Consider the following 57671-nt stretch of genomic DNA (forward strand, 5'->3'; position numbering starts at 1 on the left):
ATATTTGTCCACATGGTCTAATTACACAACCACATCCAAAAATCATGCATCAAACTTGTGAAATCTTCGAGTTTCTTCGTCGCATAATGTGCAGCAGCAAAAATACTCATAGAGTCTGAGCACTTACTAACTCAGCCTCCGCCCGAGCCGCTTCTCGACTCGTAGAGGAGAGTTATATCACTATTGCGCTGAATTTCTCTGCCTCACAGCCTCATACATCACAACGCTCGCCGCGACTGCAATATTGAGCGAATTGATCTTGCCCATCATAGGAATTCGCACCACTGCATCAGCCATCCGGCGGACCGTATCGGATATGCCGGTATGCTCATTACCTACCACTATCACCGTGGGCTTTGTAAAATCGACAGACGTATACGGCGTATCCGTATTCGCCGAGGTCCCGATCACCTGTAGCCCGCGCTCATGGGCATGCTCAATAATCTTTTCTGAGTTGTGATGAACACAAAGCGGCACGGTAAAAACCGCCCCCCTGGAACCGCGAACCACCCGGCGGCTGAAGGGGTCGGTAGTATCGGCTGCAAGAATGACTCCGCTTATGCCTGCAGCATCTGTCGAGCGAAGCAGCATGCCCAGGTTGTCGGCATTCTCGCAGTTTTCTACCATCTGGACCAGCGGGCGCTCGCCTGCAAACACATCCGTCAGCCCGACCACCCTTCTCTCAACGATTGCAAGACACTCGGGTGTGGGCTTTGCGTCGAGAATTTTCGCCAGCAGACCCTCAGTGCACTGATACGAATCCACACCGGCTGCAGCCGCTCTCTCGATCAGAGCTTGAGAGTCGGGGGTTGCCGAGTATTTATCGGCGAATATTACGGATTCGACTCGCCCGCCATAGTCAAAAGCCCGTCTGACCAGTTCCTCCCCCTCTGCAAAGAAGAGGGCATGGCGCCTGCGTCCATCCTCGCCGACCAGTTCGCGCAGCAGTTTTATGATGGGGTCTTTTTGTCCTGATATCTTATACATTTGTAGGTAGTCTAGCTTTGCATCAAGCATAATGTCAAGCCGCATCAGGTGATTGGCCGGGCCTAACGCACGAGTTACAAAAATGTGAACGCCTGATAGGTGACGATCTCCGAATCGTCACCTTAATGCCGAATTGGGGTCTCCGAACCCCGTAACCCTTGCTGGAATAGCCGAATTCGGAGATCCGGCACTGGTTCTCGGGTAAGGATTCGGAGATCCTTACCCATCATACGAGTGATGTATTTGAACATCGTCATAAAACGTTCATTCGTGCGTTCGCCCTGGGTGATTAGCATACATCCCTTATTAAGGCTGAACAAACCTGCGTCGTTCCCGCGAAATCCAGAGACCCGTCTTTAGTCGGAGTGCAGGTTTCTGGATTCCCAGTCAAGCTGGTAATAGTTGCAAACTCTATCTTGCGCCCTGAGTGATATAATAACGTGAGCGCTTGATCCAAAGAGAGGGAGACAAAAATGCCCGTAATCACATTTAATGGTAAGGCCCTAACAAAAGAGCAAAAGGCTCAATTAGCCCAGGAGTTTACCGAAACCGCCGCAAAGGTGACCGGTATCCGCAAAGAGGCGTTTGTGGTGCTGATCCGCGAATATGATCGTGAGAATATCGGCGTAGGCGGAGTTCTTCTGGCGGATAAACAGTAGTTATTATGTGTGGCGGTTTCATAATCGCCACATGCCCTAATATATTTCGTTGCTTCATTAGCGCACTGTCTTTCGGCATCCACAAGCCCCACTGCCGAAGCCGCCGAACGCACTAACTAACCACAAGTGACTGAGGTTCCCAATCAATGCAATCTATGTTGGTGATCGTGAGGTATTCTGGAAGCTTAGGCGCAGATTGTATCATTGATTCCTCGCAAGAGCTACTGGTGATTATCGTAGACTATAATGGTTAATCAAGGTTAGTTTTGAACTGAAATTTCTATATCAGAAAAAGCGTGCAGCCACATTTGTGATGTGATATACTCTCTTGTGGAGGGGCTTATGGAGCAGTGGCTTATAAAACTCTACGAACAGCCTAAGTTCGTTATTGAGTGTTCAGATAACCTTGAGTTTATGCGATTCGTAGCAAACGAGAGCATGAAACTTATCGTTACTTCTCCACCTTACAATATTGGTAAAGCATATGAGAAAAAGAAGAGTTTAGACAATTATCTTGCCTCACAAGCACGGGTAATATCAGAATGTGTACGGATTATGCATCCCCAAGGTTCAATCTGTTGGCAAGTAGGAAACCATATTGCCTCAAATGGTGAAGTTGTTCCTTTAGATATTATTCTTTACCCGCTGTTCAAGAATCACGGTCTCGTTCTCAGGAATAGAATTATCTGGCATTTTGAACATGGGCTACATTGTTCTAAGAGATTGTCTGGTCGCTATGAAACAATACTCTGGTTTACCAAAGGTGATGATTATACATTCAACCTAGATCCTATAAGAGTTCCATCAAAATATCCAAGCAAAAAATATTTCAAGGGACCTAATGCCGGTAAATTGTCGTGTAATCCACTTGGTAAAAATCCTGGAGATGTATGGATAATCCCAAATGTTAAGGCTAATCATGTGGAGAAAACAATCCACCCTTGTCAATTTCCTGTTGAGCTCATTGAACGCTTAGTCTTGTCCATGACTAATGAAGGCGATGCAATATTTGATCCATATATGGGCGTTGGTTCATCTATCGTTGCAGCAGTGATGCATAATAGAGTTGGGTATGGCTGTGATAACGTGCAAGAATATGTGGATATAGCCAAGCAACGTGTGGACGACTTATTAGAAGGAACACTCCGGACGCGCCCGATGGGAAAACCCATTTATGATCCGAATTTACCGGGTGGTGGTCAAATATGAGAATCGTAGAAATGTATTCGCACCTAAATGGCTATGAGCATATATTGGTGCATAAACCCAACATTTGGTCTGAACTAGAAACGGTGATCACTTCTATCGAATGCGAGTCTTGCCGTACAAAAGTATCAAAAGAACGCACAATGGCAGGCAAGTTACTCTACAGTCCTGTTGATATGAATCGTTGTTTCGCAAAGGCTTTGAACAGCTTTCAATGGCTTGAATCTCGAACTTCATATTGGGTAACCTCAGATCAGCAGTTGATCAGAAAAACGATGGGGCTTAATGCGGATGAGCAAAGGCAAGCCATTATCAATGCAGGCGGTAAGCCAATTTTCTCGTATAATCAAACTGATTTCGTTAAAGACAGGATCGCTGTAGAGGTGCAGTTTGGTAAATATGCTTTTGTAGCGTATGATCTTTTCGTCAAGCACATGGCATTCTTTGTTGGCGATTTAATAGATGTAGGAATCGAAATATTGCCAATGAAAGAGCTTCAATCTGAAATGTCGTCTGGCGTTGCATACTATGAAGGTGAGCTATATAACCTTATCCGACAAGGACGTGGTGTTCCTGCTGTACCTCTCGTTATGCTAGGCATTGCACAATAGTAATTTTTTATGCTGCGGGAATGCCGCTAGCCAGATAACCTCGAAATCCAAGTCAATCGTTAATTCCCGCAGCTTGCTCTATATGACGCAGGTGAATAGCTGCGCGAACTTACGTTGAGCTTTCTGATTGCTCAGCCGTTCGTTGCTTCGTGCAGCAGTCAATGACGTACTATTCTGCAACATCCGCCAACCCCGCTGCCGAAACCTCCGAACGCACCAACCCGTCAAATTCCATCACCCAACACCGAACACCCACCATCCATTCACAACCAGTGAACAACATTTAACCAAAATACCATGGTCCGTTAACCACATTTTGGCCGACTTGTCGTCTTATAATTATGAGAGTACTTTTTCCTCAACCACTTCCACCACAAAAAGCAGACGTAATCAGCCCTCCGCGGCTTTAGACCGTCAACTGTCAACCATTAACCAATTTGAAAAGGAGGAACCCATGCTAAACCCATCTCAGCACCAAAAAATCGCGCGCAAATGCACCCGTGTCCTTGCCCAGGTGATCGACGATTTCCCCAGCCTGCTCGCCCAGTCCGAGGTAGAGGTCGCAGCCGAAATCGTAGCCGGTATCATCAAGACCCAGCTCACCCTGCCGGCGCCCGAGGTCGATCCGTCAGAAGCTCTTGCCGAGATTATCAAACGCGCAGAAATGGATGATGAGGAGGACTAAATATGGCCACAGGACCAAGAACAGAAGAGGGAAAGAAGAGAAGCTCTCTTAATGCTATGAAACACGGCCTCACCGCCCAGTCCGCACATGCCCTGGAAAGGCTTGCCGAAGAGCTTTACGTCAACTCCTGCGAGATTCATGAGCGCATGCGTCTTCACTATCAACCCGAGGATGCGTTGGAAGAAGAACTGGTCAAGCGTGTCGCCGACTGCCTGTGCAGGCTGGAGCGCGCGCGAGCAATGGAAAACCGTGTGATGTGCCGCCAGATCGACCCGCTCCGGCCCACCGCGTCATATGAGCGCATAGCCCGCTATGAGCGCTCAATCGATGTCCATCTATACCGTGCAATCGCGGCTCTGGAGAGGAAAAAAGCAGCATTGCATAAAAAAACAGCCAAAACGAACTCCCCACGCTCAATTTTTTAGATTTCAAGCTCAGTTCGTTTTGGCCTAAATGCAAAAACTGGGTCAAGGCTCCCCGCCCCAACCCAGTCGCAATAATACCGGCCTATCCGGCTGTTTAGTCCTTTTTGATGTATTTCTTCTTTGTCTTGTTGAAGCCTTGGCTGGCCTTTTTCTCGTCATAGAGCCACTGGTCCGACTTGCCGCGGGTGTGGAAGGCGTGATATGAGCTCAGGATCGACGCGACCAGGAGCCTCGAGCACCGTTTCACTATGTTGACCTCGTTGACCAGGCGCGGGAAGTCCATCCCCTGCTTGCCGAGTATCTCGACTATCACGTCGAAGACGGGCATGTCTGTGCTCTCGAACCTTGCCTTCAGGTCAAGCAGTTCCAAGGAGCGGTTGGTGTCTATTCCCAGCACCGTGTCGGACTCTTCCTGGCGTCTGAAGCGGTATTCGCCCGGCTTGGCAGTCTTTTCGATAGTAAAGACAGCGCCTGAGACCTCAGTGATCTCTTTGTAGAAATCCTTGAGTCCGTAGATCAGGCGGGTCGTGTTGTTCACATAGCAGGTTTTGCGCTTGCCCTCGTCGATCAGCACGATGGGGATGATCTCAGGCTCAGTGCCGAAGAAGTCCGGGTTGATCTGGCAGAGCGGGAATGTCCCCGCGATCTTGTGATGATATTTGAGCACGCATCTCTGAGACTCACCGCTGGGCTGATACATCGTGCGAGCCGGGTCCTCATCGGTCACGTCCTCGACCAGAGGGTCGTAAATAGCCGATTTCAGGTTGCCGTCGAAGCCGTCCTCTTCCAGCATCTGGTCATATACGTCGCCTTCGGGGGTCTCAAACGGCACCGAAGCAGGCACAACCAGTGAGGTCGGAACTTCCTTGACCTCGTCCGGGAAGACCTCGACCTTGCCCCAGCGTGTGCCGCCGAGCCACATGATCCGCTCCTCGTCCTTAAGGGCATCTTTGAGGCTCTCCAGAGCGCCTGCATAGGCAGAATCCTCCGGTCCGACTTCCAGGACCGCATCCAGCAGTTCCTCGGCTGAGGCGCTGCCGTTCTTGATGATCATAGCGATGACCTCTTCTTTGTCGGTGTCGGTAACACTGACAGGGCCCTCGGCCTCTTCCTCTTCAGCCTCCATAGGCAGTTTGGAGAGCTCCTCGGCAACCTCGGCCAGGGTCTTGGTAAAGTCCTTTTCAGCCGACGCAGGGTATATTTTCTGATCCGAAAGGACCAGCACCCGTTCATCGGCGAGCACCGCGCAGTAGAAGTCTACCGCGTCAAAGTCCTCGGCAAGCTCGCGCCAGGCAAGCAGCGCCATTATCTTGAACGGGACCGGTTCCTTGCAGTCTTTGGCAATCGCAGCGGCAGCATCGGCGAGCTTGTCTATGTCCCATTTCGCCGCCGGGCACAGCTCGGTAAAGTGATCCACCTGCTCCTGAGAGAGAAAGCTGTCAAAGACCACGTCGTCCTCATCATCGGATGTGACATTCAGCAGCCATGACGCCAGGCCGTATTTGTTGTCTCCTGCCGCAAAAAACTTCTCCTTGTCCGTGAGTATCCTGGGCAGAGCCTGCTCATAGTGCTCAGCCGACTGGCTGTAGATCTGGGAAAGCTCCTGTGCCAGGACCTCCAGCGAGACCGGCACTCCGGCGGACTGCACGACCTCAGCAAGGACTCGCTCGAAGGGTCTGTGCACGTCGCCGTAACGCGATGCCGCCGCCCACCGCCTGTCAACCGTCTCGAAGCGGCTGCTCTGAGCCATTACGTCGCGCATAAGGCGCATGGTCACACCCTCGACCTCGACTCCTTTCATAACCTGCCTGAGCTTACCGGCCTGGCTCTTACCGAGCAGGCTTAGATAGGCCTTGTCCGCGAGAAAACGCCTGGCGCTCTCCCGCGCAATATCCGCTTTATTCAGCGTGGTTGCTGATTCGTTCACTATCATTTCCTCCGTCTTATGTAAGTCACAACTTCACAAAAACTAATTCTCGTCAAGCATAGTCTTGATAGTATGCTTGAGAGAGGGCAGTTCTTTCTCAATGATCTGCCACACATAGGGTATGTCTATTCCGAGATAATCATGCACTATTACGTTGCGAAACCCGGATATCCGTCTCCAGTCAATTTCAGTGTATCTCAATTTCAATCTGTCGGACAACCGCTGGGTGGACTCAGCCATAGTCTGAAGATTACGAATAACAGCATCTTGTATGAGGGGTGAACCCAAAAACTCATCTCGCCCACCCGACACATAATCTTCTATGCGGCTTATGCACTCACTGATGTGAATCAGATACAGCCGATCGTCTTTCATAAGGCTACGGCCTCTTGCAAGACACGGTCACGAATGTACCAGTGAAGAGAACCCTCAGTCACGACATCTACCCTGCGACCTAGGATCTCTTGCAAGTCGATAAGCAGGCCGCCCAGGTCGAAAAGGCTCCTGTCTGGCTCTAGGTCAACAAGCACGTCAACGTCACTCTCAGGCCCGGCTTCACCTTTTGCAACCGAACCGAATATGCGAACATTGCTGGCTCCGTGCGCTGCTGCAGCCCGCAGAATATCATCACGTCTGGCTTCTATCTCTTTATCAGAAATCATTTTTCCAACCCAACAAGGTCATATTCACTTGCTTCAGTTATCTCTACGTTTATAAACTCGCCCGGCTGAGCGGACCCGCCGCGAATATATACCAGGCCGTCGATCTCGGGCGCATCACGGTAACTTCGTCCGAAGGCTCCCTCGTCCGTCCTGCCTTCGATCAGGACTTCCAGCTTCTTGCCGATAAATGAGTGGTTCTTTTCAAATGATATGTCCTGCTGCAGCTCCATCAGACGCTTGACCCGGGCAGCCGCCACTTTCCGGCCCACCCTAGGCTTCATCGAGTAGGCAGGAGTGCCCTCTTCGCGCGAGTAAGCAAAGACACCCACTCTGTCGAACTGAATTCTTTTTACAAACTCTATCAGACTCTCGAAGGCCTCGTCGGTCTCGCCGGGGAATCCGGCTATAAATGTGCTCCGCAGAGCCATATCGGGAATTCTTTCCCGTAATTGGTCGATTACTTTCAGATACTGCTCGACGCTGCCCCTGCGGTTCATCGCGCGAAGGATGCCGTCGTCGCCATGCTGGAGAGGCATGTCCATATATTTGACCACCTTTTCGCACGACGCAATTGTCTCGATCAGCTCAGGCGTCACCTTGGTCGGGTAACAGTAGAGCAGGCGCACCCAGTGCAGGCCGTCCACATTATTTAATTGTTCAAGCAGACCGGGCAGAGAGTTGGGTTTGCCCATATCTGCGCCATACTGCGTTAAATCCTGGCCGACGAGCACGACTTCCTTAACGCCGTTTTGCGCCAGCCTGTTTGCTTCTTCTATTATATACTGCTCCGGCCTGCTGCGAAAACTACCCCGTATATCCGGGATGGCGCAGTATGCGCAGCGGTTGTCGCAGCCGTCCGAAACTTTAAGATATGCCGTCCACGGCGGGGTCGACTGCACCCTTGGCGTATGCTCGCACCACTGGCTCGTCGGCTCGGACTCATCCACCAGCTTTTTGCCTGCAAGCGCTCTCTCTATTGTCTCGACAATCTTTCCCGCATGGCTTACCCCGAGAAACGCGTCGACCTCCGGCATCTGTGCGGCAAGCTCCGACGCGTATCTCTGCGAAAGGCAGCCCATCACTATGACGGCCTTGCAGACACCCGAATCTTTATACTCCAACGCATCCAGGATCGCCTCAATAGACTCCTCGCGAGCGCTCTCGATAAAGCCGCAGGTATTGACCATTATCACGTCCGCGCGGCCCTGATCGATTATTATTTCATGCCCTGCCTGGGCAACCTCCCCAAGCGCTCCCTCAGAATCTACCAGATTCTTAGGGCAGCCGAGACTTACTAAACTTACTTTTGCCAAATCACTTAATTCCTTACTGACCTGTGATGCGTAGCGGCAGAGTTAACACAGGCAAGTTGGTCCTGGCTGTCATCGAACTCACGAATTCACGGAAGAACGGCCAGGTATGTACCGCCAAATTCATATCTTTGAATATATCGAAAAATTCATTACCAACAAGCTCTTTTGAACTGAATGAAAGAAGATAGGAAGCTTCCAGCTCAAATATTACCTTATCGCCATCAAGCAGACCCGTAAGCTTATAACTGTGTAATGCATTAAAGCTATTGTCGCTCGGATTAAGTAACGTAGCTTCTTCCCCATATACTGCTTTGATCAACTCTCCATGTGGATAGTGTGACGGCCTATTCATCCTACAGGACTCAAGCTCCAAACTGCGAAGCTTGATAGTTGAAAGGATTCTCCTATAGTCATCCGGTGAAAGCTTATATCCCCGTGTCTTTTTATGCTGCTGTGAGGTATTCATCTTTTCCAAGCATTTCCTCGTATTCTTGACCTGCGACCATTATTCTCTCATTGATTCTAGTGAGATCGTATTCGGGCTTGGGACTAACAGCAAAGTCTAAAGTGTGCCCCAACTCATGAAATACAGTCACGGCTGTTTTGATAGTCATATTATGATCCCCGCTCAGCATTTTTCCTACCCAAGCGCGAGACCTTCCCAGCTTCTGAGCCAACTGAGAGTTGTTTAGCCCTTGCTCCTGCATAATATCATATATGCAGTCGGTCAGTCTGCCGATGGTCTTTGCCACTTGATAACTGGCACGGGACGGCGCACTTCTGATCTCTTCATTGATCTGATCTATACTCATTTTGCACCTTTTTCTTTGCTGTCTATCAACCATGCTAATCTATAATTGTCGGCTCTCTCGTAATGCCGGTTATCCTTGTTGCTTGCTTCACTGCTTGTCTTTTTCCAACATTCGGCAATAATGCATTTGTTACCATCAAAAAAGCAAGCAAGGCGATAACCAAGTGAGTTCTTAAACTCATAGAGGTCCTTGAACGAGCCATGCAAACGCTTGAATGAACTCGGGTTCATGTTATCTTTGCCGCGAATGGCAAGCACCCGAAACCGGTCGTAGAAAACGTCACGGGCATCTTGTGGAACAATGCCAAAAAATCCGCAACAGGCACACCATTGCTGTCACAGACGAAATAGAAATCATATTTCGAAGCCAGAGGTTCCTCCGGCAACACTATTTGTTCCAGTTTCACAGTCATTGTAAACCTATATGTTTACACAGTCATCTTACCCTAGTAGAGCGATATTGTCAACAATATTTTCACAGCAATTTTTACTTCCTCAGTCTTCTTCTTCATCCGGCTCGATTATCTCCGCCGGAGGAACGTCTTCATCATACTCGTCATCTTCCGATATGTCGTCGCTGCGCATGCCTATCGGGCCGCCGAGGAGAGACTCCAGATCGGCCTTGGTGACAAGCACCTGGCGAGGCTTGGCTCCGTCGAGCGGGCCAACTATCCCCTGCTGCTCCATTACATCCACTATCCTCGCCGCGCGTGTGTAGCCTATCTTGAACTTGCGCTGAAGCATAGAAGTCGAGCAGTATCCTGTGTTGACAATAAACCTTACGGACGGCTCAAAGAACTCGTCGCTGAACGAGTCGTCGCCATCACCGCCGCTGCCGCCTGCGCCGGACGGTCCCATCGCAGGCTGCAGAGTATAGTTAGGCTTACGCTGAGCCTTGAGGAAACCGCAGAGGGCGTCTATTTCCTTATCCGAGACGAAGCAGCCCTGGATTCTGGTCGGCTTGGATGCGTCTATCGGCAAAAACAGCATGTCGCCGCGTCCGATCAGCCTCTCTGCGCCCTTCTGATCGAGAATGGTGCGGCTGTCGTGATGGCTCGACACTGCAAATGCGACCCTGGACGAGATATTCGCCTTGATAATGCCCGTGATGACATCCACTGACGGGCGCTGCGTCGCGATCACCAAATGTATGCCGGTCGCGCGTGCGAGTTGGGCGATGCGGGTTATAGAGCCCTCGACCTCAGCGGCGGCCTGCATCATCAGGTCGGCGAGTTCATCGACCACAACAACCATATACGGCAGGCGCTCCTCCTGGTTCATCTTCTCGTTGTATGACTCGAGATTGCGCGAACCGTTTCGGGAAAAAACCTCGTAGCGCCTCTCCATTTCCTGCACCACTGCTCTGAATATCCCAGCCGCCTGCTTTACATCTTTTACGACAGGGCAAGCGAGGTGCGGGATGCCGTCAAAGAGGCTCAACTCCACACGCTTCGGGTCGATAAGGACCAGTTTAAGCTCGTCAGGAGTGGCTCTGAAGAGCAGGCTGGCGATCAGAGTGCTCAAACCAACGCTCTTACCGGCGTTGGTCGCGCCGCCGATGAGCATGTGCGGCATCTTAGTCAGATCGGCGACTCTCGGGTGACCTGCGACATCTTTACCCAGAGCGAAGGTGAGTTTACCTGGAGCATCGCGAAATGCCTTGCTCTCGACAATATCTCGAAGCACGACCATGCCCCGGTTCTTGTTCGGGACCTCGACGCCGATTGCAGCTTTGCCCGGAATGGGAGCCTCGACGCGGACATCAATTGCCGCAAGCTGCATTGCCAGGTTATCGGCCAGGCCTACGATCTTGTTTACTTTTATACCGGGCGCAAGGCGGATCTCATATCGGGCGACTGTCGGTCCGCATGCGATCTCGACTACGTTTGCCTGCACCTTAAACTCTTCGAGTGTGCGCTCGATTATCTCTATATTAGCTTTAAGCTCACTTTCGACCCTCGGCGGCGGAGGTGGAGGTTCCACTAAAAGGGTGGTCGGAGGTAGTTGAAACTCACCGTACTCGACCGGCTCCGGCACAGGTGTCGGCGGCGGTTTGTGCGATCCGCCGTTCTTGGTAGAGCGGTCCTGATTGAACAGGGAGCCGTTTATCTTGACCGGAATATGATCAGGCTCGTTAACTACTGCGCCTGCCGCGGCTTCTTCCTTGTCATTGCCCTTGCCGAAAATGCTCGACAGTGTCCTCTTTCGGCTCTCGGAAACAACTTGGGTATCCTTGGCGTCCACCTTGACCGGCTTGGCGGCAGCTTTCTCTGCGGCTGCTTCTTTATAGTCAAGATACGCCTGCTGCAATCTCTCCAGCAGGTTTGAAAGCGGGATATCCACGATGAACATCACCGCAGCTATCGCAAAGAAAACCAGGAATATATAGCTGATTATATTTCCTGTGAACTTGCGCAGCACAACCGCAAGCAAATCACCCAGATACCCGCCCCAAAGCACATGCATAAAGTTAGTAAACGGGTGCCTGCTGTATTCGATGAGTGTGCTAAGAGAAGCCCACGCAATTATTACAAGAAAGATAGTAGAACTGCCGATAATGACTCTTCGCGGAATAAGTTCCAGTGGGCCAGCTATAAGCATTGCTCCCAAGAGTATCAGCAGCAAAGGTATCAAGTATGCGCCCAGACCGACGGTCACCTTGAGCGCGGCGGTGATATACAGCCCGAATATACCGCTGGAGTTTTCGGTACAGAGTGCCACAAGCGTGGCAATGCCGAGCACGATAAGAGCAAACCCGAATACGTCGAACAATACTATCGGGTTGCTCTGTCTCTTGACCGTCTTTCTGGTGGTGGCTCGTTTGGTTGTCCGCCTGCGTGTCGGGCTGGATCGTGTTTTCCGCACTGTAAAGTGTGCCTTTCCGGTGTCCTTAATGCGGCATGGCACCGCTTAAAACCCAGAGTATTATACGCAATCAGCGCCGCCGTGGTCAAACAACACAAGCGCAGAAGAGACTTTTGCTTGAGAGAGTGCCTCTACGTATGGTAAAATGCCTAGGGAACAGGAGGTTTGCGGACGTGATTATCACTCAAACGCCCCTAAGGATCAGTTTTGCGGGTGGCGGAACCGATTTCAAAGGCTTCTATGACAAAGAATACGGATCAATCGTCTCTACTGCAATAGACAAATATATCTATGTTATAGTTAAAGAGAGATTTGACGATCTGATCCGTGTAGGTTATACGCGCACCGAGATGGTCGGCGATGTAAGCGAGATACAGCACGAACTGGTCCGCGAAACCATGAAAATGGTGGGGGTAAACAGCGGGATCGAGGTCGCGACGATGGCCGATATCCCGTCCGAAGGCTCGGGGCTGGGCTCGTCAAGCACGGTAACCGTCGGACTGCTAAATGCGCTGTATGCATACAAGGGCGAGACAGTGACTGCCGAAACTCTTGCGCGACAGGCATGCGAGATTGAGATCAATATCCTCGGCAAGCCGATAGGCAAGCAGGACCAGTATATAGCCGCATACGGCGGGCTGAGACATTTCAAGTTCTACCCGAAAGAAGAAGTAGAAGTGACCGGCATAGACTTGGATGAAGGCACGCGTCAGCGCCTGTGCGAGAGCCTGCTGCTCTTCTATACCGGAACCACCAGGAAATCATCGGACGTATTGACTGAGCAGAAGAGTAATATAGTAAACAAGATGGCTCTGCTTACGCAAATGAGAGATCAGGCTGATGACCTTGCCAGACATCTCAAACATGGAGCTATAGCATCACTTGGACAGACGCTGCGCGACGGATGGATAAAAAAGAAGCAGCTCGCAACAGGGGTATCCAATCCTCAGATTGACGAATTCTATGACTTTGCAATGTCGGCGGGCGCCCTGGGCGGCAAAATAACCGGAGCGGGGGGAGGCGGATTCTTCCTGGTGTGCGCTCCGCCTGAAAACCGGGCAGCAGTGCGCAAAAAACTTGCTCATCTGCGTGAACTGCCGATAAACTTGTCCCGCGACGGGTCAAAAGTCATCTTCAACGTTAAAAGATAGGAGCATGAAATGTCCGCGATAACCGACTATCTGGACCTGGTAAATAAAGCTATCTATGATCTGCCGGAAGATTCTATCCGGGATGTTATCGATACTCTTAAGAATGCTTATGCCGAGGGCAGGCAGGTTTTCATACTCGGCAACGGCGGCAGCGCCGCGACAGCAAGTCATGTGGCAGAAGACCTGCAAAAAGGAATTAAAGAGTGCACTGGTAGACGGTTTAAGGTCATCTCACTCACGGACTGCACGCCTCTTATATGCGCATGGGCTAATGACAATGGCTACGATTGCATATTTGCCGAGCAATTGGACAGCTTCCTCGACCCGGGCGACGTGGTGATAGCTATCAGCGGAAGTGGAAACTCACCAAATGTGATAAAGGCAGTCGAAAAAGCAAATGAAATGGGCGCGATCACATTTGGATGGACCGGGTTCTCCGGTGGCAAGCTCGCACAGACAGCACAGAAGTCGATTATAGTAAACAGCGACAACATGCAGCGCATTGAAGACGTTCACCTCATTATCGGGCATATGATATTCACATGCATGATGCATGAGCTTTCGATTTAGTATTTTGTATTTTATATTTGGTCGTGGGGTTAATTAGTGCTGTGTGGCGCCCTCACCCCAACCCTCTCCCCCAGGAGAGGGAGCTACTATGAGGTTGTTGAGAGAATTTATGAAGGTTGTTTTTCTGGACAGGGACGGGGTAATAAACGAAGACAGGGACGATTACGTCAAGAACCTCGATGAACTAAAGGTCTTTCCATTCGCGCCTGAAGCTATTAAAAAACTCAATGATGCCGGTTTTGAAGTGCATATAATATCAAACCAGCAGGGAGTGGCGAAGGGTCTGATCCGGGAAGACGATCTTGCTGCCATACAGACCGAGATAACCAGGCAGGTCGAGGCCGCAGGCGGCAGGATAACCAGCTTTTCTTACTGCAAACACATGGCCTCCGAGAAATGCGCATGCAGGAAACCTAATGCAGGCATGCTGATGGCCGCCGCGTCAGACTACAATATCGACCTCAAAAAATCATTTATGATCGGCGACAGCGAAAAGGACATCGGGGCAGGCAAGGCTGCTGGGTGCCGAACTATATTGGTACTGAGCGGAATGAACACTGTGGAGTCCGCCAAAAAGCTCGCTTGCCAACCGGACTACATAGCGAACAACCTTGGCGATGCAGTCAATTATGTGATTGGGTTGAATGTATAAAAGCGGATTCCTCGCTGCGCTAGGTCAATCGCCCAGAAAAGATTTTGCGTATCTCTCCTGGTTCTCACGGTAAAAATCACGGCCATGGCAGTCGTTGATTACGATCAGGGGCAGGTCCTTCACTTCCAGCTTGCGTATGGCTTCGCAGCCGAGGTCTTCGTAAGCGATAACCTCACATGAAACCACACGCTTTGCAAGCATTGCTGCTGCTCCGCCTGTCGCGGCGAAGTAGACGGCTTTATTTGCCGCGATTGCATCGATAACGCTCTGATCTCGCTGGCCCTTGCCGATCATCCCTTTGAGGCCAGCCTTGAGGAGTTCGGGAGTAAATGAGTCCATTCTGCCGGATGTGGTTGGCCCAGCCGAACCGATTACATGGCCGGGCTTGGCCGGTGTCGGTCCGACATAGTATATGACCTGGTCTTTTATATCGAACGGCAAAGGCTTACCCTGCCTAAGAAGCTCAATAAGGCGGGCATGGGCTGCATCGCGCGCGGTGTAGACGGTGCCCGAGAGGAGAACATGATCGCCTGCATGGAGCTGCTCGATTACATCGTCTGTCAGAGGTGTCGTCAGGCGGATTGCGTTCATCAGAGCACAATCTCCTTGTGCCGCGCGGCGTGGCACTGGATCGTAATAGCAACAGGCAGGCTGGCTATATGGCATGGGTAAGACTCTACATGCACAGCCAGAGCAGTCACTCTGCCGCCCAGGCCGGACGGTCCCACACCTGTTCGATTAACAGCCTCAAGCAGATCACTCTCGATCCCGGCGTCTATCGGGTTTTGACTCGGCTCACCTACTTTGCGCAGGATGGCTTTTTTTGAGAGCAGTGCAGCTTTCTCAATTGTGCCGCCGAGGCCGACGCCGACAATAATTGGCGGACAGGGACTCGATCCCGCGCTGCGGACAGTATCGACCACGAATTTTCTGACGCCGTTGAGTCCCTCGGCAGGCTTGAGCACTCGCGCAATGCTCATGTTCTCGCTTCCGCCGCCCTTGGGGGCTATTATGATGCGCAGGCCATCGCCGGGAACTATCTGAGTATGGATAACTGCGGGGGTGTTGTCGGAAGTATTGACCCGGTCCAGAGGATGACGGACAATCGACTTGCGCAGATAGCCCTCTTCATAACCCCGGCGCACACCTTCGTTTATGGCGTCATACATATAGCCGCCGACTATATGCGCATCCTGCCCCAGCTCAACAAAAACAAGCGTGAGGCCAGTGTCCTGACAGATCGGAACGCGCTCGGTTCTGGCGATCTCAGCGTTTTCGACAATCTCATCGATTACAGTCTTGCCGGCAGGAGATTCTTCTATATCCCAGGCGTGCTTCAGCGAGTCGAGAACATCGTCCGGCAGGACAAAACATGCCTCGATACAGGCTTCCTTGACTTGTTTAGTTATCTCTTGCGCGTTAATTTCTTTCATAAGCCATCGGTCGAAGCATTTGCGGCAAAATTCCATAGAAAGACCGCATTAGCACACAGGCTGATTATTTTGCGCTTTGCATCATTTGAGGGCAAATGCTTCGACCCTACAATACAATCAGTCTATATCTTTCCCATAAACGCCGTTTCTTGTCAGGTTGATATCAGGCAGAGAGCGAGGTCTGGAAACCAGGGGGCTCTGCGCCGGATGTATCTGCTTAGTCGGCACGAATTTGACGTGATTGTCCGCAAACAGAGAGTTGCGCGCACCGCTCCAGGGGTCGTTTCCCGATTCGGGGCCGTCATACCAGCCGACTTTGGTATTTGCACTGTGCAGTGTCCAATACTCGGCCACCATGATCTTCTTGGAGGCAAACTTGACCAGCGATGCCTTAATAGTCGAACAGGGCAGCTTCGGATTTGTGGCGCTGTATTTGGTGCGCAGATAATTCCCATCTGCCACCGAATCGACCTGCTCTGGAGTCATATAAAATGCAGCCGAATAAGCGTATGACGTACCCGCGTATATGCCTGATGGAGTCGGGTCGGCGGGGCAGGCAAGGATCATCTGCCTGGTCCCTTCCGAACCGGCAGCCCTGCTTATGCCTACATACCGGCGCATTGTCTCACGCCAGTAATAGCCCGACCACAGATACTGATTGTCGGTGTTTGGATAGGAGCTATCGTAATCAGACAGGTAAGCATTAAACGCCCGGCCTATCTGGGACAAATTTGACTGGCATGCCGAGCGCACCGCTGATTTCTTTGCATTGACACAGACCGGAGCCATGATCGCCGCAAGAACTGCAATGACGCCTATAACGACAAGCAGCTCGATGAGCGAAAAGCCACGTAATCTTCTCACTTGAACTTGCCTTCTTCGCGAAGTCTGAAGTACTCATAGGCAAGCCATGTGCTGGATATGTTAATTGAAGTCGCGAACTTCTCGAACATTCTGGCAAGTGCGCGCTTGTGCGCATCATCTGATTCATCGGTATAATTGAACTTTACTACGGCCTCATGGACTATTCCAAGCCCCCATCTGATGAACTTGGCGCGGTTTTGCGCGAACTGCCTCTGCTGGAGTTTGGCGTATCCTCTGGTGATCTTCTCGGTGACTTCTTCCCAGGCCTGAGCTATCTGGCGATCCCGAGCATGCTGAGCGCTGACTGTCTCGGCGGTGGCTTCGCGCGCCTGGTAAAGTCTTTTCTGATTCTCATAGTCCGCAAGAGTGGTGCCGTCAATGGTCTTAAGGCGGACTTTCTTCTTCAATACCTCGCTTATCGACTGCTCGATTATAGCAAGATACTGCGCACTGCGAAGGTGACCGGCCATCGGAGCATCGGCGTTGCTGAACCCCAGTATAAACTGGCCGTCCTCGACTGTTATGCCGACCGCCTTCTCCAGCGCTATGTACAACGTCGGGGCGATGACTTTGTCCTTAACCCTCTCCTGCGCTACTTTCCATACGTTAATTGCTTCTTGTTGTGTTATTTCTCCCATTGCAGTCTTTCCGTTTTTCTAACTTCTAATAAAACGTCTGTGTACGGATGACAAACAAACAGTTCACACCCAGACGTTTTCCTAATTGAAACAAGTAGGCAACCCCAGGGCGAACGCATCTTAAGAAATGTGTCTCCGCTTTGTTCGGGCAGATTTAAAATCTGCGCCGAAAAGGGCCAAATGGCATCTCTGATGCCACTACCTAACACTTATGTGCAGGCTTAGTGGTTAACGGTATCTCAAATCCCGAGATTGCCCCAAAGGGGCCAGATTGCAAATCTGCCCCAACAGAGAGGTTCACATCCAGACGTTTCCTAATCGAAACAAGTAGGCTGCCCCTACTAGGGGCTCGATAAGATGTGAACCACGTTATGAGCATAAACGGCATTTGCCGTAATATCCGATACCGGTTTAGCAAATATGGCCAGAGTGAGCGTCAGAATAAGCATTATCACAATAGCCGCATTAACAGCCGAACCACCCACAATCTTGATCTCTTCCTTGGCAGGCATAAAGAACATCAGCCGCACCACATTCAGGTAATAATACGCTGAAATGACGCTATTGACAACGCCCAAAATCGCCAGGACAATCATCTCGGGGCTGCCGACATTGATCGCGCTTCCAAATACAAAGAGCTTGCCGAGGAAGCCTGCCGTGGGCGGCACGCCCGCAAGCGATACCAGAAATATTGCCAAAGCCGATGCATAAAAAGGCGCATGTTTCATCAGACCGGCATAGCTTTCAATCGCGTCAGAACGCAGGCGCTTGCCTACAGCAACCACTACCGCGAATGCGCCAAGGTTCATGAACAGATATGCCATTACATATATCAGCACACCCTGTATATCCATAGGCGAACCGCCTATCACATCCGCTCGCACGGATGCATTCGGCACACCAAGAGCCGATCCGCCCCGGTTAAATGTATGCATGGCGGCCAGCACGCCGACCATCATATACCCGACCTGGGCAATGCTCGAATACGCCAGCATTCGCTTGATATTGCGCTGCCAGATGGCTACCAGGTTGCCGTAGAACATGCTCAAAGTCGTGAGCACTACCAGAATCCAATACCAACTCAATGAAATCGGATTCGACGGGGTTGCAACCACTGTAATGAAGCGTATAATCACAGCCAACCCTGCGGACTTGCTTACAACTGAGAGAAACGCAGTGACCGGAGTAGGCGCGCCTTCATAAGTGTCGGGGGCCCAGAAGTGGAACGGCACCAGAGCAAGCTTGAACCCCATGCCCACAAGGGTGAACATGACAGCTACCCAGCCCGCGCCTGTAAAGGCCACCTTGTCGGAAGAAAAGCCTGCCGCTATCGCGCTCAGAGAAGTGTTGCCGCCTGTTATACCAAACAGGATAGACATTCCGTAGAGCATTATAGCCGAGCACGCCGCGCCATACAGGAAATACTTGAGCCCGGCTTCGGCTGAGCGCCTGTCCGACTTGGCAAACGCTGCCAGCACATAACTCGACAAGCTCAAGAACTCGATACTAAGATATATCGCGATTAGATCGGAAGCCGCAGCAGCGAGGCACACGGCGACTGTGGCGAACATCAGTAGCGAGTAGTATTCGGCCTTGTGTATCTGGTGCTCACCGAAGTGGCCGAGTGAGATCAGCATTACGATCAGAGTCCCAGCTATAGCCACGAACGAGAGTATCGCAGCAAACGGATCGACTGTAAGCTGGGCATGACCGCCGGCAGTCACAAACAGCCCCACTGCGGGAAAATCAGTAAGGACGCCGTTGATCGCTCCCTGCGATGTCTTACTGACAAGCCCCAGCGAAAACCAGATCACTGCACCCGAAAGTACCAGACCGAAAAAGGTAAGCACCGGAGCCGCATACTGAGTCGGAAACCAGTGGTCCAGACCCTTATCGGGCCGCTTGGACGCGAAAACACCCAGCAGCAACACGATAATTGCTGAGGCGGTGAGCCATATGGCTGGTGATATTAGTATTATATTGCCTATTTGCATAACGTTATCAGTTATAAAGAGCTTTCATTAATTATTTGTTGTATCTGATTACGCAAAAGTGGGGCATCCATTGTAGCCGCATCCCAAACACGATCCCAATCGACCGCAAAATACGCGTGAACTGCAAAATTTCTAAATGCCACTATGTCACTCCATTCTATTTTCGAATGGCATTCACTAGTCTGCTGAGAAACATGCGCAGCAGCTTCGCCAATCACAAGAAGCTTCTGAAGAACAGCGCTTTGCACCAAATTGCTGCTTGCGAAAGTCTCCGGCTGCAATCCGGCAATAAAATCGGCTATATCATCTGCAGCCTCAACAATATCCTGAAGATAAAGCAGTTCATCACGCCGCATATATCACCATGGAACTATCCAAGACAGGTTTTCTAATTCTCCTCTTAAGACCACCTTTTGGAACAAGGTCAACATTACGATCAAGAAGACCAGATAATTCACGGGCAAGCGCAGCCATTCCAAGAAAACCGATATGCGCGTCCGATTCAAACTCGACTAAAACATCAATATCACTGTCGGGCCTGAAATCCTCACGCAAAACTGACCCGAATAGCGCAAGCTCTTTGACCCGGTATTTCTTGCACAGTTCTTTTATGGCTTCTATCGGTATACTTATTTGGAATTGATCCATTTTGGTTGCTCCGTGTAACCCTAACACTTAATGCAGCACACCTATAATGGCCCTAGACGCATTGCTGAAGAACGCCATCACCGGGCCTGGAATTACACCGAAGAAGAGTGTTAAGGCCATCAGAGGAGCCACGCTTACGATCTCGCGGCCGTCCGCGTCCGGCATCTTGTCCCACTTCGGATTGAGCGGGCCAAGCAGCACTCGCTGGAGCATCCAGAGCATATATGCCGCCGTCACTACAATTCCGATCAGTGCAAGCCCCGCCAGCAGTGGACTGGCTGCGTATGCGCCGGTGAGGACCGAGAGTTCGGCGATGAAGCCCGTCATACCCGGCAAGCCGAGTGACGCAAAGCTGCAGAACGAAAGCATTCCGGCATATATGGGCACTTTAGCGCCCAAACCCCCGAATGCGCCCAGATCCCTGGTGTGCGCGCGCTCATAGACGACACCCACCAGAAGGAAGAGTGCGCCCGTTATCAAACCGTGGCTGAAGTTTTGCATCTGAGCGCCGTTTAACGCGGACTGTCTTGTGACGAAAGTCCCCAGTCCGCTCGCCGCAACAGCGCAGCCCAATGTCACGTAACCCATATGGCTTACGGACGAGTAAGCGATCAGCTTCTTGAGGTCTTTCTGAGCCATGGCTACAAATGCGCCGTAGATAATCCCGATGACCGACAAAACTGCTATTACCCACCAAAAACGAGCGAACTGCCCTGGCATCATAGGAAGCATAACTCTAATAAAACCGTAAGTTCCCATCTTAAGCAGGACACCGGCAAGGATAACCGAACCTGCAGTCGGAGCCTCAACGTGAGCATCCGGCAGCCATGTATGGAACGGGAACATCGGGACCTTTACGGCAAAACCGAGGAACAGCCCCCAGAATACCAGCGCGGCCATACCTACCGGCACCGCGTCGCCATTTGCCATTGCCTGCTGAGCCATCGCCAGCATGCTGAACGTGTGGCCACCGCCCGGCGCGCTCGTATGGAAATACATCGCCAGGATCGAAAGGAGCATAGCCATACTGCCGACCATCGTGTATAAGAAGAACTTGATAGCGGCGTATTCTCTGTGCGGGCCGCCCCATATGCCGATCAGGAAATACATCGGGACCAGCGAGACTTCCCAAAACACAAAGAAGAGCACGAAGTCCATCGACGTAAAGACACCCAGCATACCCGTCTCAAGGAGCAGGAACATCCAGAAATATTCCTTGGGACGGACCTCGATGAAGTGCGAATAGATAAGGCTCAGGGTCGTCAGCAGAGTCGTCAGGAATATGAGAGGCACACTCAGACCGTCCACACCCATCGCAAAGTTCACGCCGATGCTCGATATCCACGGCACGTTAATGCCGAACTGTAACCCGTTCGGGAACTGCATCCCGCTGTGCTTGTACGCAAACCAGAGCCAGACCGACATGATCAGAGGAATAATACTGATCAGGATCGACAGCCCCTTGATCGCGTTGGGCTTCTCCTTGGGAATAAACATTATGAGCACCGCTCCAACTAGCGGCAGAAATGTAATTAATGGAAGAATCCAGTGATTGGTGGAACCCATGATACCTCCGAGTGATGGCCGAATACGGCCGCAACCAAAGCAACCACGCTCATCAGCGCGATCGATACAACCAATAGAAAGACATACTGCTCTGCGACGCCGGTCTGAATGTAGCGCAGCCCGCGCCCGAGTGTGCCTGTTATCCAGCCCGTCAGGTTGACCAGGCCGTCCACGATATTCTTATCGCACCAGTTCCAGACACTGGATACGACAAGCGAGAGATAGCCGACGCCGTTTACTATTACGTAGTCGATTATCCACTTATCGAACCAGAACAGGAAAGCCGCGACAAGCATAATCCCACGAATGATCGTGGCGTGATATATCTCGTCGATGTAGTATTTGTTGGCAACTATCTTAGCGAGCCAGCCGAATGCAGGCTCCAGCTTTTCAATCTTGATGACATGCCACTTCCAGATCATGGTGGCAAGCAGTATCCCCAGCAGAGCGGCGCATGTTCCGATCAAAAAGACCGGAGTAAAGAAACCGCTCGTCATATGAGCGCCTTCCAGTGCGCTTTCGAGAACAGTCTCATAATGATGGCCGAGGACCGGCATCATGGAGTGCTCAAAAGCGTTCTTAAACGGTGTGCCTACATATCCGGCGAAAACCGCCAGAGTCGCCAGGATCACCAGAGGCACGAGCATCACCTTGGGGCTTTCGTGCGCATGTATCTCGTGGTTTTTAGGCTCACCGTGGAAAGTCATATAGATAAGGCGGAACATATAAAAGCTTGTTACAAATGCTCCCAGTGCGCCCGCCCAGAACACGATCTTATTGGTATGGAATGCGACTGTTAATATCTCTTCCTTGCTCCAGCCTCCGGCTGTCACAAACGGTATTCCGCAAAGAGACAGGGTCGCGATTAGGAACGTCCAGTAAGTCCAGGGCATCTTCTTTTTGAGGCCGCCCATCTCGCGCATATCCTGCGTGCCCGTGCCGTGGATCACACTGCCTGAGCCGAGGAAGAGCTGCGCCTTGAAGAAAGCATGCGTCATCAAATGGAAGATCGCGGCGACATAGCCGAACACGCCCAGAGCCATTATCATATATCCGAGCTGGCTCACCGTAGAGTAGGCAAGGACCTTCTTGATGTCGTTTTGAGCTATGCCTATAGATGCAGCAAAGAGGGCAGTAAACGCCCCGATATATGCGACTGTGTGCAGCGCAATTCCGCTGGTGTCGGTAAGATATACCGGATACATCCTGGCGACCAGGTATACGCCCGCCGCAACCATCGTGGCGGCGTGGATCAGGGCTGAGACCGGTGTCGGGCCCTCCATGGCGTCCGGCAGCCACACATGCAATGGGAACTGCGCCGATTTGCCCACTGCTCCGCAGAAGAGCAGCAGCCCCGCAAGACCTGCAAGAGGAATCATCCATGGTCCGATATGAACCAGAACCTTGAGCTTATCCAGGTTCTCAAAGACTCCGTTTGAGCCGAAGAGATTGAACGAGCCGGTCTTGATAAAGAGCAGCATCATGCCCGCCATAAACCCGACATCGCCGACCCTGGTGACCAAGAAAGCCTTCTTGGCAGCGCGCATGGCCGAGGGTTTCTCGAACCAGAACCCGATCAGCAGATAACTCGTCAGACCGACAAGCTCCCACGCCATAAACATCAGCAGGATATTATTTGCGATCACGAGCGTGAGCATCGCAGCCGAGAAGAGCGAGACATACGCGAAATATCGCGGGTAGCGCTTGTCGCCGTGCATATAGCCGATGGAATAGATCATTACCATCGAGGCGACAACCGTCACGACCAGCAGCATCACACATGTGAGCGCGTCCACGGAAAAACCCATGTCGATATTTATATTACCGGCGGGCATCCAGGGGATGGTCACGCTCAGCGGGCCGTCATGCACTCCGCCCAGCAGCCACTTCGCAGCCACCATAACAGCCATCACGAAAGATGCGAGCATGCCTGCGATTGCGACATACGCACCCTGGCCGGGAAGCTTTTTGCCGAACGTAAGAATGAGCGCGAAGGCGACAACCGGCAATACGGGTATCAGCCATGTGTATTCAATCATGCGCTGCGCTCCGGTTTTCGAGTTGCGTGTTTTGAGTTATGAGTTATGAGTTTTGAGTTATTCATAAAGTTAAGTCAATGCACTTTCTGCTTGGACTTTATATTTCCAACAAGACGAAAACAAAATGTGTCCGAGTTATCGTTCTTGACTCCAATGTCTTTTCTCACAGCCAATATAAGGCGATTTAGCATAAGGTCATGCTCAGATGTATTAGCCTTAAAATAATATCCCATTAATGCATCAACAACGTACTGTGGTGCAACCAGCCCAATAGTATTTACTGCATGTGACAGCCTGATGGTCGCTTCGACATCTTGATTATCAACAGCAAGGCCAGATATTGCAGAGAAAAGCTCCGTGTAATGCTCCAGCTTGCGTTTACGCCAGTCAGCTTCGATCTCTTTCTTCCTGGTCAGATAGTACGTTATGGTTGGAACGGCAACACCGACAAGGACACTCCCAATAACTGTAAGTGCCGAGTTTTGCATAGCTCACGCCACCTTGTAAATTGCAGGACGATACTTCGGCCTCGGTATTGGCTTGCTCTTAGCGCGTGCTGCTTCCATCCAGGCATCCTTGGCTGTTTGCACTTCCGCCAGGGCCTCTTCAGGGGTCTTACCGAAAGCCGAACATGCCCGAAGATCAGGAATATCGGCGATATAACCGTCATCCTCTTCACTATAGAAAATGTTTATATGATAATCTTTCATATCATGACTTTCGCGTTTTCGCTCTTTCGGGCTTTCGCGATTAATTGCATCCGCCTGTAGCCCCGCTACTTGCAAAATGACAGGATGCGATTACTACCCCAACACCTGTAAATCATCTATATTCTTCTGATGCTCGACCAAGTCCACAATAGGTGAACTCGATGCGATCAGCATTGCCAGCCCCACGATTCGATGATAGCTGAAAAGCCACACATCGAAAGACGGCGGAAGCAGTATCAGCAGGCTTCCTATACCGACAAGCCACGGTTTTCGCCTGTGCCGGCACATGATCGACCACAAAACTATAGGCACGGCCAGCACATAATGATGCTCCCAAACCAATGGCGAGAGAACCAATGCAAGAGCCAGTATATCCATACAATGTCCGGTAAACCGGATAGTCTCGGCCGGAGCCGTCTCACATGCATCAGCACTCTTGACGCATGCCGCAAAAGACTTCTCTCGTTTTACAGCTCTTACTGCGACATATATGATAGCGACAATTGCCAAAATACGCCAGAGAACCATTGCAACGGCATAAGCATTGTGAAAACTCGGACCGACAGAAAAAAACCAGGCCGACTTTGTAATAATGCCATACAGGCTGTTGTCGCGATAGACGGAAGCCAGCGGAAACCCGTTCGGGAAACCCTGCGAGAACTCATAATACCATCGCCATACATCAAATCGCCCGCCGAGACTTCCATCCAGCGCAATAATTGCCAGAAGTGCAACTGCAAAAGCTGCCAATGTGCGCCAGCGCCGGGTTACAGCCGCAGGCGCCAAGATCGCCACAGGATATAGCTTAATGCACGCGCCTAATGCGAGCATCACCCCTGCAAACCAGGGCCGCTTGCCGCCCATGGCGAGCACATACAATATCGCCACCAGCATTAACAGGTTCGCCTGGTTCCACCTAAGTGCCCGGATCAAAGGAATATTGAACACAAACACTGCCGCTACAAGCAGCATCGGCAAAACCCCTCTGCCGCCCAGCGCCTTTACGAACCTCATACTCAGCAAATACGCCGCGATTGCCAGAAAAAACTGGGCGCACTGCCAGAGATAAAATATATACGACCAGACTTGCGCATCAGTCGTTTTTACGCCGAATGTATGCGCAGACCCAACCAGGACCCTATAAGCACCCGCTATACTCTCCGCAAGGACCGGCGGATACAAATAGCCTGTGCCGAAATATGGATCTCGGCCATGCAGGATTGCATCTGCGGCATTAGTATAGCAATCATAGTCGCAGGACTTGTATGTGTACTCACTTACAAGCATCGCGATATGCCCAAAAACAAGCACAAACAGTACTACCGATACAATGCCGATAAGACCGGCGGACCTGCGTCTCTGGAACTCGACATAAGCAACAACAGCCAGCGCAGCCATGGAACAAAAGCCGAACATCTCAAATACCCGAGAAGATGTCTCCCATGAACTGCCGATGCTCGGCAGCCCGCTCGACACCATCAGAGGCGGCAACAATACCATACACGCCGCAAGGATACCATACAGCGCCCATGTCTTCCAACCATATACACAGTTGTCGTTGATAATATTATCCATTCGGTTCATTGGAACCGGCCTATATTATAGACCCGCTACGTAGCTGAATCCCCACGAATACTCAGGCTGACTGTCGGCGACAAAACCAAGGTCTATCGCAAAACCCGGAAGCACGTCCGGATATATGCGAAAACCCGTATCGAAAATGAAACGCCCCGAATGATCGCTTGTGCCTATATTGTGCGGCTGCAAATATATGCCGCGGAAGTTCAGGTAGGGCGAGTCCCACATACCCTCTGCTATAAAACTTATATTCGGCGATAAGGCCATCTCCATACCAAAGAGGCCGGCTACCTTTTGATCGTCTTTAGTAATGCCTATTGTGCCGTCCACGAAACGGCCCGTATCCTGCTTGTAGATAAGCCTTTTAGTCGCAAGCAAAAAGTATTTGGTGCCGTTATTGACATCAGTAAACGGCTCGACATCCTGCATGTCGTTGAATACATCTCTCACAGCCAGAGCCAGGGCCGGACGTTTTTTTGTCTCGTCATAGACTCGCCACTTCGCGCTGAATGTGTTGAAGCTCTCGTTCGACAGGACAGGCTTAAAACCGTCGCCTGCCGTGAGCAGATCCCTTATATAGTTGCCCGATACCTCTACACGGTCTGAAATGCCGTATGTCAGAGTTGCACGGACCTGCCTATCAAGAAATCGACCGTTGCCTATAAACTCGGCGTGGCGGGACTCATTATATCCCATGGCAAGTTGACCGCGGCCCAAACTGCGCGCAGTCGGCACTACATATAGACCCGAAAGGCCATGCCAGGATGTGGTCGTTATCTGGTAAGTCTGCTGCTGAGCAAAACAAGCCGCACTCAGCGACAAGAGCATGACCAGACAAGTAAAAACCTTTCGCATCCGGCCTCCCCTACTACAATTTCATCGCGCTGATCTTGTCGGCGTCGATATGCTGTTCGTTTCTATATATGTTGATTACAATAGCAAGCCCGACTGCAGCCTCAGCGGCAGCCAGAGTTATTACAAACACCGCAAAGACCTGACCCGCGATCACAGGCAGCTTGAGATATGACCCGAATGCGACCAGATTGATATTGGCAGCATTGAGCATAAGCTCTATCGAAAGGAGCATGCCGATTGCGCTGCGGCGGACCATCATACCGAAGAGGCCTATGCAAAAAAGCATCGCGCCGACAGTCAGAATCCAGCTTATCGGAATACCATATGCGCTATGCATCTTCAGTATCCTCCTTGGCTATCACAACTGCGCCAATTAAAACAGCCAGCAGCACCACGGATGCAAGCTCGAATGGAAACACATAAGGCTGGAGCAAAGCAGTTGCGACCGCATCTATCCCAACGCCCGACTTTGCAGGCCCGCTTGCCGCAACATGCCTGACCCATACGGAGTTGGCGACGGTGACAAACAAAAACAAAAACATCACGCCAGCCGCGGCGGCTGCAAGCAGTGGATTGTAGATAGCCTGAGAAAAGCCGATCTTCATGACCCGGTGCGAAAGGAAAATCGCGAGAATGATCATTGTCGTGATCGCGCCGACATAAATCATCACCTGGACCGCTGCCAAAAACGGCGCGTTCATCAGTGCATAGATGCCTGCCACGCCGAAGAGCATAAGCCCAAGGCACAGAGCCGCGCGCAGTATATTCGGCAGCAGCACCACGCCGATGGCCGAGAGCACAGTGATGCCCGCCACGGCTATAAAGGCTACCTGGTATCCGGTTATATAGAATCCTAATATATGCATAATAGTTTATCGAGTCTAAAAGTCAAAAAGTTGGAAAGTCAAAAAGCACGGCAATGCTATTGATCACGGCAACTTTTAGACTTTGTGACTTTTTAACTTTCCAACTTAGTCTCAGGTTCAGGCGGAAGCTGGCCGCCGAGTTCATTTAACTTATCGAGATTGTATATCATTCCCTCGCGGGTGCGGCTTGCCAGCTCAAATGTTCGCGCCGGTCTGAGGCAGCCCTTAGGGCAGACCTCCATGCACAGCCCGCAAAACATACACCGCGATATATCTATGGAAAACTTCGCCGGTTTGCGGTCCTTGGGGTCTGTCTTGTCGACTTCCACTGTAATAATATGCTCAGGGCACATGCGAGCGCACGCACCGCACGCGATGCAGTCCGACCGACCGGTCTCCGGCCTCACAGGCAGCGTCGGCATTCCCCGATAGGCCTCGGGAAGCTGCGGTCTCTGCTCGGGATAAAGCTCGGTCACGCACGGGCGCAAAATGCTCCAGTTTATGGCAGTGACCTTAAGGCCCTTTATGATACTCACGAATGAGTTTTTTATATCACTGAGTATGGTAGACATTATTTATGCATCCAGAAAACCACATATGCGCCGGTAAGGAGCAGATTGACAAGCCCGGTCGGAATGAGAGCCTTCCAGGAGAGGTTCATAAGCTGATCGACACGCACACGAGGCAGGGTCGAACGGACCCACATGATGAAAACTACAAGCACCCAACACTTGGCCATAAACCAGAAAAGCGATACCGCTGAAAATGCTATCCCTGTAAGCTGGCCGCCGAGTATATGAAGAGGCGGCTGATATCCGCCTAAAAATAGCGTCGTGATTATCGCTGAAAGAGTAAACGATTCGGCAAACTCCGCCAGGAAAAACAGAGCAAACTTCATCCCCGAATACTCGGTGTTGAAACCGGCTACAAGCTCGGACTCGGCTTCCATAATGTCGAACGGTGTGACGTTGATCTCTGCAAGCCCGGCTATGACCAGCATCAGAAACGCCAGCGGCAGCATCGGAAAACCCGTAAACAAATCCCAGTGCCAGAACCCGCCTGATTGATTCGCAACTATCGTGTTGAGGTCGAGAGAACCGTTTATCAGCACGGGCACGACCAACGCGAGTATGATCGGGACTTCATATGAGATCAACTGCGATGCGCCTCGAAATGCGCCCAGCAGTGACCATTTGTTGTTCGACGCCCAGCCGCCGACTATGATCCCGATAACGCCGATAGATGAGATCGCGCTTATATACATCACGCCTACATTGAGGCTCTGGGCAGTGAGGCCCGCGCCGAACGGAATGACGACATAGACCAGATATGCGGGAATAAACACCAGTGCGGGAGCAATGGTAAAAAGCCATTTGTCCGCGCCTTTGGGAATGATATCTTCTTTTTGAAAGAGCTTCAGGGCATCCGCCACGGTCTGCGCCACGCCCCAGGGACCTGTCCGGTTCGGTCCAAGGCGCGATTGGATTCGGGCGATGACCCATCTGAGCTTGAGAACCAGATACAGCACTGCCACGAGCATAAATACAAGCACAACTACAGCTATTGCTATGAGTTTGCCCAACTCCAGCGCCAGATCAATGAGGATTTGGTTCATATTGCCCCTACAAGATTAAAGCGCCCTCCGGCAGTTACCGAAACAGCGCTTCTCATACGCACATCAACGGCTTAATTATATGGATGAAGAGCCTTGGTGTCAAGGCTCGCCCGCACGTTTAACTCCTGAACTCGCGGCCATCGAGCAGTATCTTGGTGATGTCGTAGTACATTTTCATGCGCGCGGAAAAGCCCTTTAGGAAACCCAGCTTCTCTTCTTTCATATGGTGGGTGCAGCCGGCAAGAGCAACGCGGCTGACTTTGAGGTTGCGGGAGCGAAAATACTTGGTGATGGCTGTTTCGACGCCCGAACGCACACCGTCGAGGCCGGGGATATCCAGAAAAACATCGCGGCGCATCGCCCGCTGGCCTGAGATATAGGGGGTGAGAAACTGCGCAAGGTCGGTCGGTCCTCTGCCGCCGTTGAATATGCCTATAGCCATATCCGCTTTGCCATTTGCGACGGGCTTGATGATGGCGTCCACCTTGTCGCCGTCCATGCCGACCAGATCGGCGTCAAGAAAAAGTATGACGTCCGCGTCGGTGCCGAGAGCGCCCGCGCGCATCGCCCCACCCTTGCCGCGGTTCGTCTCCAGGTTCATTACCCGCACGCCCGGATCGGATGAGACTAACTCATACGTGCCGTCTGTGGAGCCGTCACTGACCACGAGGATCTCGTCCACAAACTGAGCGTTCTTTATCGCTTCAAGCACGAGAGATATGCGATCTTTTTCATTATATGCCGGCACTATTGCCGCTACTTTCATGCTGCTACCTATTAACCGTTACTTATTATCAGTCGCCTTTTTACTGTTGCCTGTTACCTGTTTACTATTCTTCTCAATCTTTGCTTCTTCGGAGATATCGTTCCAGGCCTTCTGGAAGGTGCGGACAGTCCGGTCGCGGGCATTGCCCAGAAACTCCGCCGCATCTCCTACGATGTCTTTCGAAACATCATTCGCCGATTTAAGACGTTTCAAAGCCTTATCAAGTTCCACTTGAGCCTGCTGAGGTTTCTTTTTTGCTATCAGCTCTTTTGCGTTCTTAGCATAGCGCTGAGCCTCGGCAAGAGCGGTCACCAGATCGGTGCTCGAAGCGCTCTTTTCTTTATTCTGAACATGAACTTTGGCGGAGATGGCGCGGACCTCGCTTCTGAGCTGTTCTATGCGCCACTGGTCATAGCCGATTACCAGCAGGACTATTATAAAGAGTAAACATCCCATTCGTTTCATAGATCAGATATCCCCTATCCTGCAGCCATTATGTCTCTGTCGTCCTCGAGGGAGCGGACAAGCCTGGCAATAACTGTCTTGCCGCCGTAGACCTGTTCGCCCACACCGACGTTGAACTCCACATCATTCGAGAAGATCACCAGATCGACCTGACTGCCGCGCTCGATAAAACCGAGCTTCTGCGAGTAATCCAGTTTGTCGCCAGGCTCCACAAAACACCTGATCTTGGCTACGAACTTATCGGCAATCAGCACCACTGCCATCTTAAGACCATTGGAGTCTATGAAGATTGTATTACGTTCATTCTCGAGATGGTAGCGGCGGGCGAACATATCGACCATCTTCCTCAGCCACACCACTCTTATATATTCCCAAAGATCGAGCATAGGTAAATTGAGCTTTGCGCTGACCCGGTGAATCTTTTCGACCGTGCACGGCAGAGGCGTATAGTTAAAGTGGACATCGAGGGGTGACATATATATGCCTATCGCCCAGCCATTTTTCTCATCATAGTCGCAGCCGGTGATCTCGGGCAGAGGTATCTTCTCGCCCAGTTTCTCGGCATAGATCGAGTTCTCATTGACGCGCTTGATATAGACTACCCGGCCATCTGCGGGAGCAACAATCACGCCGTCGCGGCTGTCCGGCTGGCGAACAGGGTCACGATAGAACCACACACGGCGCAAAAAAGTGAGCGCACCCAGCCACAATATTGCTATTGCTATAAGTATATATACAAAAATCATGCCTGCTCTTTAAGACCTTTCCAGGCGTAATACGGCAGCCTCGGCACGAAATACGCCAAAAAACCGAATGTACCTTTTATGATATCTGTCCGCTGCCTCTTTTCGACCGGCCTCGGCTCGAACGTGCCGTTTCTATAACCATTGTCCATTGCGCTGTAAGCCGCCAAGAGCCCATCTTTCTCATACAAATCGCGCAAGTCATCGGAGGCGGTATGCGTCAGCAACTCGGTCGGAAAGTCGACAATAGACTTGAGTTCGTCTATCAGGCCCTTGGTCTCATCTATAATTCCCCTGCGGCAAATATCGTCACGCAGAGCGTTGTATCGTTCGATGTTGGGTTCAAGCGTTTCGTCCAGCTCGGCTATCGCCTTCACCGCCATAAGCAGTAATCGAATACGATTCATATCCCAACATGTGTCACATGCTCTCAGTTCGATCGTACCCAGTCGCTTGGATAAGATCACGTCCTGAAACCGCACTGTCCAATCACTCTTGATCGGCCCGATGGCGAACGACTTGAACATTCGATACGACTCGCCGAAATACCTGCCTTTGACCATAGGAGAATTGGCGGTAAACAAAGGGAGGATCGGCAGAAAATGTATCAGATTGCCGTAGAGCCGTCTTTTGTCTTCGACCCCGCCGATGTGAATGTGGATAGCGCAGGTGTTGGTGGGGGCATCATAGTTGATAAGGTGGCCCATAGGAACGACAAGGCCGGTAGTTACTGACGCAAGTTCGGCTCTGCGCCTAGCTAAGTCCTGTGTGAGTGACTCAACTTCCTCATGCACACCTGTGCTGATCTCGACTCCACTCACCCATCCCTGCTTAAGGTCCTTACCCCGGGCAAAATTGTGAGCAGAGTGGGTGTAGTAGAACCCCGGGTCCTTGGCAAGGAGCCTGGCCAGATAATAAAACGAATCGAACGTGGGGCGCTCGGGCTCGGTTATAAATACTTCTTCTTCAATTCCATATGTCGGCATCGTGATTCCAATTATATCAGCAGAGGGGATGACTGGCAATGAAATGTGCGCAGAGTTTTGTGCGCAGAGTTTGTTGCGATTCGGTTAGTTAGCCGCGCCACCAATCAAGGCGAACGCACCCATCCTAACAAGCTGCAAAATCAAGTCCAGATAATGTTCAATACCTGACATCTGGTCCATCGTAAATGCCACCTCAAGGTCGGACAGATCAATCTTTAGCCTTCTCACCGCCAAGCCCTCCGGATTCATTCTTTCACTATCACCCGCCGTGGAAGTCCACAGTTTACTAATAAGCAGTCAAACTTTTCTGGGTCGAAGCGCGGCACGATCCAGCGTTTCATATCTTCATATTCTTCATCGTCGGAGTCAGCCAGTACTCGGAGAAGCTCGGCATATCCGCCGATACCTCCACAATCCTCGGGAGGGCAGCGTCTTGCCCCGTCCAGACAGACAGGGTATCGTTCATCGGGTATGGGGTCGGATATTTGCTCAAGAAGCAGTGTGTGCTCCCAATTGTCGCCGAAATCATATCGGTAAAGGCATTTGTCGCCCTTTTTCGCAAGAGCCTGGGAGAGCTTAATTTTCGAACCGTCCTGGTGCCCGAGTTCATAGATATCATCCTCAATGGAATCGGGGTCTGTATACTCCACACCATCCACATCAAAACAGTACAGGTGGTAGTTTTCCCAACCCATCAATATCTGCAGCATGTCATGAAGTCTGGTGAGCTTCACGTCCGACCGAACCTGGAACCTGCGCCAGATGATCGGTTCGAGGTTGTTGAGACTTACTCTGAGTTGATATATTTGAGGTATTGCTGCCATTAGTTCCTTGCCCTCACGTATATTTTGTCGTGACTCATTTCACTATATCGGCTGAGATGCTGTAGCCGTGAACAGACCAGGTATTATTTCCCACAACATTTCTTATACTTTTTGCCACTTCCACATGGACAAGGAGCATTACGCCCAACTTTCGGCTTGACCTGCCATTGCGTGGTTTGCCAGGTCTGCTCGGTCGGCGATGTCGTTGTGAATCGTTGTGAGTCTTGAAAGCAAGCCCACCCGGCCATATCATGTGCTGTATCTTCAATAAAATGCTTATTGTTATCCTGGGCAAGTTTTGCCAGAGCGAAATATTTGCCTTTTTCCAGACACCAATTCACATCCTGCACCCCGATAAACGTGGTGTCGACAAGCCCATCGGAATACGCCTGCTCGATCTCCTCTGCCATCTCCCCTGGATACAGATCACAGCAATGGCTGACCAGACTGCTCCAAACGAAATCAAAGTTGCGCTCAAGCTTTCCATGAAACAGGCTCTGGAAGTATGCTATTATCTCACCGCGAGTCTTAACCTCTTGCGCCACTAGAACAACAAGAGCTTCTAGCGCTGCACTTCTCACATATTTATCGAGCTTCACATTTTCGACCATGCCGCATATCAAGCCAACATCGCCGCCACAAACAGACGCCAGCATTCGTCCCAAGTCCTCTGTGATGACATCACCCAGCGCCTGTTCAACCAATTTTTGGTCAGCGCTGACGAAATCCACCAGGATTGGATAAGAGCGCTTCTCGCGAAACTGTGCCAACAGATACATAGCGAAGATGTGACCCATGTAGTCTTCCTGAAGTGCAATGTCTTCGATATTGGTGGTCGCATTTTCAATTATGTGCATAAGCGCCGGGGTGATCTCTTCACGCTGCTTGATAGCCTCTGTCACTGCATGTTGTGGAAACACGCCGCTATTATAAGTCAACTCCGCAATGATTTCTTGTGTCGTCATTATCCGTTCCTCGTTACTTCCCGTACTGTGACCAGAATGCCGTCTTTCGCCCGTGAGCCTCACGCAGCAATACCTTATATGCTCCGTGATCCGAAAAATCCTTCCAATCATCGATACTACCATCAAGGGAATCAAGCTTCGTCAGATACCGGACACCATGATGGTAGTATTTCGAGACGCCTCTTGCGAGTATCGAGTCCAGAAGCGCCCGGTAGACCACAGTTGCCGCAAGATAACGTCCATCTTTCTCCATGCTCTCTGCCATCGGCAAAAGACCCGTGTAATAGCCGCCGTCCAATTTGTCCGAATGGTTCAGTAGATAACACTCCGCCTCGTCCATCCGGCCGATGTCAATCAGAAACGTGGCGTTGAAGTCATAATAACTATCCAAGCTCAGGATGCTCCTGACTTCATCCGCCACGACTTGCTCACGCCGGTCTTCTCCAATCACGGAGAGCAATTTCGTCAAATTGTCCTGGCTGCGGTATTCGTGAAAGATTTGCCAGGCCGTTTCCTTCGCTTTCTCTATATTTCCAAGTCCTGTATGTATACGCAGCATTAAGTCACTATGACCATATTCCCCAGCACGTTCCATCCAGGATAGCGCGGTTTTAGCGTCCCCTGTTTCCAAATAGGCTTGTGCAATATCGGGATACTGCCTCAGACTCAGTTGAGGACACGCCGCCCTCAGAGCTTCCTCGTACATAGGAGCATCCTTAAGATAACGCGCGATTGATGCCAAAGGATTAGACCAATGATATGAATATGGTTGTTCTCTGATTTTCTGCCTGATCCGGTCAGCCAATACACGAAGCATCTTCTTCGACAGAAATCTGTGCGTCGATCTGATAAGTTCAACCCGCACTCCATATTCATCCGATTCATAGAGCTTCATGAGTCTGTCGATTAAATGCGCCTTATCTGAGTAGTCAGACGCATAGCGGACGAACAGATCGCATGCGGAGCATTGAAATACCGTGCCGACATAGCCGCCAGAGTCGTCGCACTGCTCAAATATCTGCTCATCCGCTTCAAAGAACGCTATGACCTGCTCAAGTCCTACTTCGGGATCATCGCACCCTGCTTCCAGATCATCAAGCATCTGATCGAGTTCATGCGCAAAGCTCGACGCGCCTCGCCAGTCGATAAAGCGTCGTGTTCTTTTCAGCGCCGCGAGTTTAGACTTGAACGCTTTGACTTTTTCACTTGGGATTGAGACCATTCGCCTCACAACTCGATCCGCTTCATCGTCCCGTGATGCCAATCGAAGAATAGCGTCGGCCAATTCACAGGGGCCAAGGCCGATCAGTAGCTCACGGATATTGTTACTTTTCATTGATCATGCCGCGACCACACGAATGTGTCCGCGCTCCGCTTGGTAAGCCATATTCACATTATGTCATAATTGGTATGGTCAAACAAGCAGCATTTTTAATAATACAAAAATCGGGGAAGCGCTTACAATATGCTGCATATCTCACTTCGTGTCGAGTCCGTGCGCGGATGAAAATCGATCAGTAGAGTCGTTCTGCCTGGAACCGGGAGGACAATTGGTAAACGTGTTGGCTCAGCAGCAAGAACAGCTCGAATGGAATCAGGGCACGGAGCTTGAGGATAATGCTGCGGATTACGCGAATGCCACCGCACGTCTGCTAGCTGATCCGACAAACCACAACAGGCTTCTATTGGCATCTGAGCTCCGGCAACGTGGCGCGGCAGCGCGAGCTTTCGCAAGCCTACTCTATCCGAGCCTTGAACTATCTCTACAATGGAATCTGGTTAGGTTCTACAGCCCGCGCGTGTCGTACTGGCACTTTCTGCACAGTACTGACAAGCCTGGAGAACCGGTTTGGGCGACGGGCTTTTGGTCGATGGCACACCGTGGTGGCGAAAGCACTGGCATGGCCAGATGCCTTGATTTCTGCCCGAATCTAGAAGCTTGCGTGGGGCGTTGACGCATCAGCGCTTAAACGCTACAATCACAACAATGATCGTGCTTCAGTGCCAAGGACGTAATCAGTGAAAGTCATCTCGGTAAGCAGAAGAACTGACATACCGGCATTCTACTCGGAGTGGTTTGTGAACTGTATACGAGATGGCTACTTACGCTGGATCAACCCCTTCTCAAGACTGGTCCACAGGATATCGCTTCGACCAGAGGATGTGATAGCTTTCGTCTTCTGGTCGAAGAACTACGCTCCCCTCTTGCCTTACCTGGACGAATTGGACGCAAGCGGATATCGCATGCTCTTCCACTTCACAATCAATGGTCTGCCAAAGGTATTCGAGCCACGCGTTCCCGACGCGACAGCTATGGTAAAGTGCGCACACAGTCTCTCGCGTCGGTACGGCGCTGATACTGTCTTGTGGCGCTATGATCCAGTATTGATCTCCAGCATTACGGATAGGCATTACCATCTCGACCGCTTTCGCACGATCTGTGCGGCTATGGAGGGGGCGGTGAAGCGATGCTACTTCAGCTTCGCGGTATTCCACCATAAGGTAAAAAGAAACGCAGCGGCATTGCATAAGGAAACGGGCATAGCGCTACAAGATATTGCGGTCGCTGATCGCGTCGATATGGCAAACTTACTTGCTGACATAGCATCTGAGCATGGGATCAAGATGCTATCCTGCTGTGGTGATTACCTCGTTGGCGGAAAGATCAAGAATGCCCACTGCACGGATGCCGCGCTTCTGCACCGACTCTACCCGGAGCGAACTCGTCGGCTGATCGAGGCACCTACGAGAGAAGGCTGCGGCTGCTGCGAATGCACGTATATCGGCATGTATGATACGTGCGCTCATGGCTGCGTGTACTGCTATGCCAACTCGAGAGCGCAGACCGCCCTGCGTAGGTACGAGAGGCACGATCCCGCATCAGACATGCTTGGCAGAATTAGATTCGTACTCACCAGCGCCAGTTCGACCAAGATCGAGACACGCGACGACACTCGCAACCTTGTACTATATCTGTTTCCGCCCGATTCCGCAAACAGCAAATGATCACGCATTTCGCCCATAAAAAATTGCAAGCTGCAGAAGTTCTAACCCTCAGGTATCTCTCTAAACCCACCAGAACGCCGAGAAATTGTTCACTTTAGAGTCACACACCATCCGACAATGCTTTGGGTAATTCAGCAATTTCGCGAGGCTACAGCATTTGGTAATCAGCCCAAATATATCATACGAGACAACGACTGTATCTACGGCAGGAAAGTGCCAATGTTTCTCAGGAATTGCGGCATCGGAGGACTGCCTATCACTGCCCATGGCAAAATCCATATTGCGAGCAAATAATTGGAATTTTGCGCAGAGAACTACTTGATCAAATCACTCCAATTAACGAGCAGCACCTACATCGACTTCTGAAAGAATATATCTATAAGTATTACAACTCAATCAGAACGCATAGCAGCCTGAACAATAGGCCACCAATTGTTGATCCGTCGTTTGAGAAGCTGAAGCTTCAACCAAATGCCAAACTAATAACGGAGCCGATTCCGGTGGTCTGTATCATAGCTACCATGCGAAAGCTGCTCAATCAATCTTCCTAATGAACCTTACCCCTACTCGCCAAAAACTGATCCGGCGAACGCTTTGTTAGGTCTGCTTCTACTCGATTGCGGTAGCGCAATGCTCATCTTGCTTCTTATGACCGCTGAAAATCGTCTCAATGACTCATTACCTGGACTATATTTCGCTATATGCCAGGCCATCGTTGGCAATGCTGCTCGGATGGACTTTTTGCGAGTGACAACCGTTATATATGCGGAGACGAGCCCCCCGGCACTGACGCAGAGAGTTCACTAAGGTTCAAGAACTCTTTCTCCATTGACCGTTTTGAGGATTCCATCAAAAGCAACTTTGTCGCCGGTTCGATATCTGAACTGTCCGAGCACCTTGATTCCACGCACGCGATCGAGCTGTTCAACATAGCAACCATCAGAAAATACAGCGCTTACTATACCTTCAACACAAACGGATTTGCCATCAGTTTGGGCAAGTGCGTTGCTTATTGATGATGGGTTGACTGGAGCAAAACTGACCGTGAATGTACTTTGAACCTCTGAAGCCAGATCGACGTAAAGAAAATCGCCACAATAGTGCTGCGATATGACTGAATTCCCTGAGGCGACCGGGATGCCCGCGTCTCTGGTCTGTATCTTGACTTGATTGGCCTTAGTATTGGGCCTGTAAACCGTCACGTTCAGACTGCCGTCACCCTGTCGATCGTAATCAACCCATCCTTGTACAAAGTCTCGCAGTCTCAAAACCAGATCGTCCACACGGACGAATTTCACGGACTGCGATTTTAGATAGCTCATCGCCGAACGAATCTGTTCACATGTGTGTATTCCATTGGTGTATGAATCAGCCGTCGGATCCATTTCTGAATCATGAAAGAATCCATAATTGTAAAGACCGAACTTGAGGTTTTTTGCGTAATAGATCTTTAGATCTTGACAATAATCCTCACCGTAATTCTTGACGACATTGTCTGCAAGCAATGTCTGAGACAGACAAAATGGTGTTATGCTGCTGGCCGACAGATTCTGAACCCAAGTTCTGCACGTAGGCATCAACTGGGTCACAATGTTTGATCCTGAGGGCATAGTTGCTGCCCGTTGGTCATAACCCTGTGCGCCAAATATCAGTCCGGCTTGGTACATCTGATCAATTTGACTGGTCGATGGATTCATCAAACCTGAGAAATTGAGATAGTTTATAGTCTCTGGAATAATCGCTTTTTGTTCCTTAATTACTTCTGTCGTCTCGTACAAGACATCACCCAGGGAAGGCCAATCTTGCGGATGGCTTCGACTGTGTGACCCGCATACCGTCAGAGGATTAGCGTTCGTCACTGTATTCCACTCCGCAATACCGGAAGGTGCAATGTTGTTATATACCAGTAGGTCGACCAGTGGCATATTCATATCTAGCGACAGTTTATTTAGTTCGTCGATTGCTCTCAGATTTGTACCGCTGTGACAATGCACTTCAAACGATGCAATCGGCCTGCCGTCAATTCGATCATTCGCAAACCCGACGATGCCAGATTGCCCGTATCTCAGATAGCTTACTAGTTTTCCATAATCAATAACTGCCAATGCCTGGTTTCTGATCGAGTCCAACGCGCCTCCCTGCGGATACAGAAAGCCCAATACCTTATTACCAATGGTTATCTTCATTGCGGGTTGCTTAGTGAATCCGAAATCTTTAACCGACACATTCTGCCATACGGGATCTGAAATCTCCGGGTCTTTTTCAATTTCCTTGGGCACGATTGTGGCGCCGTTCGCATATCCACTTGTGCCAGCAGTCACATTGAAAAGAGTGAGGGCATAGCGCAAGTACTCAACCTGATTTCCACTGGAGTCAAAACGTCTATTGCACAGATCACCATTCAGGAATACCTTGCGGCCTTCACAGAGCGCTGCCTGGCACTTTGCAAGCACATCGAGTATGGGGTGAGGGGATGTGTGGCCGTTAAGTATTATGACATCATGATTGCCAAGCGACATAGTCAGGAACTTATTATAAGTGACAATGTCAAAAGGATAACCCGCACCAGCCAGGTCGGTTATGACATATGCACCGTTTGCATAATTGTAAACAGTAGGAACCTGCCCGGCATCCGTTGTGACCAGTAATACACGCTTTGATGTGATATCTGCATGTCCCACACCGAACAGACCTTGCGTTATTGCAATCACAATCAATACAAGCAGGCGTTTTTTCATTATTCGCATACCAATACCCCCACTTCTTTAGATTGATACTTGTGACGATTGTGAACCTGTATGATTACTGAAAATAACGACAGACATAGTTTTCGCTATTGGTATCAATCTTATCAATTATACCACATTACTACCAGACATTACTGCGCTTCCCCGCGCTTTGAATGAGCATATACAATGCCACCTCCACTGTGGCGTATGGTATAATCTGAAAGGATGCACACGTTCGTCATATAACTGCGGCCGGGATCTTGATGTGTGTCTTTCCAATCAGGTTGGGAAAAACAATTATCTAATAATCGGTAGCCCTTACCGATCCACAGGTGTTCATATGATAAACCGTCAACTGTTTCTCATGGTGCTTGTTATTTTGTTCGCAGCAAGCGGTCCAGGTGTTGGCAGTACCGAGAATATGGACTTGCTTCTGGGCCTTGGTGGATTTGAGCGCGGTTCAGATTTTGCCTGGCAATCCGCTTATTCAGGAAGTGATTACGATTGGAGCGCAAACTGCGCTTGGGTCAATCCCAATTCAAACCCCGATTGGAAAACCGGCTACGACGTATGTACAACCAATGACACCATAGCTGTCGGTTGGAGACGAATTTCGAGCATTTCCGTCAATCCTGCAAATAACCAGGTCTTCAAGCTCGTAGACGGCCAGGGTATTTCGTCCAGCAAAGCGCAGTATTTGGCTTTAAGAAATACTACAGGTTCCGCCTACACGATGCTTCGGTTCGGCAGACCTGTCTATACTTCTCTAAACCACGAACCAAAAGAAGGTGACACGGTCGTTTTTCGCATTGATAGCGTAAGAATGGCCGGCTTCGGCTCTCTTCCGACTGGTGCTGTGATATCCCCATGCATACAACTCTCATTCTCGACAAGCAGCAACTCCGATATATATACTCGAAAATTTGTGCCGTCTACTACTTCCTCCTCTGTGGAGGTGAGCGGAGTTGTGCCGAGCGGAGTCACCAACATAATGGTACAATTCAGGCTGGACGTGAATGCAAATCTCTCCGGCAAAGAGGTCGGAGCTTACATCGACGGTGCACACATATATATAAAACGATCCGCCACACCCACTGAGTATGCGACATGGGAGATACCGGCTTCCAAACCGCGGTCGATAAAGACAATACTGAAGTATTTTGACCCGAAGTCGCAGGACATTTATGAAACGGCTCAAAACTTCGACTATATACTGAGCAGTGACTCCAAACATATCTATAATGAGCAGTTCAGAGCCATAAACCCGAACGTTAAAATACTCTCATATAAGACGACTGCAATTACGAAAAACGATAGCCTAACTCCGGGCCTCGACCCATGGTATAGCGACGCTGGAGTACAATACAATTATGCCGTCAAGAATCACCCCGAATGGTTATATTCGGATGGCAACGGTGGATACGCAACTCAGGTGGCGTATCCAAATAACTGCTATGCCCATGTTGAAAACCAGGACTATCAGAAGACGTGGGCGGCAAATACAATTAAAACCGCACAGCGCAACAACTTCGATGGTGTATTTGTTGATGATCTGAATTACCAGACAGGCAACGGCGTAACCATCAACCCAGTGGACTGCCAGCGCTTTATGCATGAAATAATGCCTCTTTTTAAAGCAGCAGAGCTGCATGTCCAGCGCAATGGAGTAATGCATCTGGCTTATCAGAACACAAACCCGATCCAGAATATGGGGTGGATTATCAACAATCCGTTCTTTACAGTTTCGTCGAGTTATCCCGCATCCAGCGGCTACTCGAATAACAGTCCGTCCAGCGTCAGTGACACCTATTTTCAGGAGTATGCATTTATCAGAGTTCCCTATACTGTCGGCGTCGGGTTTGCCGGCAACGTTTATTCCAAGGAGTTCTGGCTGGCACAACTCCAGGATATGGACTTGCTTGCTACTTGGAATACCGGAGCCCTAGCATCACACAACACCACCAAGCTGATGGCTATGCACACTTACGGCGTCGATCAGAAAAGCGACCCGGCGGAAGGTCTCGACGGTTGGATGCATTTTGGGCTTACTAGCTATCTGTTGGCGCAAAACGACTACACTATGTTCGGCAGCCAAGAGCAAACAGACTATGCAAAGGTGTTGACCGACTACAGTGTAACTAAACAGCTCGGCGCGCCTGACGGCACGCACTTCGCCTATGGCGGAGACATCTACTGCCAATATCGGCGCTATAAAGCTAATGATGACGGTGGTGTAGGGGGAATAGTAATCGTAAATGCCAATTCTACCACCTCAAGGACATACACAATCGACTTCGATGCCACCGACGAATCTGGCAATGCGGTGTCAAGTGGTTCGAGAATCAAGCTGGCTCCTCATACTGGACGGATCTACTTTCAACGCCAACAAATGTCCGTGTCTTTGAGCACGAGCAGCAATACGGTATATGCTGCTCAGACAATAACAGTGACGGTTAACTATACCAACCAGGGCTCTCAAAAGCTCAGCAATGTTACACTTCGTGTCCAGGTTCCTAATGAGATGACCTACGTGACGGGCAGTGCGGAGAAGAGCGGTGGGACATACTATTCATCTACAAAAACTATTGTCTGGACTATTAGCTCCGTTGTTGCCAATGGCCATGGGTCACGGACATTTATGGCTACAATTAAGTGATCGCTGCATATTCTGTGGTGAAAGTGGTGAGCTGGCTATTCTGGTGTATGGTATAATTCTCAATAGATACCCTTCATTTTGTATCACACAATGCCGAGATTTAATATAGGTGCAACTACGAACTTTTCAGTATGGTGCTGCGTATAGAAGAGTAGTCTATAATCGTCAAGAAAGCTTTAGGAAGTGTACCGCGTTGGAATCTAGCCAGACAGTGCTTTGCAGCTCTCAACGTCTGACCGGTAGACAAAATACCTCAACGCATATGGCTGCGAGACCAGACTGGTCAATATCTGTTCGCCCACTATTCTGGACGATATAAAGGGCTGCCACGGCTTTATGTAGGGATGCTCTCTAATATCTGCCACACGGCAAATATCACGCAGGCTGCTCTCTGTCGTAGAAAAACATACGAATATGCTTGTTCTTCCAGGTCATAATACTGAGGTTCAAGTAGAAGCGGCAAGATCGACTACTCCATACCGTAAGTTGACCCTGTGTTCACTAAACTCGGTTTCGAAATCGCGAATAAACTAAAAATGCATAGTTGTGTTATCGATAGATTGTGGTGCAGCGGCAATGAAGCTAAGCTTTCTATTTGTTTCAAGTGCCGTCTATAACTGTCCTGGCCACTGGGATAGAAATTTGGAGTGGCATGAGGGTCAAATGTGGCCGGAACAGGCCCATGTAGAAGACTTCATAACAAGACTCAAAGAGAGGTTCAGCTAAAGTGGACGAAAAAATCTCGGTTATTGGACTTGGGTATGTTGGATTACCCGTCGCTATAGGGTTTGCTCAGAACTATCCTGACACCGTAGGGTTCGACATAAACGTCGAGCGTGTTGCGGAACTGAAGAATGGAAAGGACCGCACTCTGGAGGTTTCGCCTGAGAAACTGAAATCGTCTTCCATCATGTTTACGACTGATGTGGAAGACATGCGCGGATCGACAATACTCATAATTACTGTGCCAACTCCGACGGATATGAGCAAGCAGCCTGATTTGACTCCTCTGCGCAAGGCTTCAGAAACTGTCGGCAAAGTTCTCGGCAAGGGCGCAATTGTGGTGTATGAGTCAACCGTATATCCTGGTGTCACCAGAGAATTTTGCAGGCCGATTCTGGCCGAAGTCTCCGGTTTGAAGGCTGGAGAAGATTTCACTGTTGCATACTCGCCAGAGAGGATTAACCCCGGAGACAAAGAGCACACGCTGGAGACAATTACAAAGATCGTCTCTGCTGAAGATGAACCATCTCTCAAACGTGTAGCAAAAGCCTATTCGCGTATAGTGGCCGCAGGAATTCACAAGGCTCCGACGATCGAGACAGCTGAAGCCGCCAAAGTAATCGAAAACTCCCAGCGAGACATCAACATTGCTTTCATGAACGAGCTGGCTTTGATATTCGACCGCATTGGAATACGAACCACTGATGTAATTGAAGCCGCAAGCACGAAATGGAACTTCTTGAAGTTTGCGCCCGGATTAGTCGGCGGCCATTGCATAGGTGTTGATCCGTATTATCTGACAGCAAAAGCCGAACTTTTGGGCTACCACCCTGAAGTTATTCTGGCCGGACGCAGAATCAATGACAACATGGGCAACTATGTCGCGCAAAGGCTTATTAAGCTATTGATCTGTATCGGTGCCAGTGTCAGAGACGCAAAAGTAGGTGTGTTAGGCCTCACATTTAAGGAGAATGTGCCTGATTTGCGCAACAGCCGTGTACCGGATATCATCAACGAACTCAATGCATTCGGGGTGTTTCCTAAAGTGCACGACCCGCAGGCTTCTGCTGCTGAGGCAAAGAAGGAATATGGGGTTGACCTGTGCAACTTCGATGAGCTCAACAATTTGGACGCTCTGATCTTCGCCGTTCCTCACAAGGAGTATTGCAACAACACAGCCGATCTGATTAAACTCGTTAAGCCGGGCGGAATAGTGATGGATGTCAAGTCAGCATTAGACCCGAAGAGGGTCAAAGAAACGCACGTCTATTGGTCGTTGTAGTACTCAATGAACACGATGGCAGAGGAGAGCAGAATGCTGGATTCATACTACTCCAAGGTTCCAACAATTGTTAAGAGCTGCACTAAAGAAAATCTCATATGGGAATGCAATTTCTTGTTCGGAGATGTCAATCTGTCTGGATGTCAATTTTTGGACATTGGTGGCGGAGCAGGACTTGCATCATTTTATGCTGCCTGTGCTGGTGCATCTGAAGTAATTTGCTTGGAACCTGAGTCAGATGGCTGTACGCAAGGCATACGCAGGGATTTTGACGAGATTTCCTCTGCTCTCGGTACAAACAACACTCATCTTGTAAATTCCACTTTTCAAGCTTACGAAGCAAAGTCGAAAAAGTTCGGAGCCGTGTTTCTGAACGCCTCTATCAATCACCTGGATGAACCCGCCTGTGTAGACATCCTAACAAGTAATGATGCACGCAATACATACATCAGTCTTTTTAGGCGAATGGCTGACCTTACTCAAGACAACGGCTTGATAATCGCAAGCGACGTATCTCGGCACAATGTGTTCTCGTTTTTGGGATTGAAGAATCCAATCGCGCCTACGATTGAATGGCACAAACACCAGAGCCCAAGCACGTGGGCCAAGTTATTGAGAGAAGCCGGATATGAAGACATTAAGATTACGTGGTATACTCCACGCAGGCTCGGTGCTGCCGGACGAGTATTGCTTGGCAATGCTGCCATTGCTTGTATGATGATGAGTCGATTCAGGGTTTTGGCAAGAAAACTTCCGAAAAAGGCATAGTATTCGAAAAACGTCCAAGTTTTTGGCTATTATAAGGAACAAACAACAGACGCCCTTGTCGATTCCAAATTATCTGCTCTGGCCGGTTCGCTAAGGGTATCCGATAATACAGAACCGTAGCGCGAGCTGTTTTTTACATCATACATGAAGAAACTGCTGAAATCCATTTTTGTCCTGACGACTTCACAAGCTGCAGTTGCCGTTGTAAGTGTAATTCGCAACAAATTGCTGGCTCTGCTGCTTGGTCCCGAAGGTATTGGCCTGTTTGCACAACTTCAGTCGCTGCAGAACCTTTTGGCAAATGGTGTGCCAATGGGAATGCAGCTTGGTGCTTTGAAGTATATGTCAGCCAATCGTGCCAATGATAAAAGACGCTTATTGTCTACTATCTCAACATCAGCTAAAGCTTTTGCATTATTGTCGGCATTGACCACTGTTGTTTGCCTGATTTTAGCTAAGCCGATATCGGCTTGGAGCGTTGGCAACGCCAATATGTATCTTTATGTAATGACGGCGATTTTGGGCGTTCCATTTATGATCCAAACCCAGTTGTGGCAGAATTATTTGCGGGCGGGTCTTGAGATGAAGGAATATTCGGCAACGATGGTGATTACATCATTGATCGGGCTGCCAATTGTAGTTCCTTTGGTTTTGCTGTGGAAACAAGCTGGCGCAGCCGCTCATTTGCTGATCATTGCAATTGTTGGTTATATAGTTGCAAAACTATATACAAACAGGTCTATGGGATCTGAGCTGAATCGCAGAGTCGAATCAGCGTCATTTGACAAGAAACTGTTGATCAATCTGATGCGATTTGCCGCAGGCAACTTTCCTGTGTTTGCCATTGATCTTGTGGTTCCATTTATTATTCGTGTACAGATAATCAGAGATATGGGACTTGATGCAAATGGGATTTACCAGGCTGCTTTTGCCATATCAAGCCAGTATCTGGTTATGCCGCTCAATGCGATAGGAATATATGTATTTCCAAAAATCAGCCAGATGGCCGACTTGAAGCAGATAAATAAAGAGATCAACGACGCCCTCAAGATCAGTCTTCTGTTTTGCACATCAGGAATATTGGTAGTGTTGTTGTTCCGTGACGTGTTTACATCACTCCTCTTTTCAAAGAAGTTTCTGCTGGCAGCCAGTTTGATGAGTTGGCAGTCCATCGGAGACTTTCTGAAAAGTATCACAATGGTTTTACAGTATCCGATGCTGCCTCTTGAGCGATTTAGAGCACGGGTAGTAATAAACCTGCTGCGCAACACATTGTTTATGATCGTTTTCTACTTGCCGAAAACAAACATGAGGCTCGAAGGTGCAGTGTGGGCGTATGCAGCAAGCTGGCTGTTTGAGTTTATTGCGATCTATTTGTATACACATCACACAAATGGATTTACTTTTACGGGCAGAAACAAGTTTCTGTTGCTGACAAGCACTTCGGCTGTAGCATGGTTGGCATTCAGCAACGTTACCGACCCAAGGTGGAGATTGATAGGTGCATGTATCTTGGGTTTGTGGACTGCCACGTCACTTAACATGGAAGACCTGCATAAGATCAGAGAAACTGTGATTAGTAAGATAAAAGGAGCAGTCAATCCAGATGATTAAAGTGACCATTGTGGTAGTCAGCTTCAATACACGCGAATTGCTGGATAGGTGCATTGCGTCTGTTTTGGAAGCGTCACCCAACGTAGAAAAAGAGCTTATCGTTGTTGAAAACGCTTCTTGCGATGGAAGCCGCGAAATGCTTGCTGAGAAATACCCGATGGTGCGGATCATCGCTAATGACAACAATCGCGGCTATGCACCGGCCTGCAATCAGGGACTGCGTGAGGCACGTGGTGAATACGTTTTTGCTCTGAACTCAGACGCATTTCTTGTCAAAGATGCGCTTTTCACTATGGTCAAGTATATGGACTCCAATCCTGAGGTCGGCGCACTTGGACCTAGGTTGCTTAACGCCGACGGCAGCATTCAACATGGATGCGCCCGCAGATCTCACACGTTTTTATCACAGCTTGTTTCGTTAATCCCATGGTTTTCACTAGTGCCGGTTGTGCGAGAATATTGTGGACGCCATATGCCGCTTGATTTTTATAAGCAAACGAACAACGTGGATGTAATATGTGGTGCGGCATTGTTTATGCGCAAAAGCACATTGGAGAAGATCGGGTATTTTGACGAAGGACTCATAGTAAATAGTGACGATCAGGAATGGTGCAGGCGGGCTCGCATGGCCGACTGCAAACTGGTATACTTAGCTGAGGCGGAAGTAATTCACATTGGGTATGCGAGCAGAGGGTTTGACCCCTGTCATATGCATTATTGGAATGTCAGATCATTATTCAGACTGTATGACATCATGTACACATGGCCTGCATCTGTCATGTTAAAATGCATGATGATGACTAATATTACGTTGGTGACACTGCGCAACGCTGTCGTAGCGCCGTTTAGTACAAAAAGACGAAAGCAAGCAGCATTCTTGTGGACACTGCTTGCCGATACGTCCAAACTTGCATGGCGCAGACCGAAGTGAAGCGCAGCCATTAATTATCAATGAGAAGATCGGAACCACTCTGCAGTAGCTCTTATTCCATCCTCGAGTTTCCATTCTGGTTTATAACCGAGCCTGCTTGATGCTTTCTTGATCACGGCATCGGAAAACCGCACGTCACCGGCTCTAGGCGGCTCATATTTGGCGGGAATATTGGTTCCCAGCACATCCTGCACGGTCTGCAGCAACTTGTTGACGGTAACTGGCACGCCGCCAGCGACATTGAAATGCTCTCCCACAATGCCTTCGCCTTCCACAAACCCAGCAGCATATGTACAATGCACGCAATCTGCGACAAATGTAAACTCACGGCTCTGTTCTCCATCACCGTAGATTGTCGGACTTTCTCCCTTTGAAAGTGCGTCAAAGAATCTAGGTACGGCCGCTGCATACTGGCTGTTTGGATCCTGTCTGGGACCGTAGATATTGAAATACCGCAGCGCGACTGTCTCAAGTCCGTACAGCCAGGCAAACTGCCGGACGTATGTTTCTGCGGCCATTTTGGTGTTCGCATATGGAGACATCGGCATTGGGTGCTGCGATTCTTCACGCGGCAACGTCGGGTTTGCGCCATATACACTGCTGGACGACGAAAAAACGAACCGCTTTGCGCCCGCATCTCTTGCCGCAACGAGCATATTCAATGTGCCGGTCGCATTTGCATTGTGGCTTGTGAGAGGATCGGCTATTGATCTGGGCACGGAACCAACAGCGGCCAGGTGCCAAACGCGTTCTACACCGGTGCAGGCTTTCTTGCAGAATTCCAGGTCGCTTACGTCGCCTTCGAGCAGTTCAATGGAGTCGCCAAGGTGAGCCAGACTAGCCAGTTTGCCTGAAAACAGATTGTCTGCAACCCGCACATCGCAACCATTTTTCACCAATGCATCTACCAAATGCGATCCGATAAATCCCGCTCCACCTGTTACAAGAACCTTCATGAATAATCTCCTTAAAAATGCATTATCGGCAAGGTCATTTTTTTGTCTTGTTTATTGCCTGCAATTTCTGGTTTTCGGATATGCTGCTTCTAAACAAATCACAGAGTTTGAGCACTGCATCATCCGAGAAGTCCCGCTTGATGACATCATAGTTGATATTGCCCATATGGATCCGCTCGTCTGGGTTATCCGCAAGATACGCTATTGCCACAGCCAATCCGTCGGCATCGTTTTCATCAACGATGATTTCCGGTACCAGTTCGGGTATGCCAACATGATTTGTGCTGATGACTGCCTTATGGCGTGACATAGCCTCCATAATGGATACTGGAATGCCTTCACGCAGTCCATCGGGTGTAGTCCTTGACGGCAAAACGAAGAAATCACAAGCGTCATAGAGTATTTTCAGTATGTCTTCGCCCAATCTGCCCAGAAATACCGTTTGTTGAGAAACACCTTCGTCTTCAGCCATCTTTTTGACATCAAGAGGGCCTTCTCCGACAACCCATACAACAATATCATCCCTGCCGAGTGTTTTAAGCGCGCGAAATAGAATATCAAATCCCTTCTGTTCGGTAAAACTGGCAACAATTAGAATTTTTATGGCTTTGCGCATACGCTCGTCTGACATGTCACCGTGTATATGAATTACCTCAATATGATCCTCGGGTATTCCAAAAACACGTACAAGCTCACGTTTGTTGAACTCAGAGATCGTGACAACTTTCTTGCAGTGAGAGGCCGCCAATTTAAACATTTCGGGATTGGGATTACAGAGTATTTCATAAGCGTGAACCGTCACCGTCAGAGGCAGGTCGAGTATTCTGCTGCAGAAATATCCCGTATAAAGCTTTCTATCACCGAAATGAGAATGAATGTGCTGCACTTTGAAGCGATGCATCTCCCGTGATATGTTCCATGCGATTGCAAAAGAGTCAACGCACTTCATTCTGATTGCCAGCTTCAAAAGCGATATGTATTTTACGGGTGACCTGAAAAACGCGCTTAGTTGAGCCAGAAGTGTTCCGACCACAGTGATGTTTATGAAATGCCATCCGTCCTTGGGCATGTAAGGGCCTGGCCTCCATGCAAGCGGAAAACCGACGACTTCGACTCCATTTTTCATCAGCACGTCTATTTCACGATAGTTCCATGCTACAATTCCGCCCTGAATCATAGAAAGTATGTAGGCGACAGTCATGTTGTGCCCTCGCTATCTTTTTTCACGTCAAGGCCGAGACACTTTCGCCTGTGGTCGAGCCAGTCCGTTATCTCACGGAGGTTAGCAACCCATATTTCATTATCGGAAGCAAGCATATCTAGGGTTTTAAGGTATGCCTCTCCCCACCTGCTGTATTTTTCACAACTCGGGTGCGACGTACGCTCGTGCCAGTCAAATACACCTAAGCCAGACCATTTCTTTATGGTCGACACATATTTCGAAATTTGCCCTAATGACTCATCGACATTACCGTCATTATAAGTCAGGTTGCCGTCCATACAAAACACAGGCATTTGCACGCAATTGGTTCGCTTTTGTGCTCTAGATATCCAAGGATAATAGGGCAAGGCTATGCTCCGGCGAAATCCCATCTGTTCTTCAAACGCAATCGAAGAATCACAGCGGAATCCGGCGTTTGAATGCATCAGAAGTGTTTGTTCAACATTACTGCCGAGATGCCAGTAGTGATGCCGCAGGCTGATCACATCCGTGCCTGCCGCTTCTGAGAGCCGCTGTCTTTCCGAAGCGAATCTGTCTTCTGCGAAAAATGTGTTGTAAGCCGCATGCAAACCTACATCGAAATGTTTGTCAAGAAGCTCCGCAAATATCCGATGATATTTATCACTGTGTATATCATAGGCTACATCGTCAAACGATCCCCACTTACCGAATGTGTTTGTCGATGCAAAAAACATCGTCGATGTAAAACCACGACGTGTCTCTTCATTCAGGATTCCAGGGAACGTCCAAAATTCATCAGGATTCTTATCGGCTATGCGCTTGGCCCTCAAATACAAATACTTTGCGGCGTAAGCAGGCAAACTGTGCTTGATTGGCACAGAAAGCTGAAAATTGTCCACGAACGCATATTTTTCGGGAATATCTATGTCATGGGAAAGACCGATTGCACACTTTCTGCCTTGTGGCCATAATGGAGAGCCCGCAAGCCCGATCATCTCCTCAATAGCAGATCCCAAGAATGTCACATACATATTCACAATAGGTTTGTCCGCTACGTTATTTTGCTGTTGAAAGCTGGACGAATATTTCAGCCGGTCGTGGTCGTCATATGCAACATGGCTGGTATCAGAATTGACTTCGTCGGTCAGAAACGCTCCAATTGCGCTCACCAGGTCAAATGGAAGCTCTCTGTTCAGATACTGCTTTGGGCTTTGAGCGAGAATCATATCGCTCCATAGTCTGTCCTCAGACTGAAAAGGAATCCTTATCGAGCATTGAACTTTTGAGTTGGAATTTCCATGATAAATATCCACGGATTTGGTGCGATCACTTTGGTTCAGCTTTAGGTAAGGAACTCCGAGTGTATCAAATATAAACCCTAAGCAGTAATCGCTTACGCCAGAAGAATCTTCGGATATGTACGTCAGCCTGCGCATTCTTTTCCTATCCTTTTGGCAAGCTGGCGCTTGGCCTGTCGGTAGGATGCCTTGTCCATACCCTTGTAAAGCCTGCCTTCCTGCTTCACGTTTTCAATAGTCGATAGCTTTCCGTTTTCCATCAGTTCCGCTACGACACTTCCCATCAGCCTGCCCGCCGTTTGTTCGACACGCCTAGCCAATACTTCGAATGTATCGCCCTTCTGAAGACTGACAACCTCATTTCGGCATATTCGACCAGTATCGACACCGACATCCACATAGTGTACTGTCACACCAACAGAATCGCCTTGCAACACTGCCCAGGGAATCACATCCACGCCCCTATATTTGGGTAATAGACCGGGATGTGCGTTGATCACTCCCATCTTTGGTATGGACAGAATGTTGCTTTTGATAATTCTGGAACCGCCCAGTATAAGCAGGTCGGGTGCCATCGAGCGTAGTAATTGTTCACTTTCGGGACTGTTGAAATTTTCCACAGTCTTGACTACAGGTGAAAACTGACGGTAGTAATCGACACCCTGCCACTCATATTGATGATGCGGCAGAGGCAGCACTTTGTTGGCCTTGTTCCATACTCTACTGCAAAGTCCAGGCAACCCATGCTTAGCATATTCCTGTTTTGCCAGACGAATGAGGCTTTTTGCCGAGCCGACATTGGTATCTATCAATATGGCACTGATTGGAATGCCCCGCTCACGGAACTGTTCCAATAAGGCGGAGCCGTGCGAGCAACAATTTGTCAGAAAAGCTATTTTGATTTCTGCCGTCATAGACCTAACCCAAACCCGCCTTCAGTTGTTCAACCACGGCCGCCTGCGTTCGCTCATCAATCTTGGGCCATATGGGTAAGCTCAGCACTTCACTGGAGCACATATCCGAGTTGGGTAAGGGGCCGCAGTCCATACATGAATACACCGGCAGCCTGTCCAGTGGAACTGGATAATATACAAAACTGCCGATCTCAGACTCTGCCAGCGACTTCTGAACTCCATCGCGCTTGCCATCGAGAAATCGGACAGTGTATTGATGATATACGTGCTTTGTATAAGCAGCCTCAGACGGAGTAATCAGCCCAGGAATACCGGCAAGCAGCTTGTTGTAGCGTGCGGCTGCCTGCCTGCGGCCCTCGTTCCACTCCTCTATATGAGGCAGCTTCACGCGAAGAATAGTCGCCTGCAGTTCGTCGAGTCTGGAGTTGTAACCTATCACCTCGTTGTAATACTTTCTGGACGCGCCGTGAACTCTGAGCATTCGAGCTTTTGCCGCCAGGTCGTCGTCATTAGTGACGAACATTCCGCCGTCGCCGAATGCGCCAAGATTCTTGGACGGGAAAAACGAGAATGCGCCAGCATTGCCGATCGTGCCGGTTTTCTTTCCTTTGTACTCACTGCCGAACGCTTGAGCGACATCCTCTAGAATTTTTAGACCGTGCTTTTCAGCAATTCTGAGCAGTGGATCCATATCCACGGAATGCCCGTAAAGATGCACTGGAATGATCGCCTTGGTCCTGTCTGTGACCTTTTCTTCGACCTTGTTCACGTCGAGATTGAACGTGACCGGGTTGATGTCTACGAACACCGGCTTTGCTCCGACAACGCTGATGCACTCGGCTGTAGCAAAGAATGTAAACGGTGTAGTGATGACCTCGTCGCCCGCAGTCAGTCCAAGTGAACGAACACCAAGCACCAAAGCATCGGTGCCTGAATTGCATCCGACGGCATGCTTTACGCCCAAACACGCAGCGACTTCGCTCTCGAATGCTTTCACATTTGGCCCCATAATGAACTGACCACTCTTGATTGTCTTTTCCAGTTCCTGCATCAATTCGTTCCATATCGAGTCTATTTCGGGACGGGTATTCAAAAGCGGTATCTTTGCCATAGTATCAACCCCCTTACGATCTCAATTTCTCGATTGTTTCTTGCATTATGCGAATGACCTCCAAGCCGTTCCTGCCGTCGGAGATAGGGGTCTGGTGTTCTTCACAGCACTTGATGAAGTGCTCCAGCTCTAATCTTAACGGTTGTCCGCTGCCCTGATATATGACTTCGCTGCCGTTATCAGCATTTTTCAGGTCGGCTCCGATAGTCTTCTTGTGCAGTGTGACAACCTGGTCGGCTTCGTTGTATTCCAACATCGCATCCTTGCCGACAATGACCATCCCACGGTCTTTTTTGGGCCATAACCAGGAGCAGTGCAAGTGGGTCTGCACGCATTCCGGGAAACTCAGGTGCAGATATATGTCATCTTCAACATCAGTTTGCAGCACTCTGTGACCCGTAATGTTCAGTTTGGTAGGTGATTCACCCAGCAGATACAGCACCACGGCGACATCATGCACACCCAGACTCCATAAAACGTTCTCGGCACTTCTTGCTCTTCCGAGTCCAAGCCTGTGCTGGTGAATTGAGTGTACCTTGCCGATCATCCCGTCATTGAGCGCGCTTCGCATCCATTGTATAGCCGGTTGGTACAGCAGCAGATGTCCGACCATAAGCACCCGGTCGAGCTTATCAGCCGTGTCTACTAGATCTTCGGCATGAAGGGCGCGTAGAGTCATTGGTTTTTCGATGAACACATCTTTGCCGCCCTGCAGCAGTTCTATTCCGATATCATAATGTGTGAGGGCGGGTGTTACAACGATAGCGGCCGGAATGTCGCTTTCGAGTAGCTTATCAATGTTTTCCCAAACCGGTACTCCCGGATATTCATCTTTCAAGGCTGCTCTAGTTTCCGCGCTTGCCTCTACAATTGCGCCCAGTGAATCCATCTCATGCAGATTTCTGACGTGGTTTTTGCCCCAAGCACCGACTCCTACTACTGCCACTCTCATGTCGATATTTTCCTTTCAAGTAGTGCTGTTACTATTTTATCACAAGCTCTGCCTTCACCGTATGGTTTGCCAGGCCGGCCTTGTATCCCTATAGCCGATATTATCGTATCCGCCACATCGTCTGCGCTGGAATGAGGGCATATCCTGTTCCAACCCATATCCAGCAGTTCGACCCACTCAGTCTCATCCCTGAGTGTAACACATGGCACTTTATGAAAAAACGCTTCTTTCTGCACTCCACCGCTATCTGTCGCGACAACCGCTGCCGACTTTTCGAGCATAATCATATCTATATAGCCGACAGGCTCGATCACAGCCAGTTCTCGTTCGATTGTATCGAGAATGTCCAGCCTTTCCAACACACTACGCGTTCTGGGGTGAAGAGGCAGCACAACCGGAATAGTCTCTGCCACCTGCCTAAGTCCGTCGAATATGACAGAAAGACGTCGTGGATCGTCTGTGTTTTCTGCTCTGTGCACGGTTGCCAGTATGAACCCGCCCTTTTCAACTTTCAACCTCTTGAGAATACCGCTGGACTGTTCGGCGCGCCGGGAATGCATCAGGGCAGCATCATACATTATGTCGCCGACGAGATACACCCTTTCACCGTTAACACCCTCATGTTCAAGGTTGTGCACAGCTTCCTCAGTTGGAGCAAATAGAACGTCTGATATCGCGTCCACTACAATGCGGTTAATCTCTTCAGGCATCTTGCGGTTAAACGATCTCAGCCCGGCCTCTATATGCGCAACGAGCACATGCAGTTTAGTTGCAGCAAGCACCCCCGCAACAGTTGAGTTCGTGTCTCCATGCAGCAGCACCCAATCGGGATGGTATTGCTGGATCACTTCTTCCAGCCCGACGAGCATACCCGCAGTCTGCACTCCATGCTTACCCGATCCCACTCCCAGATTCACGTCAGGCTCGGGAATGCCCAACTCATCGAAGAATATCTGTGAAAGCCTGTAGTCATAGTGTTGACCCGTATGCACGATCACCTGCCGGCAGCCTGCGGCTTCCAGCGCAGCAGTCATAGGCACGGTTTTTATGAACTGAGGCCGCGCTCCGACGACCGTCAGGACTTTCATTTCAACCTCCAGCCTTATCGTGCCAAGCTCTCGATCAAATCCAAATACTTTTGTTTCTCGGTAGACCAGTTCGATCGTTTGCTAAACTCAATACCTTTACGGGACATCTGCTGTCTGAGTTCCTGATCAGCGTACAACTCGACGATTGCTTTACTAAATGATTCCATATTTCCGGGCTCGAAGAACCGTACTATGCCCTCCGGATAGTATTTCTCGACGGTTCTCGTTCGTGTGACTATTGCCGGCAGGCCCATAGCTATATACTCTGCTGTTTTATTGTTGAAGCATAGGTCGGTCAATGGATCGAGCTTCAATGTTGAAACACCTACATCACTTTGCAAGATCAATTCAGGTATCTGTTTGAAGGAAACAATTCCAAGGAATTCCACCGAATCGGCAATGTCCAACTGCTCGGAGAGTTCGCACAACGCCTGAAGATCGTCTCCTTCACCGGCAATCTTCAGGCGGAGTCCGGGTATTTCGGATTTCACGGACGCCACGGCCTCAATCACCATTGAAAGCCCGTAGATTCTGGACACAGTGCCTGTATAAAGCAGAGTAAATGTGCCGCTAGAAGCATTGCTGCAGTCTTTTTCACGATCGGCATGAAAGAGCTTGTCGTCCGGCAGGTTCATCACAACATCGACAGGTCTGCCGCCTGTGTGTTGTTCCAAGAGTTCACGCATAGCATCGTTTACAGTGAGCACGCGATCTGCGAACCTCATGCTTATCTTCTGAAGCCATTTAAGTATCTTAATTACGGGATGTTCTGGTGACATGCCATATTTGGATACGAAAAGCTCCGGCATGGGATCGTGTTCATCAAGTATGACCTTAGCACCAAGAATCTTCGGCACCAGCGCAGCAAAGACCAGAAAGTCGGGCAGATTGCTCACGTGAACCACATCGAACTTCTTTTTGCACATTTTGAGGTTCACCATCAAAAAGAACGCCATGTATTCAAAAAGATAGCGTAGTTTACTGCCGCGCTTTCTTGAAAGGGGGAGCCTTACAACCCGTACGCCGTTTATCGCCTCAGTTTTCGCTTCCTTTGGTCCGCGAAGGCAGTAAACAACCACCCAGTGGCCAGCTTCGGCCAGCGCTTCGGCCTGCCTTCGTATGCGCGGGTCGCGCGGATAGTATGACTGAACAATATGGCAAACGCGTATCAAATAATCAGCTCCCAGTTCAAATAAATAATATGGCACGAACCTACGAAGCAACCTCGCCGAAAGCACAGAGCAACAAGTGCCGCAAGATCATTGCCTGCATTCTAGGGTAGCTTCTGCGGTCTTTCAAAATAAGATAATTACCGGTCGAGTAATCGAAGCCTCCATCACGGTGTTGCAGGCTAATCAGTCTGGAAAGCCCCCGCTCGGCCAGATAGGAATAGTCTCCAATGCCCAGCCTTGATGCCGATAGCAAAGCCGCCGATACCACGGCTGTGTAGTATGGAACCATCGGCCGTGTTTTAAAGCAGTTGAACCTTGCGTCACCGTTTTTTATTAGCCCTCCGGATAAGAAATTCGTCACCTTGGCCATTATAGCACGTACACGCTCGCACTTTGTTATCTCATAGTATCTGGCAAGGTCTAGAAACTGAAAAGCATGATATTGAAAACACAGATAGTGATCCCGACCGTAGCCTTCTTCAGTTTTTATGGAATATGGAAATTCTCCGGATTTTGTCTGGCACCGTCCCAGAAAATTCAGCAGTTTTGGAGAGTGCTCTATGAAACGGTCATCACCAGTAGCGCCTTTGAGTTCTCCCAGCAGCCATAAACAGAAAGTCGAGTTGTTCGGCACCATTCCACGGCCATAATTGGCAAAGTATCTGAGCGATGCAGACTCTTCGTCCAGCTTCTGGAAACCAACCCTGTTGGTCATATACTCATACCAGCGGATCGCGGCGTCAAGATACCGAGGGTCTTTCGTCATCCGAAACAGCCTGAGAAGCCCCAAGCTTCCGAAGCAGCCATCCACGGAACTGATCCTGCCACTCCAGCCTGCGTCATCATATACCCAGTATCCTTCGGGTGACTGCCTATTTAGCAAAACCTCACCGCATGTGTGCGCTGTATTCAAATACTTGGCATCACCCGTGCGCTCTTGCAGCGCCACATTGCTGAATATCCAATATGCTTGCGCCTGCACGAAATAGCGTTCGGAATCACCCCAAGATATGAACGGCAGGTATGATTTCACAAAACGGCCGACTCGTAGATTCCATCTCACTCCGGAATCTGGGCCACGCAGAGCTCCCTGCTCATCGACGTAATTGATGATGTGGTCGTAGAGTTTCTGCGCCGCGTCTGAGCAACTGGAGCGCAACTGGTCTGTTATATCATAAGTCATCTTTGTTTCCTGAGGTAGTTGTTTAT

At 49.9% G+C, this 57671-nt stretch carries 57 protein-coding genes; 14 read left to right on the plus strand and 43 right to left on the minus strand.

Annotated elements, in window-relative coordinates:
- Nucleotides 1-180 precede the first annotated feature (180 nt).
- Nucleotides 181-1017: an RNA methyltransferase gene (locus ABFD83_06005; GenBank protein MEN6356622.1), complete on the minus strand. Its 837-nt coding sequence runs from the start codon at nt 1015-1017 to the stop codon at nt 181-183.
- 443 nt (nt 1018-1460) lie between these two features.
- On the opposite strand from ABFD83_06005, the gene dmpI reads away from it, so the two are divergent.
- From dmpI to ABFD83_06030, 5 genes are all read left to right on the plus strand, one after another.
- The gene (dmpI, locus tag ABFD83_06010) at nt 1461-1646 is read left to right on the plus strand and encodes a 4-oxalocrotonate tautomerase DmpI (protein MEN6356623.1); all 186 of its coding nucleotides are present in this window, start codon (nt 1461-1463) and stop codon (nt 1644-1646) included.
- A gap of 342 nt (nt 1647-1988) precedes the next feature.
- On the plus strand, nt 1989-2855 hold the full coding sequence (locus ABFD83_06015; protein ID MEN6356624.1) for a site-specific DNA-methyltransferase: 867 nt from the start codon (nt 1989-1991) through the stop codon (nt 2853-2855).
- Entirely contained in the window at nt 2852-3463 is a 612-nt protein-coding gene (locus tag ABFD83_06020; GenBank protein MEN6356625.1) for a BglII/BstYI family type II restriction endonuclease, read from the plus strand. The genes ABFD83_06015 and ABFD83_06020 overlap by 4 nt, the downstream gene beginning before the upstream one ends.
- 454 nt (nt 3464-3917) lie before the next feature.
- Nucleotides 3918-4148 (plus strand): hypothetical protein, encoded by a 231-nt coding sequence (locus tag ABFD83_06025; GenBank protein MEN6356626.1) that lies wholly within the window; start codon nt 3918-3920, stop codon nt 4146-4148.
- Nucleotides 4149-4150: 2 nt separating this feature from the next.
- Nucleotides 4151-4573: a hypothetical protein gene (locus tag ABFD83_06030; GenBank protein MEN6356627.1), complete on the plus strand. Its 423-nt coding sequence runs from the start codon at nt 4151-4153 to the stop codon at nt 4571-4573.
- A 94-nt stretch (nt 4574-4667) separates the two neighbouring features.
- Here ABFD83_06030 and ABFD83_06035 read toward each other — a convergent pair whose 3' ends face one another.
- From ABFD83_06035 to ABFD83_06065, 7 genes are all read right to left on the minus strand, one after another.
- Complete coding sequence (locus ABFD83_06035; GenBank protein ID MEN6356628.1) at nt 4668-6500, minus strand: hypothetical protein; 1833 nt, start codon at nt 6498-6500, stop codon at nt 4668-4670.
- Between the two features lie 42 nt (nt 6501-6542).
- Nucleotides 6543-6875: a DUF86 domain-containing protein gene (locus ABFD83_06040; GenBank protein ID MEN6356629.1), complete on the minus strand. Its 333-nt coding sequence runs from the start codon at nt 6873-6875 to the stop codon at nt 6543-6545.
- Nucleotides 6872-7162 carry a nucleotidyltransferase family protein gene (locus ABFD83_06045; protein MEN6356630.1) on the minus strand — a complete coding sequence of 97 codons (291 nt, stop codon included), beginning with the start codon at nt 7160-7162 and terminating at the stop codon, nt 6872-6874. The genes ABFD83_06040 and ABFD83_06045 overlap by 4 nt, the downstream gene beginning before the upstream one ends.
- The gene (gene rimO, locus ABFD83_06050) at nt 7159-8475 is read right to left on the minus strand and encodes a 30S ribosomal protein S12 methylthiotransferase RimO (protein ID MEN6356631.1); all 1317 of its coding nucleotides are present in this window, start codon (nt 8473-8475) and stop codon (nt 7159-7161) included. Before rimO ends, ABFD83_06045 begins: the two co-directional genes overlap by 4 nt.
- A 13-nt stretch (nt 8476-8488) precedes the next feature.
- Nucleotides 8489-8794, minus strand: a complete 306-nt coding sequence (locus ABFD83_06055) for a hypothetical protein (protein MEN6356632.1) — start codon at nt 8792-8794, stop codon at nt 8489-8491.
- Between the two features lie 124 nt (nt 8795-8918).
- The gene (locus tag ABFD83_06060) at nt 8919-9287 is read right to left on the minus strand and encodes a helix-turn-helix transcriptional regulator (GenBank protein ID MEN6356633.1); all 369 of its coding nucleotides are present in this window, start codon (nt 9285-9287) and stop codon (nt 8919-8921) included.
- A gap of 494 nt (nt 9288-9781) precedes the next feature.
- A complete protein-coding gene (locus ABFD83_06065; protein ID MEN6356634.1) occupies nt 9782-12151 on the minus strand; it encodes a DNA translocase FtsK 4TM domain-containing protein in 2370 nt (789 codons plus the stop codon).
- 173 nt (nt 12152-12324) lie between these two features.
- On the opposite strand from ABFD83_06065, the gene ABFD83_06070 reads away from it, so the two are divergent.
- The 3 genes from ABFD83_06070 (at nt 12325) to gmhB (ending at nt 14524) form a co-directional block, all read left to right on the plus strand.
- Nucleotides 12325-13302 carry a GHMP kinase gene (locus tag ABFD83_06070; GenBank protein ID MEN6356635.1) on the plus strand — a complete coding sequence of 326 codons (978 nt, stop codon included), beginning with the start codon at nt 12325-12327 and terminating at the stop codon, nt 13300-13302.
- Between the two features lie 9 nt (nt 13303-13311).
- Nucleotides 13312-13872 (plus strand): SIS domain-containing protein, encoded by a 561-nt coding sequence (locus tag ABFD83_06075; GenBank protein MEN6356636.1) that lies wholly within the window; start codon nt 13312-13314, stop codon nt 13870-13872.
- Nucleotides 13873-13981: 109 nt separating this feature from the next.
- Nucleotides 13982-14524 carry a D-glycero-beta-D-manno-heptose 1,7-bisphosphate 7-phosphatase gene (gmhB, locus tag ABFD83_06080; GenBank protein MEN6356637.1) on the plus strand — a complete coding sequence of 181 codons (543 nt, stop codon included), beginning with the start codon at nt 13982-13984 and terminating at the stop codon, nt 14522-14524.
- A 24-nt stretch (nt 14525-14548) separates the two neighbouring features.
- Here gmhB and ABFD83_06085 read toward each other — a convergent pair whose 3' ends face one another.
- The 25 genes from ABFD83_06085 to ABFD83_06205 all read right to left on the minus strand — a co-directional run bounded on the left by ABFD83_06085 (nt 14549) and on the right by ABFD83_06205 (nt 35415).
- Nucleotides 14549-15115 carry a Fe-S-containing hydro-lyase gene (locus ABFD83_06085; protein MEN6356638.1) on the minus strand — a complete coding sequence of 189 codons (567 nt, stop codon included), beginning with the start codon at nt 15113-15115 and terminating at the stop codon, nt 14549-14551.
- Complete coding sequence (locus ABFD83_06090; GenBank protein MEN6356639.1) at nt 15115-15957, minus strand: fumarate hydratase; 843 nt, start codon at nt 15955-15957, stop codon at nt 15115-15117. The genes ABFD83_06085 and ABFD83_06090 overlap by 1 nt, the downstream gene beginning before the upstream one ends.
- 117 nt (nt 15958-16074) lie before the next feature.
- Entirely contained in the window at nt 16075-16821 is a 747-nt protein-coding gene (locus ABFD83_06095) for a type II secretion system protein (protein MEN6356640.1), read from the minus strand.
- Nucleotides 16818-17459 carry a hypothetical protein gene (locus tag ABFD83_06100; protein MEN6356641.1) on the minus strand — a complete coding sequence of 214 codons (642 nt, stop codon included), beginning with the start codon at nt 17457-17459 and terminating at the stop codon, nt 16818-16820. The genes ABFD83_06095 and ABFD83_06100 overlap by 4 nt, the downstream gene beginning before the upstream one ends.
- Nucleotides 17460-17800: 341 nt before the next feature.
- Entirely contained in the window at nt 17801-19453 is a 1653-nt protein-coding gene (locus tag ABFD83_06105) for an NADH-quinone oxidoreductase subunit N (protein ID MEN6356642.1), read from the minus strand.
- Nucleotides 19454-19464: 11 nt separating this feature from the next.
- Nucleotides 19465-19809, minus strand: coding sequence for a HepT-like ribonuclease domain-containing protein (locus ABFD83_06110; GenBank protein ID MEN6356643.1), 345 nt, complete (start codon nt 19807-19809; stop codon nt 19465-19467).
- Nucleotides 19799-20101 carry a nucleotidyltransferase family protein gene (locus ABFD83_06115; GenBank protein ID MEN6356644.1) on the minus strand — a complete coding sequence of 101 codons (303 nt, stop codon included), beginning with the start codon at nt 20099-20101 and terminating at the stop codon, nt 19799-19801. The genes ABFD83_06110 and ABFD83_06115 overlap by 11 nt, the downstream gene beginning before the upstream one ends.
- Nucleotides 20102-20128: 27 nt before the next feature.
- Nucleotides 20129-21667: an NADH-quinone oxidoreductase subunit M gene (locus ABFD83_06120; GenBank protein ID MEN6356645.1), complete on the minus strand. Its 1539-nt coding sequence runs from the start codon at nt 21665-21667 to the stop codon at nt 20129-20131.
- Nucleotides 21634-23706: an NADH-quinone oxidoreductase subunit L gene (gene nuoL / locus ABFD83_06125; GenBank protein MEN6356646.1), complete on the minus strand. Its 2073-nt coding sequence runs from the start codon at nt 23704-23706 to the stop codon at nt 21634-21636. Before nuoL ends, ABFD83_06120 begins: the two co-directional genes overlap by 34 nt.
- 74 nt (nt 23707-23780) lie before the next feature.
- A complete protein-coding gene (locus ABFD83_06130) occupies nt 23781-24194 on the minus strand; it encodes a hypothetical protein (protein ID MEN6356647.1) in 414 nt (137 codons plus the stop codon).
- A 3-nt stretch (nt 24195-24197) separates the two neighbouring features.
- Nucleotides 24198-24416 (minus strand): type II toxin-antitoxin system HicB family antitoxin, encoded by a 219-nt coding sequence (locus tag ABFD83_06135; GenBank protein MEN6356648.1) that lies wholly within the window; start codon nt 24414-24416, stop codon nt 24198-24200.
- Nucleotides 24417-24509: 93 nt separating this feature from the next.
- Nucleotides 24510-26000: a glycosyltransferase family 87 protein gene (locus ABFD83_06140; GenBank protein ID MEN6356649.1), complete on the minus strand. Its 1491-nt coding sequence runs from the start codon at nt 25998-26000 to the stop codon at nt 24510-24512.
- A gap of 15 nt (nt 26001-26015) precedes the next feature.
- Nucleotides 26016-26849 (minus strand): hypothetical protein, encoded by an 834-nt coding sequence (locus tag ABFD83_06145; protein MEN6356650.1) that lies wholly within the window; start codon nt 26847-26849, stop codon nt 26016-26018.
- 13 nt (nt 26850-26862) lie between these two features.
- Complete coding sequence (gene nuoK, locus ABFD83_06150) at nt 26863-27186, minus strand: NADH-quinone oxidoreductase subunit NuoK (GenBank protein MEN6356651.1); 324 nt, start codon at nt 27184-27186, stop codon at nt 26863-26865.
- Nucleotides 27179-27715 (minus strand): NADH-quinone oxidoreductase subunit J, encoded by a 537-nt coding sequence (locus ABFD83_06155; GenBank protein MEN6356652.1) that lies wholly within the window; start codon nt 27713-27715, stop codon nt 27179-27181. The genes nuoK and ABFD83_06155 overlap by 8 nt, the downstream gene beginning before the upstream one ends.
- A gap of 92 nt (nt 27716-27807) precedes the next feature.
- Nucleotides 27808-28287: an NADH-quinone oxidoreductase subunit I gene (locus ABFD83_06160; protein ID MEN6356653.1), complete on the minus strand. Its 480-nt coding sequence runs from the start codon at nt 28285-28287 to the stop codon at nt 27808-27810.
- Nucleotides 28287-29330 carry an NADH-quinone oxidoreductase subunit NuoH gene (gene nuoH, locus ABFD83_06165; GenBank protein MEN6356654.1) on the minus strand — a complete coding sequence of 348 codons (1044 nt, stop codon included), beginning with the start codon at nt 29328-29330 and terminating at the stop codon, nt 28287-28289. The genes ABFD83_06160 and nuoH overlap by 1 nt, the downstream gene beginning before the upstream one ends.
- 118 nt (nt 29331-29448) lie before the next feature.
- Nucleotides 29449-30096: a glycosyltransferase family 2 protein gene (locus ABFD83_06170; protein MEN6356655.1), complete on the minus strand. Its 648-nt coding sequence runs from the start codon at nt 30094-30096 to the stop codon at nt 29449-29451.
- An 18-nt stretch (nt 30097-30114) separates the two neighbouring features.
- On the minus strand, nt 30115-30561 hold the full coding sequence (locus ABFD83_06175) for a hypothetical protein (protein ID MEN6356656.1): 447 nt from the start codon (nt 30559-30561) through the stop codon (nt 30115-30117).
- Nucleotides 30562-30575: 14 nt separating this feature from the next.
- Entirely contained in the window at nt 30576-31307 is a 732-nt protein-coding gene (locus ABFD83_06180) for a phosphatidylserine decarboxylase (GenBank protein MEN6356657.1), read from the minus strand.
- On the minus strand, nt 31304-32290 hold the full coding sequence (locus tag ABFD83_06185) for a hypothetical protein (GenBank protein ID MEN6356658.1): 987 nt from the start codon (nt 32288-32290) through the stop codon (nt 31304-31306). Before ABFD83_06185 ends, ABFD83_06180 begins: the two co-directional genes overlap by 4 nt.
- A gap of 84 nt (nt 32291-32374) precedes the next feature.
- Nucleotides 32375-32518: a hypothetical protein gene (locus ABFD83_06190; GenBank protein MEN6356659.1), complete on the minus strand. Its 144-nt coding sequence runs from the start codon at nt 32516-32518 to the stop codon at nt 32375-32377.
- 17 nt (nt 32519-32535) lie between these two features.
- A complete protein-coding gene (locus tag ABFD83_06195; protein MEN6356660.1) occupies nt 32536-33114 on the minus strand; it encodes a plasmid pRiA4b ORF-3 family protein in 579 nt (192 codons plus the stop codon).
- Nucleotides 33115-33197: 83 nt separating this feature from the next.
- A complete protein-coding gene (locus ABFD83_06200) occupies nt 33198-34079 on the minus strand; it encodes a DUF1186 domain-containing protein (GenBank protein ID MEN6356661.1) in 882 nt (293 codons plus the stop codon).
- A 13-nt stretch (nt 34080-34092) separates the two neighbouring features.
- On the minus strand, nt 34093-35415 hold the full coding sequence (locus tag ABFD83_06205; GenBank protein MEN6356662.1) for a DUF6880 family protein: 1323 nt from the start codon (nt 35413-35415) through the stop codon (nt 34093-34095).
- A gap of 683 nt (nt 35416-36098) precedes the next feature.
- Here ABFD83_06205 and ABFD83_06210 point away from each other — a divergent pair.
- Nucleotides 36099-37085, plus strand: coding sequence for a DUF1848 domain-containing protein (locus ABFD83_06210; protein MEN6356663.1), 987 nt, complete (start codon nt 36099-36101; stop codon nt 37083-37085).
- An 803-nt stretch (nt 37086-37888) separates the two neighbouring features.
- Here ABFD83_06210 and ABFD83_06215 read toward each other — a convergent pair.
- Nucleotides 37889-39832 (minus strand): hypothetical protein, encoded by a 1944-nt coding sequence (locus tag ABFD83_06215; protein ID MEN6356664.1) that lies wholly within the window; start codon nt 39830-39832, stop codon nt 37889-37891.
- A gap of 403 nt (nt 39833-40235) precedes the next feature.
- On the opposite strand from ABFD83_06215, the gene ABFD83_06220 reads away from it, so the two are divergent.
- The 5 genes from ABFD83_06220 to ABFD83_06240 all read left to right on the plus strand — a co-directional run bounded on the left by ABFD83_06220 (nt 40236) and on the right by ABFD83_06240 (nt 47788).
- Complete coding sequence (locus ABFD83_06220) at nt 40236-42470, plus strand: putative glycoside hydrolase (GenBank protein ID MEN6356665.1); 2235 nt, start codon at nt 40236-40238, stop codon at nt 42468-42470.
- 727 nt (nt 42471-43197) lie between these two features.
- Complete coding sequence (locus ABFD83_06225; GenBank protein ID MEN6356666.1) at nt 43198-44475, plus strand: nucleotide sugar dehydrogenase; 1278 nt, start codon at nt 43198-43200, stop codon at nt 44473-44475.
- A gap of 6 nt (nt 44476-44481) precedes the next feature.
- Nucleotides 44482-45243, plus strand: a complete 762-nt coding sequence (locus ABFD83_06230; GenBank protein MEN6356667.1) for a class I SAM-dependent methyltransferase — start codon at nt 44482-44484, stop codon at nt 45241-45243.
- A gap of 144 nt (nt 45244-45387) precedes the next feature.
- Complete coding sequence (locus tag ABFD83_06235; protein ID MEN6356668.1) at nt 45388-46857, plus strand: oligosaccharide flippase family protein; 1470 nt, start codon at nt 45388-45390, stop codon at nt 46855-46857.
- Nucleotides 46850-47788, plus strand: a complete 939-nt coding sequence (locus ABFD83_06240; protein ID MEN6356669.1) for a glycosyltransferase family 2 protein — start codon at nt 46850-46852, stop codon at nt 47786-47788. Before ABFD83_06235 ends, ABFD83_06240 begins: the two co-directional genes overlap by 8 nt.
- 17 nt (nt 47789-47805) lie before the next feature.
- Here the strand turns inward: ABFD83_06240 and ABFD83_06245 are convergent, their stop codons facing one another.
- From ABFD83_06245 to ABFD83_06285, 9 genes are all read right to left on the minus strand, one after another.
- On the minus strand, nt 47806-48744 hold the full coding sequence (locus ABFD83_06245; protein MEN6356670.1) for an NAD-dependent epimerase/dehydratase family protein: 939 nt from the start codon (nt 48742-48744) through the stop codon (nt 47806-47808).
- A gap of 34 nt (nt 48745-48778) precedes the next feature.
- Nucleotides 48779-49945, minus strand: a complete 1167-nt coding sequence (locus ABFD83_06250) for a glycosyltransferase family 4 protein (protein MEN6356671.1) — start codon at nt 49943-49945, stop codon at nt 48779-48781.
- Entirely contained in the window at nt 49942-51363 is a 1422-nt protein-coding gene (locus tag ABFD83_06255; protein MEN6356672.1) for a hypothetical protein, read from the minus strand. Before ABFD83_06255 ends, ABFD83_06250 begins: the two co-directional genes overlap by 4 nt.
- Nucleotides 51351-52037, minus strand: coding sequence for a formyl transferase (locus tag ABFD83_06260; GenBank protein MEN6356673.1), 687 nt, complete (start codon nt 52035-52037; stop codon nt 51351-51353). The genes ABFD83_06255 and ABFD83_06260 overlap by 13 nt, the downstream gene beginning before the upstream one ends.
- A gap of 106 nt (nt 52038-52143) precedes the next feature.
- A complete protein-coding gene (locus tag ABFD83_06265; protein MEN6356674.1) occupies nt 52144-53250 on the minus strand; it encodes a DegT/DnrJ/EryC1/StrS family aminotransferase in 1107 nt (368 codons plus the stop codon).
- Between the two features lie 13 nt (nt 53251-53263).
- The gene (locus ABFD83_06270) at nt 53264-54202 is read right to left on the minus strand and encodes a Gfo/Idh/MocA family oxidoreductase (GenBank protein ID MEN6356675.1); all 939 of its coding nucleotides are present in this window, start codon (nt 54200-54202) and stop codon (nt 53264-53266) included.
- Nucleotides 54199-55290 (minus strand): UDP-N-acetylglucosamine 2-epimerase (non-hydrolyzing), encoded by a 1092-nt coding sequence (wecB, locus tag ABFD83_06275; GenBank protein ID MEN6356676.1) that lies wholly within the window; start codon nt 55288-55290, stop codon nt 54199-54201. The genes ABFD83_06270 and wecB overlap by 4 nt, the downstream gene beginning before the upstream one ends.
- A gap of 14 nt (nt 55291-55304) precedes the next feature.
- Nucleotides 55305-56462, minus strand: a complete 1158-nt coding sequence (locus ABFD83_06280) for a glycosyltransferase family 4 protein (GenBank protein ID MEN6356677.1) — start codon at nt 56460-56462, stop codon at nt 55305-55307.
- A 40-nt stretch (nt 56463-56502) separates the two neighbouring features.
- Entirely contained in the window at nt 56503-57645 is a 1143-nt protein-coding gene (locus ABFD83_06285; GenBank protein MEN6356678.1) for a hypothetical protein, read from the minus strand.
- Nucleotides 57646-57671: the final 26 nt, after the last annotated feature.

This window comes from Armatimonadota bacterium (genome assembly GCA_039679645.1).
Lineage (GTDB): Bacteria > Armatimonadota > UBA5829 > UBA5829 > UBA5829 > UBA5829.

Bases quoted from the DNA above. Each gene is read 5' to 3' on its own strand.
- ABFD83_06005 (MEN6356622.1), bottom strand. From the start codon at position 1,017: ATGCTTGATGCAAAGCTAGACTACCTACAAATGTATAAGATATCAGGA.
- dmpI (MEN6356623.1), top strand. From the start codon at position 1,461: ATGCCCGTAATCACATTTAATGGTAAGGCCCTAACAAAAGAGCAAAAG.
- ABFD83_06015 (MEN6356624.1), top strand. From the start codon at position 1,989: ATGGAGCAGTGGCTTATAAAACTCTACGAACAGCCTAAGTTCGTTATT.
- ABFD83_06020 (MEN6356625.1), top strand. From the start codon at position 2,852: ATGAGAATCGTAGAAATGTATTCGCACCTAAATGGCTATGAGCATATA.
- ABFD83_06025 (MEN6356626.1), top strand. From the start codon at position 3,918: ATGCTAAACCCATCTCAGCACCAAAAAATCGCGCGCAAATGCACCCGT.
- ABFD83_06030 (MEN6356627.1), top strand. From the start codon at position 4,151: ATGGCCACAGGACCAAGAACAGAAGAGGGAAAGAAGAGAAGCTCTCTT.
- ABFD83_06040 (MEN6356629.1), bottom strand. From the start codon at position 6,875: ATGAAAGACGATCGGCTGTATCTGATTCACATCAGTGAGTGCATAAGC.
- ABFD83_06045 (MEN6356630.1), bottom strand. From the start codon at position 7,162: ATGATTTCTGATAAAGAGATAGAAGCCAGACGTGATGATATTCTGCGG.
- ABFD83_06060 (MEN6356633.1), bottom strand. From the start codon at position 9,287: ATGAGTATAGATCAGATCAATGAAGAGATCAGAAGTGCGCCGTCCCGT.
- ABFD83_06075 (MEN6356636.1), top strand. From the start codon at position 13,312: ATGTCCGCGATAACCGACTATCTGGACCTGGTAAATAAAGCTATCTAT.
- gmhB (MEN6356637.1), top strand. From the start codon at position 13,982: ATGAAGGTTGTTTTTCTGGACAGGGACGGGGTAATAAACGAAGACAGG.
- ABFD83_06085 (MEN6356638.1), bottom strand. From the start codon at position 15,115: ATGAACGCAATCCGCCTGACGACACCTCTGACAGACGATGTAATCGAG.
- ABFD83_06090 (MEN6356639.1), bottom strand. From the start codon at position 15,957: ATGAAAGAAATTAACGCGCAAGAGATAACTAAACAAGTCAAGGAAGCC.
- ABFD83_06100 (MEN6356641.1), bottom strand. From the start codon at position 17,459: ATGGGAGAAATAACACAACAAGAAGCAATTAACGTATGGAAAGTAGCG.
- ABFD83_06105 (MEN6356642.1), bottom strand. From the start codon at position 19,453: ATGCAAATAGGCAATATAATACTAATATCACCAGCCATATGGCTCACC.
- ABFD83_06110 (MEN6356643.1), bottom strand. From the start codon at position 19,809: ATGCGGCGTGATGAACTGCTTTATCTTCAGGATATTGTTGAGGCTGCA.
- ABFD83_06115 (MEN6356644.1), bottom strand. From the start codon at position 20,101: ATGGATCAATTCCAAATAAGTATACCGATAGAAGCCATAAAAGAACTG.
- ABFD83_06120 (MEN6356645.1), bottom strand. From the start codon at position 21,667: ATGGGTTCCACCAATCACTGGATTCTTCCATTAATTACATTTCTGCCG.
- nuoL (MEN6356646.1), bottom strand. From the start codon at position 23,706: ATGATTGAATACACATGGCTGATACCCGTATTGCCGGTTGTCGCCTTC.
- ABFD83_06130 (MEN6356647.1), bottom strand. From the start codon at position 24,194: ATGCAAAACTCGGCACTTACAGTTATTGGGAGTGTCCTTGTCGGTGTT.
- ABFD83_06135 (MEN6356648.1), bottom strand. From the start codon at position 24,416: ATGAAAGATTATCATATAAACATTTTCTATAGTGAAGAGGATGACGGT.
- ABFD83_06140 (MEN6356649.1), bottom strand. From the start codon at position 26,000: ATGAACCGAATGGATAATATTATCAACGACAACTGTGTATATGGTTGG.
- ABFD83_06145 (MEN6356650.1), bottom strand. From the start codon at position 26,849: ATGCGAAAGGTTTTTACTTGTCTGGTCATGCTCTTGTCGCTGAGTGCG.
- nuoK (MEN6356651.1), bottom strand. From the start codon at position 27,186: ATGCATAGCGCATATGGTATTCCGATAAGCTGGATTCTGACTGTCGGC.
- ABFD83_06155 (MEN6356652.1), bottom strand. From the start codon at position 27,715: ATGCATATATTAGGATTCTATATAACCGGATACCAGGTAGCCTTTATA.
- ABFD83_06160 (MEN6356653.1), bottom strand. From the start codon at position 28,287: ATGTCTACCATACTCAGTGATATAAAAAACTCATTCGTGAGTATCATA.
- nuoH (MEN6356654.1), bottom strand. From the start codon at position 29,330: ATGAACCAAATCCTCATTGATCTGGCGCTGGAGTTGGGCAAACTCATA.
- ABFD83_06170 (MEN6356655.1), bottom strand. From the start codon at position 30,096: ATGAAAGTAGCGGCAATAGTGCCGGCATATAATGAAAAAGATCGCATA.
- ABFD83_06175 (MEN6356656.1), bottom strand. From the start codon at position 30,561: ATGAAACGAATGGGATGTTTACTCTTTATAATAGTCCTGCTGGTAATC.
- ABFD83_06180 (MEN6356657.1), bottom strand. From the start codon at position 31,307: ATGATTTTTGTATATATACTTATAGCAATAGCAATATTGTGGCTGGGT.
- ABFD83_06185 (MEN6356658.1), bottom strand. From the start codon at position 32,290: ATGCCGACATATGGAATTGAAGAAGAAGTATTTATAACCGAGCCCGAG.
- ABFD83_06195 (MEN6356660.1), bottom strand. From the start codon at position 33,114: ATGGCAGCAATACCTCAAATATATCAACTCAGAGTAAGTCTCAACAAC.
- ABFD83_06200 (MEN6356661.1), bottom strand. From the start codon at position 34,079: ATGACGACACAAGAAATCATTGCGGAGTTGACTTATAATAGCGGCGTG.
- ABFD83_06205 (MEN6356662.1), bottom strand. From the start codon at position 35,415: ATGAAAAGTAACAATATCCGTGAGCTACTGATCGGCCTTGGCCCCTGT.
- ABFD83_06215 (MEN6356664.1), bottom strand. From the start codon at position 39,832: ATGCGAATAATGAAAAAACGCCTGCTTGTATTGATTGTGATTGCAATA.
- ABFD83_06220 (MEN6356665.1), top strand. From the start codon at position 40,236: ATGGACTTGCTTCTGGGCCTTGGTGGATTTGAGCGCGGTTCAGATTTT.
- ABFD83_06230 (MEN6356667.1), top strand. From the start codon at position 44,482: ATGAACACGATGGCAGAGGAGAGCAGAATGCTGGATTCATACTACTCC.
- ABFD83_06235 (MEN6356668.1), top strand. From the start codon at position 45,388: ATGAAGAAACTGCTGAAATCCATTTTTGTCCTGACGACTTCACAAGCT.
- ABFD83_06240 (MEN6356669.1), top strand. From the start codon at position 46,850: ATGATTAAAGTGACCATTGTGGTAGTCAGCTTCAATACACGCGAATTG.
- ABFD83_06245 (MEN6356670.1), bottom strand. From the start codon at position 48,744: ATGAAGGTTCTTGTAACAGGTGGAGCGGGATTTATCGGATCGCATTTG.
- ABFD83_06250 (MEN6356671.1), bottom strand. From the start codon at position 49,945: ATGACTGTCGCCTACATACTTTCTATGATTCAGGGCGGAATTGTAGCA.
- ABFD83_06255 (MEN6356672.1), bottom strand. From the start codon at position 51,363: ATGCGCAGGCTGACGTACATATCCGAAGATTCTTCTGGCGTAAGCGAT.
- ABFD83_06265 (MEN6356674.1), bottom strand. From the start codon at position 53,250: ATGGCAAAGATACCGCTTTTGAATACCCGTCCCGAAATAGACTCGATA.
- ABFD83_06270 (MEN6356675.1), bottom strand. From the start codon at position 54,202: ATGAGAGTGGCAGTAGTAGGAGTCGGTGCTTGGGGCAAAAACCACGTC.
- wecB (MEN6356676.1), bottom strand. From the start codon at position 55,290: ATGAAAGTCCTGACGGTCGTCGGAGCGCGGCCTCAGTTCATAAAAACC.
- ABFD83_06285 (MEN6356678.1), bottom strand. From the start codon at position 57,645: ATGACTTATGATATAACAGACCAGTTGCGCTCCAGTTGCTCAGACGCG.